This window comes from Vibrio methylphosphonaticus, assembly GCF_023634655.1.
Taxonomy (GTDB): Bacteria; Pseudomonadota; Gammaproteobacteria; order Enterobacterales; family Vibrionaceae; genus Vibrio; species Vibrio methylphosphonaticus.
Genome location: NZ_JAMKMS010000002.1, coordinates 346,028 through 403,698, shown reverse-complemented (window position 1 = coordinate 403,698; position 57,671 = coordinate 346,028). Strand labels below are relative to the sequence as shown.

At 44.3% G+C, this 57,671-nt stretch carries 54 protein-coding genes and 1 riboswitch (2 of these 55 running past the window's edge); of the genes, 22 read left to right on the top strand and 32 right to left on the bottom strand.

Going from position 1 to position 57,671, the window contains the following annotated elements; genetic code table 11:
* On the top strand, nt 1-463 hold the end of the coding sequence (gene add, locus M9196_RS04120) for an adenosine deaminase (RefSeq protein WP_250616255.1). Its footprint begins 530 nt before the window's first position; 463 of the gene's 993 nt are visible here — the last part of the coding sequence; its start codon lies off the left edge, out of view; its stop codon occupies nt 461-463.
* 138 nt (nt 464-601) lie between these two features.
* On the opposite strand, the gene M9196_RS04115 is transcribed toward add, so the two are convergent.
* From M9196_RS04115 to M9196_RS04095, 5 genes are all read right to left on the bottom strand, one after another.
* On the bottom strand, nt 602-2,842 hold the full coding sequence (locus M9196_RS04115) for a TonB-dependent receptor (protein ID WP_250616254.1): 2,241 nt from the start codon (nt 2,840-2,842) through the stop codon (nt 602-604).
* 169 nt (nt 2,843-3,011) lie between these two features.
* Nucleotides 3,012-3,776, bottom strand: coding sequence for a Fe(3+) dicitrate ABC transporter ATP-binding protein FecE (gene fecE, locus M9196_RS04110; RefSeq protein WP_250616253.1), 765 nt, complete (start codon nt 3,774-3,776; stop codon nt 3,012-3,014).
* On the bottom strand, nt 3,776-4,765 hold the full coding sequence (locus M9196_RS04105; RefSeq protein ID WP_250616252.1) for a FecCD family ABC transporter permease: 990 nt from the start codon (nt 4,763-4,765) through the stop codon (nt 3,776-3,778). The genes fecE and M9196_RS04105 overlap by 1 nt, the downstream gene beginning before the upstream one ends.
* A complete protein-coding gene (locus tag M9196_RS04100; RefSeq protein WP_250616251.1) occupies nt 4,762-5,769 on the bottom strand; it encodes a FecCD family ABC transporter permease in 1,008 nt (335 codons plus the stop codon). The genes M9196_RS04105 and M9196_RS04100 overlap by 4 nt, the downstream gene beginning before the upstream one ends.
* Nucleotides 5,769-6,662, bottom strand: coding sequence for a Fe(3+) dicitrate ABC transporter substrate-binding protein (locus M9196_RS04095; protein WP_250616250.1), 894 nt, complete (start codon nt 6,660-6,662; stop codon nt 5,769-5,771). Before M9196_RS04095 ends, M9196_RS04100 begins: the two co-directional genes overlap by 1 nt.
* A 419-nt stretch (nt 6,663-7,081) precedes the next feature.
* On the opposite strand from M9196_RS04095, the gene M9196_RS04090 reads away from it, so the two are divergent.
* Complete coding sequence (locus M9196_RS04090) at nt 7,082-7,657, top strand: YceI family protein (RefSeq protein WP_250616249.1); 576 nt, start codon at nt 7,082-7,084, stop codon at nt 7,655-7,657.
* Nucleotides 7,658-7,812: 155 nt separating this feature from the next.
* Nucleotides 7,813-8,685: a patatin-like phospholipase family protein gene (locus M9196_RS04085; protein WP_250616282.1), complete on the top strand. Its 873-nt coding sequence runs from the start codon at nt 7,813-7,815 to the stop codon at nt 8,683-8,685.
* Between the two features lie 92 nt (nt 8,686-8,777).
* Here the strand turns inward: M9196_RS04085 and M9196_RS04080 are convergent, their stop codons facing one another.
* The 6 genes from M9196_RS04080 to M9196_RS04055 all read right to left on the bottom strand — a co-directional run bounded on the left by M9196_RS04080 (nt 8,778) and on the right by M9196_RS04055 (nt 14,639).
* A complete protein-coding gene (locus tag M9196_RS04080) occupies nt 8,778-10,394 on the bottom strand; it encodes a methyl-accepting chemotaxis protein (protein WP_250616248.1) in 1,617 nt (538 codons plus the stop codon).
* 342 nt (nt 10,395-10,736) lie between these two features.
* Nucleotides 10,737-11,039, bottom strand: coding sequence for an ArsR/SmtB family transcription factor (locus M9196_RS04075; protein WP_250616247.1), 303 nt, complete (start codon nt 11,037-11,039; stop codon nt 10,737-10,739).
* 63 nt (nt 11,040-11,102) lie between these two features.
* Entirely contained in the window at nt 11,103-11,849 is a 747-nt protein-coding gene (locus M9196_RS04070; RefSeq protein WP_250616246.1) for a phosphatase PAP2 family protein, read from the bottom strand.
* Nucleotides 11,850-12,054: 205 nt separating this feature from the next.
* Complete coding sequence (locus M9196_RS04065; RefSeq protein ID WP_250616245.1) at nt 12,055-12,351, bottom strand: hypothetical protein; 297 nt, start codon at nt 12,349-12,351, stop codon at nt 12,055-12,057.
* Between the two features lie 324 nt (nt 12,352-12,675).
* Nucleotides 12,676-13,143, bottom strand: coding sequence for a DUF2850 domain-containing protein (locus tag M9196_RS04060; protein ID WP_250616244.1), 468 nt, complete (start codon nt 13,141-13,143; stop codon nt 12,676-12,678).
* Nucleotides 13,144-13,319: 176 nt separating this feature from the next.
* Nucleotides 13,320-14,639, bottom strand: coding sequence for an ABC1 kinase family protein (locus tag M9196_RS04055; RefSeq protein WP_250616243.1), 1,320 nt, complete (start codon nt 14,637-14,639; stop codon nt 13,320-13,322).
* A 158-nt stretch (nt 14,640-14,797) separates the two neighbouring features.
* Between M9196_RS04055 and ppnP the strand changes: the two genes are divergently transcribed.
* Complete coding sequence (gene ppnP, locus M9196_RS04050) at nt 14,798-15,079, top strand: pyrimidine/purine nucleoside phosphorylase (protein WP_250616242.1); 282 nt, start codon at nt 14,798-14,800, stop codon at nt 15,077-15,079.
* Nucleotides 15,080-15,260: 181 nt separating this feature from the next.
* On the opposite strand, the gene M9196_RS04045 is transcribed toward ppnP, so the two are convergent.
* Nucleotides 15,261-16,109, bottom strand: coding sequence for a pirin family protein (locus tag M9196_RS04045; protein ID WP_250616241.1), 849 nt, complete (start codon nt 16,107-16,109; stop codon nt 15,261-15,263).
* A gap of 215 nt (nt 16,110-16,324) precedes the next feature.
* Nucleotides 16,325-16,424, top strand: a riboswitch (purine riboswitch).
* Between the two features lie 196 nt (nt 16,425-16,620).
* Here M9196_RS04045 and M9196_RS04040 point away from each other — a divergent pair.
* Both M9196_RS04040 and mepA read left to right on the top strand, forming a co-directional pair.
* Entirely contained in the window at nt 16,621-17,628 is a 1,008-nt protein-coding gene (locus tag M9196_RS04040) for an adenosine deaminase (RefSeq protein ID WP_250616240.1), read from the top strand.
* A gap of 487 nt (nt 17,629-18,115) precedes the next feature.
* Entirely contained in the window at nt 18,116-18,961 is an 846-nt protein-coding gene (gene mepA, locus M9196_RS04035; RefSeq protein ID WP_250616239.1) for a penicillin-insensitive murein endopeptidase, read from the top strand.
* 108 nt (nt 18,962-19,069) lie between these two features.
* On the opposite strand, the gene M9196_RS04030 is transcribed toward mepA, so the two are convergent.
* A complete protein-coding gene (locus M9196_RS04030; RefSeq protein ID WP_250616238.1) occupies nt 19,070-19,414 on the bottom strand; it encodes a helix-turn-helix domain-containing protein in 345 nt (114 codons plus the stop codon).
* Between the two features lie 723 nt (nt 19,415-20,137).
* Between M9196_RS04030 and M9196_RS04025 the strand changes: the two genes are divergently transcribed.
* Nucleotides 20,138-21,109 (top strand): GGDEF domain-containing protein, encoded by a 972-nt coding sequence (locus M9196_RS04025; RefSeq protein WP_250616237.1) that lies wholly within the window; start codon nt 20,138-20,140, stop codon nt 21,107-21,109.
* A 128-nt stretch (nt 21,110-21,237) separates the two neighbouring features.
* Here the strand turns inward: M9196_RS04025 and M9196_RS04020 are convergent, their stop codons facing one another.
* The 4 genes from M9196_RS04020 to M9196_RS04005 form a co-directional block, all read right to left on the bottom strand.
* Entirely contained in the window at nt 21,238-24,177 is a 2,940-nt protein-coding gene (locus tag M9196_RS04020) for an FAD-binding and (Fe-S)-binding domain-containing protein (protein ID WP_250616236.1), read from the bottom strand.
* A 19-nt stretch (nt 24,178-24,196) separates the two neighbouring features.
* Nucleotides 24,197-24,862 (bottom strand): LutC/YkgG family protein, encoded by a 666-nt coding sequence (locus M9196_RS04015; protein WP_250616235.1) that lies wholly within the window; start codon nt 24,860-24,862, stop codon nt 24,197-24,199.
* Between the two features lie 83 nt (nt 24,863-24,945).
* A complete protein-coding gene (locus M9196_RS04010; RefSeq protein ID WP_250616234.1) occupies nt 24,946-26,361 on the bottom strand; it encodes a LutB/LldF family L-lactate oxidation iron-sulfur protein in 1,416 nt (471 codons plus the stop codon).
* A 4-nt stretch (nt 26,362-26,365) separates the two neighbouring features.
* Nucleotides 26,366-27,115, bottom strand: coding sequence for a (Fe-S)-binding protein (locus M9196_RS04005; RefSeq protein WP_250616233.1), 750 nt, complete (start codon nt 27,113-27,115; stop codon nt 26,366-26,368).
* Nucleotides 27,116-27,249: 134 nt separating this feature from the next.
* Between M9196_RS04005 and M9196_RS04000 the strand changes: the two genes are divergently transcribed.
* On the top strand, nt 27,250-28,152 hold the full coding sequence (locus tag M9196_RS04000) for a LysR family transcriptional regulator (protein ID WP_250616232.1): 903 nt from the start codon (nt 27,250-27,252) through the stop codon (nt 28,150-28,152).
* Nucleotides 28,153-28,201: 49 nt separating this feature from the next.
* On the opposite strand, the gene M9196_RS03995 is transcribed toward M9196_RS04000, so the two are convergent.
* A complete protein-coding gene (locus M9196_RS03995; protein WP_250616231.1) occupies nt 28,202-28,804 on the bottom strand; it encodes a hypothetical protein in 603 nt (200 codons plus the stop codon).
* A 43-nt stretch (nt 28,805-28,847) separates the two neighbouring features.
* Here M9196_RS03995 and M9196_RS03990 point away from each other — a divergent pair, with 43 nt between their 5' ends.
* On the top strand, nt 28,848-29,159 hold the full coding sequence (locus M9196_RS03990; protein ID WP_250616230.1) for a DUF1496 domain-containing protein: 312 nt from the start codon (nt 28,848-28,850) through the stop codon (nt 29,157-29,159).
* A 93-nt stretch (nt 29,160-29,252) separates the two neighbouring features.
* Here the strand turns inward: M9196_RS03990 and M9196_RS03985 are convergent, their stop codons facing one another.
* Nucleotides 29,253-29,552, bottom strand: coding sequence for a YfcZ/YiiS family protein (locus tag M9196_RS03985; protein WP_250616229.1), 300 nt, complete (start codon nt 29,550-29,552; stop codon nt 29,253-29,255).
* Nucleotides 29,553-30,071: 519 nt separating this feature from the next.
* Between M9196_RS03985 and M9196_RS03980 the strand changes: the two genes are divergently transcribed.
* Nucleotides 30,072-30,533 carry a TetR family transcriptional regulator gene (locus M9196_RS03980; RefSeq protein WP_250616228.1) on the top strand — a complete coding sequence of 154 codons (462 nt, stop codon included), beginning with the start codon at nt 30,072-30,074 and terminating at the stop codon, nt 30,531-30,533.
* 133 nt (nt 30,534-30,666) lie between these two features.
* On the opposite strand, the gene M9196_RS03975 is transcribed toward M9196_RS03980, so the two are convergent.
* The 6 genes from M9196_RS03975 to M9196_RS03950 form a co-directional block, all read right to left on the bottom strand.
* The gene (locus M9196_RS03975) at nt 30,667-31,488 is read right to left on the bottom strand and encodes a heme ABC transporter ATP-binding protein (RefSeq protein ID WP_250616227.1); all 822 of its coding nucleotides are present in this window, start codon (nt 31,486-31,488) and stop codon (nt 30,667-30,669) included.
* Nucleotides 31,488-32,522: a FecCD family ABC transporter permease gene (locus tag M9196_RS03970; RefSeq protein WP_284677075.1), complete on the bottom strand. Its 1,035-nt coding sequence runs from the start codon at nt 32,520-32,522 to the stop codon at nt 31,488-31,490. Before M9196_RS03970 ends, M9196_RS03975 begins: the two co-directional genes overlap by 1 nt.
* A gap of 133 nt (nt 32,523-32,655) precedes the next feature.
* Nucleotides 32,656-33,549 (bottom strand): heme/hemin ABC transporter substrate-binding protein, encoded by an 894-nt coding sequence (locus tag M9196_RS03965; RefSeq protein ID WP_250616225.1) that lies wholly within the window; start codon nt 33,547-33,549, stop codon nt 32,656-32,658.
* A gap of 17 nt (nt 33,550-33,566) precedes the next feature.
* Nucleotides 33,567-33,983: an ExbD/TolR family protein gene (locus M9196_RS03960; protein WP_250616224.1), complete on the bottom strand. Its 417-nt coding sequence runs from the start codon at nt 33,981-33,983 to the stop codon at nt 33,567-33,569.
* Nucleotides 33,980-34,675, bottom strand: coding sequence for a MotA/TolQ/ExbB proton channel family protein (locus M9196_RS03955; RefSeq protein WP_250616223.1), 696 nt, complete (start codon nt 34,673-34,675; stop codon nt 33,980-33,982). The genes M9196_RS03960 and M9196_RS03955 overlap by 4 nt, the downstream gene beginning before the upstream one ends.
* Before the next feature lie 2 nt (nt 34,676-34,677).
* Nucleotides 34,678-35,517 carry an energy transducer TonB gene (locus M9196_RS03950; RefSeq protein ID WP_250616222.1) on the bottom strand — a complete coding sequence of 280 codons (840 nt, stop codon included), beginning with the start codon at nt 35,515-35,517 and terminating at the stop codon, nt 34,678-34,680.
* A gap of 208 nt (nt 35,518-35,725) precedes the next feature.
* Here M9196_RS03950 and hutW point away from each other — a divergent pair, with 208 nt between their 5' ends.
* From hutW to hutZ, 3 genes are all read left to right on the top strand, one after another.
* Entirely contained in the window at nt 35,726-37,129 is a 1,404-nt protein-coding gene (gene hutW, locus M9196_RS03945) for a heme anaerobic degradation radical SAM methyltransferase ChuW/HutW (RefSeq protein WP_250616221.1), read from the top strand.
* Between the two features lie 44 nt (nt 37,130-37,173).
* On the top strand, nt 37,174-37,671 hold the full coding sequence (gene hutX / locus M9196_RS03940; RefSeq protein WP_250616220.1) for a heme utilization cystosolic carrier protein HutX: 498 nt from the start codon (nt 37,174-37,176) through the stop codon (nt 37,669-37,671).
* A 77-nt stretch (nt 37,672-37,748) separates the two neighbouring features.
* The gene (gene hutZ / locus M9196_RS03935) at nt 37,749-38,291 is read left to right on the top strand and encodes a heme utilization protein HutZ (RefSeq protein ID WP_250616219.1); all 543 of its coding nucleotides are present in this window, start codon (nt 37,749-37,751) and stop codon (nt 38,289-38,291) included.
* A gap of 37 nt (nt 38,292-38,328) precedes the next feature.
* Here the strand turns inward: hutZ and M9196_RS03930 are convergent, their stop codons facing one another.
* A complete protein-coding gene (locus M9196_RS03930; protein ID WP_250616218.1) occupies nt 38,329-39,246 on the bottom strand; it encodes a chemotaxis protein in 918 nt (305 codons plus the stop codon).
* 188 nt (nt 39,247-39,434) lie between these two features.
* Between M9196_RS03930 and M9196_RS03925 the strand changes: the two genes are divergently transcribed.
* The 3 genes from M9196_RS03925 (at nt 39,435) to M9196_RS03915 (ending at nt 41,802) form a co-directional block, all read left to right on the top strand.
* Nucleotides 39,435-39,713 (top strand): peptidylprolyl isomerase, encoded by a 279-nt coding sequence (locus tag M9196_RS03925; RefSeq protein ID WP_250616217.1) that lies wholly within the window; start codon nt 39,435-39,437, stop codon nt 39,711-39,713.
* A 77-nt stretch (nt 39,714-39,790) separates the two neighbouring features.
* Nucleotides 39,791-40,147 (top strand): YibL family ribosome-associated protein, encoded by a 357-nt coding sequence (locus tag M9196_RS03920; protein ID WP_250616216.1) that lies wholly within the window; start codon nt 39,791-39,793, stop codon nt 40,145-40,147.
* Between the two features lie 263 nt (nt 40,148-40,410).
* Nucleotides 40,411-41,802, top strand: a complete 1,392-nt coding sequence (locus M9196_RS03915; RefSeq protein WP_250616215.1) for an alpha-amylase family glycosyl hydrolase — start codon at nt 40,411-40,413, stop codon at nt 41,800-41,802.
* Nucleotides 41,803-41,927: 125 nt separating this feature from the next.
* On the opposite strand, the gene M9196_RS03910 is transcribed toward M9196_RS03915, so the two are convergent.
* From M9196_RS03910 to M9196_RS03895, 4 genes are all read right to left on the bottom strand, one after another.
* Complete coding sequence (locus M9196_RS03910) at nt 41,928-43,769, bottom strand: DUF3413 domain-containing protein (protein ID WP_250616214.1); 1,842 nt, start codon at nt 43,767-43,769, stop codon at nt 41,928-41,930.
* 596 nt (nt 43,770-44,365) lie between these two features.
* Nucleotides 44,366-44,584 carry a hypothetical protein gene (locus M9196_RS03905; protein ID WP_250616213.1) on the bottom strand — a complete coding sequence of 73 codons (219 nt, stop codon included), beginning with the start codon at nt 44,582-44,584 and terminating at the stop codon, nt 44,366-44,368.
* Nucleotides 44,585-44,830: 246 nt separating this feature from the next.
* On the bottom strand, nt 44,831-45,694 hold the full coding sequence (locus M9196_RS03900; RefSeq protein ID WP_250616212.1) for a MurR/RpiR family transcriptional regulator: 864 nt from the start codon (nt 45,692-45,694) through the stop codon (nt 44,831-44,833).
* A gap of 10 nt (nt 45,695-45,704) precedes the next feature.
* Nucleotides 45,705-46,958 carry an amino acid deaminase gene (locus M9196_RS03895; RefSeq protein ID WP_406707617.1) on the bottom strand — a complete coding sequence of 418 codons (1,254 nt, stop codon included), beginning with the start codon at nt 46,956-46,958 and terminating at the stop codon, nt 45,705-45,707.
* A 198-nt stretch (nt 46,959-47,156) separates the two neighbouring features.
* On the opposite strand from M9196_RS03895, the gene M9196_RS03890 reads away from it, so the two are divergent.
* The 6 genes from M9196_RS03890 to M9196_RS03865 all read left to right on the top strand — a co-directional run bounded on the left by M9196_RS03890 (nt 47,157) and on the right by M9196_RS03865 (nt 55,547).
* Nucleotides 47,157-48,596, top strand: a complete 1,440-nt coding sequence (locus M9196_RS03890; RefSeq protein WP_250616280.1) for an N-acyl-D-amino-acid deacylase family protein — start codon at nt 47,157-47,159, stop codon at nt 48,594-48,596.
* 58 nt (nt 48,597-48,654) lie between these two features.
* Complete coding sequence (locus tag M9196_RS03885) at nt 48,655-49,047, top strand: RidA family protein (RefSeq protein ID WP_250616211.1); 393 nt, start codon at nt 48,655-48,657, stop codon at nt 49,045-49,047.
* A 189-nt stretch (nt 49,048-49,236) separates the two neighbouring features.
* Nucleotides 49,237-50,730 (top strand): sodium:solute symporter family protein, encoded by a 1,494-nt coding sequence (locus M9196_RS03880; protein ID WP_250616210.1) that lies wholly within the window; start codon nt 49,237-49,239, stop codon nt 50,728-50,730.
* A 415-nt stretch (nt 50,731-51,145) separates the two neighbouring features.
* Entirely contained in the window at nt 51,146-51,865 is a 720-nt protein-coding gene (locus M9196_RS03875; RefSeq protein WP_250616209.1) for an oligogalacturonate-specific porin KdgM family protein, read from the top strand.
* A gap of 10 nt (nt 51,866-51,875) precedes the next feature.
* Entirely contained in the window at nt 51,876-54,329 is a 2,454-nt protein-coding gene (locus tag M9196_RS03870; RefSeq protein WP_250616208.1) for a family 20 glycosylhydrolase, read from the top strand.
* Nucleotides 54,330-54,593: 264 nt separating this feature from the next.
* A complete protein-coding gene (locus M9196_RS03865) occupies nt 54,594-55,547 on the top strand; it encodes a sensor domain-containing diguanylate cyclase (RefSeq protein WP_250616207.1) in 954 nt (317 codons plus the stop codon).
* Nucleotides 55,548-55,644: 97 nt separating this feature from the next.
* On the opposite strand, the gene M9196_RS03860 is transcribed toward M9196_RS03865, so the two are convergent.
* Together M9196_RS03860 and M9196_RS03855 are read right to left on the bottom strand one after the other, a co-directional pair.
* Complete coding sequence (locus M9196_RS03860; RefSeq protein WP_250616206.1) at nt 55,645-56,235, bottom strand: HAD family hydrolase; 591 nt, start codon at nt 56,233-56,235, stop codon at nt 55,645-55,647.
* A gap of 89 nt (nt 56,236-56,324) precedes the next feature.
* On the bottom strand, nt 56,325-57,671 hold the end of the coding sequence (locus M9196_RS03855; protein ID WP_250616205.1) for a PAS domain-containing hybrid sensor histidine kinase/response regulator. The gene runs 1,500 nt beyond the window's last position; 1,347 of the gene's 2,847 nt are visible here — the last part of the coding sequence; its start codon lies off the right edge, out of view — the gene reads right to left on this strand; its stop codon occupies nt 56,325-56,327.

The following is a 57,671-nucleotide window of genomic DNA, read 5'->3' as shown; positions in this document are numbered from 1 at the left end:
CGAGAAATTTATTCCATTTGCTCAATACGCAAAGGAGCAAGGTCTAAACATTACGATCCACGCTGGTGAGCAAGGTGAAGGACAAAATGTATTTGACGCCATTACAATGCTTGGCGCTGAACGAGTGGGGCACGGCATCCATATTGCAACCCATCAGCCGGCTTTTGATCTGGTACACGACAAACAAGTTGCTCTTGAAACCTGTCCAAGCAGTAACGTACAAACCAAAGCGGTAGAGAGCTTAGCGGTACATCCGGTTGAATCTTTCCGTAAGCAAGGTATTCCAGTGACGATTAACACTGATAATCGTACCGTTTCGAATACCACCATGACAAAAGAGATCCAAAAGGTCATTGAGCAGTTTAATTTATCGGCTGAGGATTATGCCCATATCTACCGTAATAGTGTAGAAGGTGCATTTACTAGCGCAGAAACGAAGCAATGGTTGCTGGCACACATTTAGTGCGTTGAGTGTGGTAATGCTTGAGTCGTTACCATTGAACGGCAAGACAAAAAAAGCCCTGATAGTGGGTTAACTGTCAGGGCTTCATTATATCTAGCTTAAAAGCTTAAAAGCTTAAAAGCTTAAAAGCTTAAAAGCTTAAAAGTCGAGCTCATACCCAAGACTGAAGGTTTGTCCGCGACCCGAGAAGTAGTAACTTGAGTGATTGCGAATTTGGCTAAAGTAATTGATGTACTGCTCGTTGAGTAGGTTTTCAACGGCAAAGCTCACACGGCCGTAGCCGTTCATGTCATAAAACATCGAGATATCCATTAGACCATAGCCTTCAAAGCGTTGAGCAGCGCCTGCGCCATTCGCCTCTTTAGAGCGAGAGAACATATGGTTGTACTGAACTCGTCCATTCAAGCGATCTGAAAAGCTATGGTTAACCGCAACAAGCAGTCGATCTGGAGATAAGTTTTTAAGATCCATATCGCTATCCACACTGCCATTCCCTGTGCTATCGACTTGCCCTTGTACGTGAGAGTACAAAGATTGAACCGATGTGGTCGGTAACACATTGTAGGTTGCGGTGAGTTCATAACCTTTGATATCGGTACGTTGACGAGTAACATCATAAGTACCGCCACTGTTTAATGACAAATTCGCGCCATCTTTAGCAATAGACATATAAGTACTGCCGCTGACATGCAATTTGTCGTCACTGTAGCTCAAGCCTATTTCATAGTTGTCGGTCACGACAGGCTTCACTGCCGGCATGGTGTTGAAGTCAATTGGTGCGCCACCAACCGGCGCATTTGATGGTCCACCGATCCAGTTACCACGTAATACACGGCCAATGTCAGGTAAGCCGAAACCTTGGCTAAAGCCAACAAAAGAGCTAACGGATGGAGTGAAGTCGTAAACTGCGCCAGCATTAAATACTGCTTGGCTAAAGTTTTGCTCACCACCGATGATATCGACTTGGCGGTGCCCCGCATTGCCGTATCCCCAAAGGGTTTGCCCGTTTGCTACTTTAACCTTGGTGTTTTCTAAACGAACACCACCGGATAAACGTAGCGCGTCAGAGACAAGAAAATCACCTTGAACGAATGGCGCAAGACTTTGATACATCATATCAGGTGTGACATCTTTGCCTGATTGCATCAATTTTTGTTTAGTGGCGTCTTCCATGCCATCTAGGCCAACCACCCAACTGTCGTCTAGGCCCAATATATCGGTTCTAACGTAACTGAGTTTGAAGCCTTTCTTTGACGACACGATCGCGCCTTGATCCATTTGCTTGTCAGCCGTTGGCCACCAAGAAGCTTGGCCATAAACCGCTTCGAACTCTTGGTAAAACGCTTGAAACTTAAGCTCACCGCCGGCGAAGTTGTAATGGTCGTAGCCGAAGTTGTATAACTCAGCATAGTTAGAGGTTGGAACGCCATCTGGTGTGCCAGGCACGACGGTGCCCGGCGTGCCATTAACGTGGTCGCCTTTTACTGGTACGTAGTTTTGATTGCTTTTAAGCTGAAAGCGGCTGGCACTAAAGCTGACTCGTTGATCGCCGCCATCAAAGTTATAACCACCTTTCGCTAAATAGTTGGTTGCATTTGAGTCTTGAGTTTCACCTTGAATGGCATTCATGCCGATAGGGTTGCCGTTACCATCATAGTAAAGCCCTTGTTGCTCCCAAGAACCGCCAATGAACAGGTCGTAGTCTTCGTCATACTGTTTCAGGTTGTAGTAAACCTTACCACCCGTGCCATCATCTTTTAAATTAGAAGTGACTCGTGTACCAATGGTCTGCTTCCAGTGATCACCCGGTTTCGCGCTTTTGGTCACGTAATTGATGATACCGCCCGTCGCGCCATTGCCTTGAACCGCGCTCGCCCCCTGTACGACTTCAACTCGTTCTACCATAGAAGGATCAACGGTATAACCGTAGCGGTTACCGTTTCGAAGTGGGTTATTTTGTGGTACGCCATCGACCATGATTAGGGCCGTTCTACCTCGTAAATTTTCACCTTGATTGGAAAGTTTTTGGCGACTAGGCGTCATGCCTGGAACCAGATTAGCAATGACACTGGTTAAGTCGTCACTTACCGCTGTCTGTTGCTTGAGTTCTTCATTCGAGATGACGTGAATCGAGCCTGGGATTTTGTCGGTATCCTGGCTATATCGAGTTGCGGTGACTACCATGGTTTCAGCCGCTTTAGATTCACTTTCGACTTGGCTTGGTGCTTCCTGTTCCGTGTCTTCCGCTGTTGGCTGAGAAGCGTTATTTTTAGTTTGATCTTGATTTAGCGGTGCATTCTCAGCGTATGCACTGTTTATTGATAACGCTAAAAGAGACAAGGTAAATAGACTTGCCTTAACGGAGTGAGACGATTTCAAAATAGTGTCCTTATACTGCTTGGATGAATTGTTGGTTTTTATCATTAGAGAAACTCGTATTACTCTATCGAATTAAAATAGCGTGCAGCCGAGCACCGTCCAGAGAACAGTAAATGATTCCTTAGAGATGGTTTGGCTTGTCTTTAAAAGGGTAACGTTCTTATTTGCGCTACCGGGCAATGCACATTGGTGACTGAGAAACAGGGTCTGGGATAACCATCGCATCAAGGTTAAATACTTGCTGCAATAATGACTCAGTGAAAACCTGCTCCGGTGCGCCTTGAGCGATGAGTTTACCGTGCTCAAGTACCACTAAGTGATCACAGTAACGGCAGGCCTGATTGAGATCGTGGAGTACCACGATGACGGTTTTCCCTCGACGATTCATGTCATGCATTAGGTTCATGAGATCAATTTGGTGGGAAAGGTCTAAGTAAGTCGTGGGTTCATCAAGCATCACAATATCAGTGTCTTGCGCCATGATCATCGCGATCCACGCGCGTTGCTGTTGACCACCCGATAGGCTGTCGACTGGAGTGTCGGCAAGTTCAGTGACACCCGTTGAAGCCATGGATTCTTCAACAATACGTTGATCATCTGCTGTCAATTTACCCCAATGAGAGGTGTAGGGCGCGCGACCATAAGCCACTAATTTTCGCACATTGATCCCTTCTGGGGTGGCGTGGATTTGCGGCAGCAACGAAAGCCGTTGCGCTAACTGCTTAGTGGGAATGTGCTCAAGTGCGACATTATCGAGAAGTACGCTTCCTGACTTCGCTTTATTAATGCGCGCTAAGGTTTTTAATAACGTGGATTTTCCGCATCCATTAGGACCGATTAGCGCGGTAATTTTGCCTTTAGGAATAGACAGGTTGAGATCGTCGATAATTACCTTGTTGCCATAGGCAACTTGCAAATGTTGAACAGACAGCATTACCAACCCTTATAGCGTTGTAGTAGAAAAATAAAGTACGGCGCACCGATAATGGACGTCAGCACACCCGCAGGCAGTTCAATCGGTGGTTGAATACCACGAGCAATCGTATCGGCGGCGAGAACAAGGAGTGCACCTATTAAGCTTGAGCCAACGAGCAGAGACTTATGATGGTGCCCAAAGATAAGTCTGGCTAAATGGGGCGCCAGTAAACCAACAAAGCTGATGGTGCCGGCTATCGCAACACTGATACTTGCTAAGGCGATGGCACAAAGCAGGGCAACACTTTGAACTCTATCTAAATCTACGCCTAATGAGATGGCCGTCTCGTCGCCTAATCCAACAACGTCGAGCCGCCATGCGAGCCACAACGTTAAGGGAAGCAGTATCGCTAATGTTATCCAAATTATCGGGACCTGCTCCCAATCTCTTCCCCATAAGCTACCGGTTAACCACACCATCGCGGTGTTGATTTCGATTGGGTGCACCACGAGTAAGTAATCAATGCCGCTCGCAAGAAAGGCGCTAATGGCAATGCCAACGAGTGCCATTCTCGCAGGAGTAAGATTGGTGGATTTGGTGATAATGAGCAGCGATATACCAGTTGCCATTCCACCAATCATCGCGGCAAGCGGAAGGACATATAAGGGAGCATCTGGGGAGATTGTTAGCACTAAAGTGGCGACAAAACCTGCACCAGCGCTGATACCAATAAGATCCGGAGAGGCGAGAGGGTTACGAATTACCCCCTGAACCAATGCGCCAGATAGCCCAAGACCTGCGCCAACACCAATAGCAAGAAATAAGCGAGGTAGCCGGTAGTGATTGACAACAAAATCGTAATCACCGCCATGCAGTACGGCCTGGACAACATCAGGTAAAGATAAATCGGCGACGCCAACCATCAAACTCATGATGCTAGTCAGTAATATAACCACTGTGATCGTTAGCCAAGGAGCATATTTTGTGCGGTGAAGTGCGACACTCATGAGTTCAAGCGACCTCGAATAGATAGCAAAATGAAAAATGGCGTGCCGATAAGTGCAGTGACAACGCCCACAGGCGTTTCAGTAGGAAAAGCCATCGCTCTAGAGAGCATGTCGGCGAGTGTCATCAGCAGTGCACCAATACACGCGCTCGCTGGGATGATCAGCCGATAACTTTGTCCAACGAGCTTTTTCGCAATGTGTGGAACCAGTAAACCGACAAAGCCGATAGGGCCTGCTGTCGCAACGCTGACGCTGGTCAAAATGACAATCGCGAAACAAGCAAGCAAACGTATGACACTCGTGTTAACGCCCAAGTTGGTTGCCACATCGTGCCCAAGTGAAAGTAGGTTGAGTTGGTGTGCTAGCAACCAAGAGAGAACAAGCGCGGCGAAACTCATCGGCATCATTTGAGTGAATATGGCCCAGTCGAGGTTACTGATCGAGCCGATCAACCAAGATTGGATGCTGTACGCCATGTCATCAGCCAAGATAATAGAGGCCCGTGTTAATCCCAGCAGTAATGCATTAACAGCAATACCCGCTAAAACCAGCTTTAAAGGGTGTAGGCGATGGTCAAAGAAGCCACCCAAAAAAATAACGATTAAGCCACTTAACATACTGCCAATCGCGCCCAATAGCATCGTTGGTATTGGCAGGGTAATAAGACCAATACTCCCAATGACAATACACAAAGATGCACCCGCATTGATGGCCAGAACCGATGGCGAGGCTAACGGATTACGTGTAAGCCCCTGCATGAGAGTCCCTGCAACCGCTAAGTTGGCTCCAATTACGGCACCGCATAATGCTCTGGGCATTCTTAGTGTCGCGATGATTTGATGCTCCATGCTAAGTTCATCGAAGTGGAACCAAAAGTTCCAAAGCGTTGTCATCGATAGGTCGAAGCTCGACCACGCGATAAGCGACAGATTGAATGCCATGATCAAAGCGGTAATGAGTGCAAACCAAAGCGAAAGGCCTTGGGGTTTTAATATCGTTAACATTACTTAGCCGTTAACAGCGTTTGCAAATTTTTGGCGATGCCTTCGGCCGCGAGCATACCTCGGTTAAGGGACCACAATTGCGGAGATACGCGTACAGCTTGCTGTTTTTGTGACACCTTAAGTAGTTTACTCAGAGGTTGTTTTTGCCAGTCATCATAGACAGTATGTGGTTTATAGGGACCGACTAGTAACCAATCTGGATTGACTTTTAATAGCTGTTCAAAGCTGACTTCAATATAGGCTTTGTCATGATCTGGCAACGTTGGCCCTTGCAGACCGAGCGCGGTAATGACACCTCCAGCATAGGAGTTCGGACCATGCAGCCACATCCCTTTGTCGGTGACAACCGCAAATTGGATGGTTTCGGCGCTTGCTAATCCTTGTTTGTACGATGCCATGCTGGTTTTGTGCTGCAAAATTCGCTGTGCCATTTGACTTTGCTTGTTGACCGCAGTGCCAATTTTTAACGCTGAAGCGAGGTTTTCTTGATACGTTTCACCGCGGCTTTTAAGCAATAGCGTTGGGGCGATGGTGCTAAGATCTTTGTAAACCGTGGCATGTCGTTCTGCGTCCGCGATAATCAGGTCGGGCTTAAGTTCTGAAATGGCTTCTAAGCTAGGTTGCGGTCGCATTCCCACAGACGTCCATGGTGAAATTAGGGCACGGACTTCAGGAAGAATACGCTCTATATTTTTATCATCAGCAACGCCAATAGGCGAAACACCGACAGAGGCCAGGGCGTCTATAAACGAATATTCAAGTACGACGATTCGCTGAGGCGTACCAGAAAGGGTGAGTTCGCCGTGTTCATCTTGAATGGTTCGCGTTTGCTCGCTTGCCGATAATAATGGTGTGGTGAATAAGAAAAGAACGATAAATAATCGACGGAGCATTGTTACGGGGTTAAAGACTGACGCAAGGTGAGCTTTATAAAGTATCGGTTCACAGACTATCGTTTCACAAGCTATCGGTTCACAAATTATAGATTCACAAACTATAGATTCACAGACCTTAGATTTTAACTGCTTTATGGCTAACAATGTAACACCGGCGAGGTTCAGAAAAATAGAAGCGGATAGTAAAGTAACTACGAATTATTATCAATACCATTAACAATTAGCTTGGTGAATGCACTTCGAGAACCCATTAACCCTATTTATATTGATGTTAATGGGTTCGCCGCGGACTCTATCAGTGTAGTCAGGTTAATAATAATGGAATCACGATAGGTGTTTCCGGAATTGAACTTGGTGTTCTGATAACGGTGAACTACACCTATTAGATATAAACAACATAATCAAAGGAAAGTGATATGAAAACAGGAATCAGCGCTTTGATGGCGTTAATGCTAACCCTACCCGCGTCGGCAAGTTGGATGTTAGATAATGAAGAATCCTCGTTAAAGTTTATTTCAACGAAAAAAAATGCCGCCAGTGAGGTTCATCATTTTGATGCAATGTCTGGCAACATATCAGATGACGGTAAAGCGGCGGTGATGCTGGACTTAAGTAGTGTTGAAACCAATATCGAAATCAGAAATGAGCGATTAAAAAGTATGCTGTTTGATGTGGCATCATTTAAATCGGCAACGATCACTACGGTCATCGATATGAGTAAGCTAGATGGTACAGATATCGGTGGTATATATTCATCGGTACTCGATGTGACTGTCGACCTACATGGTAAACAAAAGACCTACCCAGCTCATTTGACCGTGATGAAAATGTCTGATGACAAAATAGTTGTCGCGGCCGATGACCCGATTATTGTTAATGCTGCGGACTTTGGATTAGAGGAAGGCATTGAGAAACTAAGAGAAATCGCAGCATTGCCTTCGATCGCGACGTCTGTTCCCGTGACCTTTCTTTTAGTTTACGAGCAAAAATAGCGCATATTTGCTCCCTAATTTTTGCTAGGGAGCGATTTAACAAATGACGATTATTTTCGATAGTTTTTAACTATCGAAGTAATTTAAAAGTCCCATTATATTTCAATCTTCAGTTTCATTATTCTGTCACTAGTATTAATGATGAGAGACAAATGATGAATAAGAGTGCATTGATTGTAGAGGGTGGCGCAATGCGAGGTATTTTTGCAAGTGGTGTACTAGATGCCTTTATGAATCATGATTTTATGCCTTATGATTTTGCAATTGGGGTCTCGGCTGGGGCATCGAACTTGGTTGGGTATCTATCAAACTCTCCGCAACGCAGCTTTGAAGTCATCACTAAAATGGCAACCAACAAGCGGTTTTTTAATCCAGCTCGCTTTGCCAAAGGCGGGGATCTGGTTGATGTGAAGTGGTTATGGAATGAGTCTAATCAACGCTATCCGCTTAATTGCGAGGCACTTTTTTCTAGTATCCCCATGTTTGCGGCCGTGACTAATATTGATAGCGGGCTTGCTGATTATTACCGAGTGGAGCCTCATTCATTATCCAACATTATTGAAGCGACAACCGCACTTCCGATTGCCTATCGTCGTCCACCGTGTTTCTCTGGTGGTTGTTATACTGATGGTGGTGTCGCTGATTCTATTCCAGTAAAAGAAGCCTACCGCCGTGGTGCTCGTGATATTACAGTGATCTTATCGCACCCACTGAGTTATGAAATGAAAGCCAGTCGCTCGGCATGGCTGGTTCAGGCTTTATTAGCGAAGTATCCGAGTATTGCTCAGGCGATGAAGGTGCGAGCCGAGAACTACAATCAATCGCTAGAATTTATTCGACATCCACCGAAAGATGCAACGATCAGAGTGATTACCCCGCCAGAAAACTTTGCGGTGAAGAGATTAACGATGAACCAGAAGACCTTGCATCAAGGGTATGAAATGGGACTAGCGGCAGGAGAGGAGCACTTGTCTATTCGTCGCGGCGAATACGGTTTACACCAAGAAAACTGTCATTTTTGTGTGTAGGGCACACTAAACCGATAAGCGAAACGACGTGCGATAGATAAAGGCTACACAGTACATCATCATTTATGTGCTATGTAGCGCTTGATATTCAGTTAAAATTTAAAGTATGCCAGTTTTTGTGATAACTCGTCAGACGCTTGCGCCATCGTTTGAGATTGCTGGGCTAAACTGTGGCTAGTGTGTTTTATTTCGCGAATGGACGTGTGCACGACGGTCACGTTTTCATTCACATCATTAGCGACAATCCCTTGCTGTTCGGCCGCTGCCGCGATTTGAGTCACCATGTCATGCGTCTGGTTCAAGCTTGTCACCGCACCATCAAGCTGCGCTTGGGTTTTGGTGGCCAGCTGAACGCTGTGGGTGATTTTTTCTTGATTGGTCGCCATGACTGATAACACACGATTGGTTCGCTTGTTTAGATCGTCAATAGTGCTTTGTACTTGAGTGGTGGACTCTTGCGTTCGACTAGCAAGATTTCTCACCTCATCGGCAACCACGGCAAAGCCACGACCTTGCTCGCCAGCGCGAGCGGCTTCAATAGCAGCATTTAACGCCAGTAAGTTGGTTTGCTCGGACACTTCTGTAATGACGCCAACAACGTTACTAATATCGGCCACCCCTTGTTTTAACGATGTCATCAGTTCATAAGTATCGGTAATGTCGTCTGAAATGGTGGCAATGTTGTCTAATGTGTATCCCATGCTTCGGCTACCATCACCGGCTAGGATTTGACTTTGCTCTGTTGTTACAGAAGTGCGCTCTGCATTTTCGGCAATATCTTGAATGGTGGATGTCATTTCACTCATCGCCGTAGCTAATAGCTCCAGTTGCTCATTTTGCGAGTGAATACAGGTAGCCGTTTCTTCGCTGGTGGCAGCAATAGAGGCTGACAATTGGCTGGAATGGTTAGAGGATTCTTTGGCGACCGATATGGTGTCGCGCAGGGTATGCATCATTCGGTTGAGCTCGCGGCTTAATATACCAATTTCATCTTTGCGCGGCGTCGTTAAGTTTCGGCTAAGGTCGCCATCGGCAACGAGGTGGACATTTTTCACTAGCTCTTCAATTGGGGTAACGATGTTTCGCGCAATAACACCGCATAATAGAATGAGTAATAACGCCGCGATGCCATCAATAATGAGTTCTTTGAACATCGCAGATTTGAAATCGTCGTCAATATCAGATAAAGGCACGCCGGAGCCAATGATCCAATTCCATTCAGGGATATACGTCACATAAGTGATCTTCTCTGACTCGTCTCCTGAGGCTTGTTTCCAGTAATATTGTACAAAACCTTGCCCTTGATTTGTCGCTAAAGCGATGAGTCGCTGCATAAATGGTTGACCACGCGCATCGCTGATCGTTGAAGTGCTCATACCTTCATAGTGAGGTTGAGTTGGGTGCATGACAATTTTTTGATCTGAGCTTGCTATCCAAAAATACTTATCCTGGTCAAAGCTTAGTTCGCGAATTGCCGCTATAGCTCGAACTTTTGCTTCCTGTTTTCCAACCGCAGAGCTAAGCGAAATGTAATGCTCGGTGAGGGTTCTCGCAATATCAACATTGTTTTGAATACTGATCTTGCGTTGTTCATAGCTAGTGGATTTTTGTATGTTTAGGTTAAATACGCCAATAGAAATAAGGATCATCACAGCAATGACAACAATACATTGCAGTTTGGTTCGAATAGACAGGTTGTTGAGATTCACTTAGAGCTCCTGGGTCTGGGCTTTCGTTATTTAGTTGTTTTTATGTTGAGTGCCAAGACGTTGTCGGCAGAATAGTGAATATGTTGATGGTCGCGTGATACCTTCTATCTTTATTTTGAATAGAATGGGGCTTATCCTATCTAAAAAGAGAGCGTGCTAGTGTTATGTATTTGGATTTCATATTGGTTTGATGGGTTGGATTTGTACTGGTGATAGGTTGGATTTGCATTAGTGATGGGTTGGGCGTATTCAGTCGTTACCCGAGGCGGAGATAGGTTAACTCGATAACCTCGGGTGTGACGATATTGACATTGTGTCGTTTTGTGGCGGGATATGTCGGACTTAATCGTTGCTGCACGTTTCTTCGATACAACATTCATCCTGTAGAAAACTGATCACACCTTGCAAATGCTCATATTGCGCAACGCAATAAAGAGTACGACCTTCTCGGCGTTGAGTCAGCAAATTAGCAGATGTTAAACTTGAGATATGGTGAGATAACGTAGAGCCTGGAATCTCGAGTCGTTCTTGGATTTCACCTACGGGAATGCCTTGATGACCTGCTCGAACGACTTGGCGATAGATCGCTAAACGCGTGACGTGACCCAGTTCTTTTAGTGCTTTTGCGGCGGTAGTGATCTGCATAAAGGTTCTCCCGAATAGTGTATTTCGATAATAATGGAAATTACGAATTCGCTCTAGCGATTTTTACACTTTTACTCGTTCTTTTGCTTTTTTTAACCATTTTTCAAGGAAAGGGTAAGTCATGGGAACAACGGCATATAACAGTAAACCAAACAACATAGAGCCAAATAGGTCGATAGGACGGTGCATACCAAGCCAGAGTCGACTCATTGCTACGCTAGATGCCCAAATGATGGTCAAAGTGGCTAGAAAATAGCGACCATTGCTTAGCAGTAGACCACCAAAAAACAGCACACAGATACTTGCAAAAATAGTATGTCCAGAAGGAAACGAATAATCAGTTTCCCCCATCCAATGTATTGTTCGCCAATGACTGACTTGCTCGGAAACTTGATCTATTGCGTGATCTTTTTCGGTTAAATTAAGGGTGTAAAAGTCACTAGGAGTCTTTATAACATGCTGTTCAGCAAGTAGGTGAGTATAGGGGCGCGGGCTCTCCGTTACGTTTTTTAACAGTGACTTTGCACCAAAACTCAGCACGAGCAATAGACCTAATTGAATAAGTAGGTGTCGCTTGATAGGAGATTTCTTTATAACCCATGCGGTGGTGATGCTAAATACCAGTAAGGTGATTAAAAAGCCTTGGTGCCCTGCTGAATAGGTGAGCGTTTGCATCGCCTGACCGGTTATGGCCTCAACATTACCTAGCAAAGGTAACGGGTAAAAGAGCAGCGTTAGGGCAAACGTGACGGTAGCGAAGACGGCAAGGCAAAGCATGCCAGAAATTTTGGTGTCTTTGGTTAAAGTCATTGCCATGCTATCCGTCTACTGAATTAAAGAGCGAGCATCATAATGGATAGTTAGGCGATTTCTAACAGAGTAATGTCATAATGTGACATGGAGAGGGGCATGGTTGCGCTATGTTATCGCGAATGAGCAACATACCGTTTCCAAGGCATGCTGCTCATACACGGTGTGGGTCGAAAAACTCAACTTTTCGTTATTGGCCATCAGGCTACAAATCGCGCATCAATGTTTCTAGTTCATCATTAGCACGTAAAATTAATGCATTTAACTCGTGGGCATCCTGGCAATGTAAAGGGATATTCCAGAGTTGGTTGCTGTGTTCGTCAACACCTTGAACATGAGTCACGGAGCCAGCATGCTTGAACGTCACTTGCTCAAATTCTGAATCATGGTGTTCTTTTAATTCAACAATATCAATATCTAAATGTCCAATAGGATTGATATCGATATTGACGTGGTGACCGTTGGATTCAGGAAGTAAAAAATTCCGATGTGTTTTTATCATGTTCTTCTCCTTGGTTGCATGTATCTAAGGGAAGCCCATCATGACAAGTTATTGCCTCAACGTTTGTTGATTAGATATTGCCGTTACGCTTCCAGTGTGGTGCTTATTTGCTAACACGCTTAGTAAAAGTGTAGGAGAGAAACAGCGGAGAAATATGAAATTGCTATGAGCGTTGATTTATATCAACAGTATTATCCATTTCCATTTCACAAAGAGCAAGTGCGCGTCGACAGGTAATCGACGCTTTAATTTATTTTTAATCACTCAACAATTATTTTTCGTCACACAACAATAATTTTCGTCACACAACAATATAGCTTGAGTTTAGTTGGTGGTGAAATGCTCACTTAATGCGGAACGACGGTTTTGCCCTGGGCTATAGCCATCCATTGGCACGGTGTGTTCAAACCCTTGTAATATGAATCGTTGAGGAGGCAATGCAGGGGTAATGCGACGTAATTGTGGGGAGCGGGGGGTGCCTACTTTTTCGTAAACCCAGTTGCCACTGCCGGTCTTTAATTTCACAATGCGCCCATCAAATTCATATTGAGTGGCGATAAGGCGGTGGTTTCGCTGTACGCCGTGAGAGGCAAACGTGAGTATTTCAGTGCTTTGTTTTGGTGCGCCGATTTCGATCCAATTGCCATAGACTTGTGCTGGAGAGATGTGCTTTTGATGGCTGTTATAAAAGGCAAAACCCAACCCTGATGCTAGCGCGACCGAGACCAACAAAATGATGATGAGTGTTAAGCTATCATTTGTCTTTGTATGCCTTCCTCTACGTGATGCCATTCACTGCTCCTTATGTGGCCATTAATAAAATATCGACCCGCTTCTTATAAAATATCGACTCGCTTCGCCATTACTTGAGCTTACGTTGACCTATCCATCAATAGTAGATTTAGATTGTAACACTTAATCCTTTTGTGACAGAGGTTTATGCGCATTGTCATCTAAGTATTAAATGTTTACTTAGTATTCAGGCGATAGGATTCAAACAGTGAATGGACATCTACTTTTGCATTAAGTCGAGCCGCGAGCAGATAAAGCCCACCTATTTTGCGGTGTAAGAACAACGCATCTGCTGGGGGAGTATGCCAATAGCCTTTTTCCATACTTAAAATAGTGCCTGCTTGGCTAAGGCGCTGTGGCAAATTGCTGTTACCAAAGTGATAGGTACCTTGTTGCTTCAACGGTTCACAAGCGAGTCTAACAAGATCAAAAATAGCGGATTTTTGATCATCAAGAATATCTTGATTAAAAAAGCCAATTTGAGCCAAAGCGTAGTCAAGAGCATCATCGTCTTCGTCTAAAATGGCGGAGAAAGCGCGTCGATAGCCATTACTGATATTCTCGTCATAACGACGGGTCGCGCCAAAATCCAGCAATACGACTTTCTGCTGGTCGGAGTCGTATAGGAAATTAGCAAAATTAGGGTCAGTTTGAACCAGTTTAAAATCGAAAATTTCTTTAAACAGTAGATCCAGTAACAGGTGAACGACTCGGTCCCGCGTTGTTTGGGGGGCGTCGGTTAATGACTCAATCGGCTCACCATTGACGAATGTCATCGCCAATACGTTATCAGTAGTGAGCTCAGTGATGACTGAAGGCAAAATGAAGTTATTATTGCCATCGAGGTAGTGATGATATTGACTCAGTAACGAAGCTTCAAGAAGGTAGTCAGCTTCGGCATGTAACTGTACTTTTGCTTCTTCTAATAGACCTCGGTAATTCACTCCTTTAGGAATTAATCCTACGACGTTGAGTAAGGTACCGACGTTATCGACATCACTGTCGATGCTCTTTTTAATACCGGGATATTGCACTTTGATAGCCAGTTTTGTTCCATCTTCAATATGGGCTTGATGCACTTGTCCAATGGAGGCGCTAGCGATTGGCTTGAAGTTGAATTCGATAAAGTGCTGCTTCCAATCGACGCCGAGTTCTTGAGTTAACACCGTGGCGAGTTGCTTTGAAGGCATCGGCGCAGCATCGGAACGAAGTCTCGCGAGTATCTCCGCAAGTTCAGGGCTGATTAAATCCCCTGCATCCATGGACATCAATTGTCCGACTTTCATCGCGGCGCCTCGCAAATGAGCAAGCTGATCCGCGACACGCTTTACGTTACTGGGGGTGAGTAACAACTCTTTAGCAGTCGGTCTTTTGCCTTGAGAAAGTTGTTTCGCGCCTTCCGTCACCATCGCGCCCGTCACGCGAGTCGCTAAAGAAGCAAGCTTACCAAACCGTGATACGCGATTGGTGGGCACTTTACTTTCATACTTCGACATAAGAATTCTCCGTTGCTTGAATTATTATTTGAGCGAACGAACACCCAAGACTACCTTGTTATACCAATTGAACCGCGTTATTGATCAATAACTTGTTTTACGTCAAATAGTGCGGTAAAACCATGTTTTTATGTTAGATAATTAAACAGGGAAGTCCCATGATAAAAGAAAATACCTATTTTGATGGTGGTGTTAAATCGCTTGGTTTTACTCAAGCTGACGGTGATAGCAGTGTTGGCGTCATGGCTGTGGGTAGTTACACCTTCGGAACGGCAGCGCCGGAAAAAATGAGTGTGGTGAAAGGCGCGTTAACGATTAAACGCAGCACCGATGCTGACTGGGTGACGTTTAACGCTGGCGAGAGCTTTGATGTTGAAGGTGACTCAAGTTTTGATGTAAAAGTTGAAACATCAACCGCGTATTTGTGTGAATACTTGTAACCTAGCTCTGCACTAACCTTGCTTCTTTACTAATGTTAGTGCTTTATTGATTAAACGATCATGGTGAGTTGAATACGCATCAGAAGTGATCGTTTGATTAATAAATGACGCATCGGCAAGTTGTCGATGCGTGACACATTAGCAGTGAATATCGTGTCCAAGTGTTTTTCCCGATGCCTAGTTAGTACGTTTCAAACAGCCCGGCATTGTAATCATCGATCGCCTGCTGAATCTCTTCTTTGCTGTTCATGACAAATGGCCCGTAGTGAACGATTGGCTCGTCAATGGGCTCACCTGAGAAAATTAACATACCCGATTCGCCAGTCGCGCTAAGTTTCAACAAATCCCCCTTTGATAACAGTGCTAACTCGCCTTGCTGCAACATCTTTCCTTCAATACTTGCCTGTCCGAGATACACATAGACCATGGCATTGTGGTTGGCATCGAGTCGTAATTTAATACGCTGGTCGTGAGTGGTTTGCCAGTCTGCAACCATCAATGGCACCCCGGTTTTTTGCAACGGACCAGCAGCTATGGCGTCATTAAGCCCTAACTCACCAGCAATAATACGAATTGAGCCCATGTCTTCATTGGTTCGTTGTGTGATGGTTTCTGGCTGATAGTCATGGTACTGAGCCGGTATCATTTTGTTGTTTGCTGGCTGGTTTATCCATATTTGGAAACCGTGCAATGCGCCTTCTTCCATAATCGGCATTTCACTATGAATCACACCTTGACCCGCTGCCATCCATTGCGCGCCTCCAGATCGTAATTCACCCACGTTTCCCATATGATCTCGATGTTGAAAGTGCCCTTGACGCATGTAGGTGAGGGTTTCAATCCCTCGGTGCGGGTGTGGAGGAAAACCACCAATGTAGTCTTTTTTGTCGTCGGAACGGAGTTCATCAATCATCAAGAACGGCGAAAACGCTTGATTATCAAAGCCGTGTACACGACGAATTTTTACGCCATCACCATCAGAAGTGGCATGGGAAGGAATAATGTGTTGAACATTTCGATAAACAGTCATAATGAATCTCCTTGGTTTGGAATCACTATAGAACTCAAGTGGCGTAGGTTGCAGGGGAAGGAAGTGATAATGTCGTTCAAAAAAATTGAAGGATGTTTTTGTCGTGTCCCTGTAATGCGAGATAAGTTGCGCCTATCGACGTCCGCCGTGTGTACTGCAGTATGAGCGGCAATGGTCACGGTAGTATCAATAGTGGTAATCGAACGAGTGATCCGTATAATAGCAACCGTTTGCTTCGTATAACCCCAATAATATGGTTTGGGGGTCTCTACCAGTACCCTGAAAGTGCTGATTACGAAGAGTTAAGATCACAATAGTGTTCTTACTCTTTGTGTTGGTATCGATTCAGGATGTGCTCAATCCTTTCTAGCTTCTAGCTTCTAGCTTCTAGCTTCTAGCTTCTAGCTTCTCGCTTATAGTTGATAAAGCGGTCGCTGAATTTCGAAAAAGTGGCAGATCCATTCCATACTAAGAGTAAGTGCACCCACAACACTAATTATAAAGGTGGAATATGAACGCATTTATTCAAGGTCTTCCAAAGGTAGAGCTGCATTTACATATCGAAGGTTCACTCGAGCCTGAATTACTCTTTACACTGGCTCAACGTAATCACATCGATTTGCCATACTCGTCACCAGAAGCGCTACGTAAAGCCTATGAATTTGACGATCTTCAGTCATTTTTAGATCTCTATTATCAAGGGGCAAATGCGCTGATTACCGAGCAAGACTTTTACGACTTAACTTGGGCTTATTTACAGCGTTGTCATGCGGATAATGTTATTCATACTGAGATATTTTTTGATCCTCAGACACATACCGAGCGCGGGATAGCGTTTGATACCGTGATTAACGGCATTGCTCGTGCGTTGCAAGATGGTCAGCAGAAACTGGCAATTTCATCTCATATTATTATGTGCTTTCTTCGCCATTTGTCAGAAGAGTCAGCGATAAACACCTTAACACTCGCACTTGATCATAAAGATAAGATCATTGGTGTTGGATTAGATTCATCAGAGCAAGGGCATCCTCCGAAAAAATTTGAGAATGTTTTTGCTATGGCGAGAAAGGAGGGGTTCTTGACAGTGGCTCACGCCGGAGAAGAAGGACCGGCACAAAATATCGTTGATGCAATAGATATTCTTGGAGTGAGTCGTGTCGATCACGGGGTTCGCTGTGTTGACAGCCCAGAGTTATTAGATTCGCTTATTGAGAGCCAGATGCCACTCACCGTCTGCCCGCTATCGAATATTAAATTACGCGTGTTTAATGATATGTCTCAGCACAATATTGTGGAATTACTGCGTAAAGGGGTTGCTGTGACGATTAACTCTGATGATCCGGCTTATTTTGGCGGTTATATGACGGATAATTTTCAAGCGGTGAGTGATGCTCACCCTATGACGCGCAATGAATTGACTCAATTTACGCTTAATGCAATTGACGCCAGTTTTATTGACGCTTCATTGAAACATGAATATCGACGTCGTGTTGAAAGCTATCTTGGTGAGAGCGTTTAAAGGGTATCTCACTTCAAGGTATCTTGTTTCAAGGTATCTTAATGAAGTCGTCATCCCGAAGGTGGCAGCCTAAAAAAGGAATGACGACTTTTCGTTACTTACATCTATGCCTAGATATAAGAAAGATAGTATTAAATGGAAACTGGCTATGACTCAATAAGTTATCGTTGCTTTATGAGTCTTTTGTTAATGAATGTGATTGATTTCAAATTTGATATATTGAATTAATCTGTGTCTTCGAAGCCAGCAAGGTAATGACACGCTATGCTTATAATCGGTGTGGTTGATGAACTGCGCCTACATCTTAAGCACGTTGCCGATTCTTATGACATGCCGTCGTCTTTCTAAATAGAAGTTGGCTTGTGAAATAATAGTTGGCTGGTGAAATAACAGTTGGCTTGTGAAATAACAGTAGGCTTATGAAATAGAATTCGGCTTATGAGATAGAAATAAGCTTATGAGGCTGAGCGGGCACGGAGAAGCAGAAATGATAAAATATGGATTGGTGTTATGTTTGTGCCTGCCATTGTCGTCATTGGCAATGAATCGTTCATGGGAAGAAGTCACGGTGCCCAGCGACGGAGAATCAAACTCGATTGGGAGCTATGCCAACGGCTGTTTGGCTGGAGGTGCTGAGCTTGCACCAGCAGGTACGGGCTATCAAGTGATTCGAACACAACGAAATCGCTACTATGGTCACGCCGACATGATTGACTATCTGACGTCACTTGCGGCTCGTGTTGATGCCTTGGGAATTGGTCGTATCTTAGTCGGTGACATTGCCATGCCTCGTGGTGGGCGTTTTGTCTCTGGCCATGCAAGCCATCAGACTGGATTAGATGCCGATATTTGGTTGCGACTTCCAGCGGCGCCATTGAGTGTTGAACAGCTTTCAACGCCCAAGCCTTATTCGGTGGTTGATCTTAAGAGCTATCGTTTAGAAAAAGAGAAATGGACGGAGAGTCATGCGCTGTTAATTCAAACTGCCGCAGTGGATGAGCGAGTGGCTCGAATTTTTGTGCACCCTCTGATTAAGCAGCAATTATGTGACACGGCTTGGAAGGATCGCTCGTGGCTAAGGAAAGTTCGTCCGTGGTGGGGGCATTATTCCCATTTCCATGTGCGTTTGCATTGCCCTGAGGGCGATAGCCAATGTGTCGCGCAATCGCCACCACCAAAAGGCGATGGGTGTGGGGCAGAACTCGCGTCTTGGAAACCTAATCCATATGTTGCGCCGAAACCCAAAACACCCGTGCTAAAGCTCGCTGATAAACCGAAGAAAAAACCGGCAAAGCCTAAATACCAAGAATGCATCGCGCTACTTAATCAGTAACGACCATCCTATATGCCGTTGCTTGGACTAGGTCCTTAGGGCACATGACGTTAGTCTGTAAAGTAAGCTTCACAAAGCTGAGCCTTAACACGTTGATAGTACGTCTAGTTACTGGACTCGATATTCAACGACGACTTGGTTACCATCAATTCTTACGTTGGTGATTTCACCATCAATCGTCAACTTGGTATTAAACAGGCGCTCGTCGTTCGCGGCAACCCGAACTGAGCCTTTTAGTGAAGGCAGATGATGGTTAGGGTTGATGTGTAATAACTTACAGAACCGATCAATAAAGGGGGCATCTAATGGATGTTGACCGTTTAGGCGATTGGAAAGTTCAACCTGACTAATACTCAAACGTTTAGCGACTTCCATTTGAGTAATGTGCATTTTCGCTTTTTGTGACATCCAAACGCTGTAGAGCGCTTCTGTATCTTGTAGTGTGTAATTCATGATGTGTTTAACCCTGCAAAGTTTAAGAGGACTTGTGCCCCTTTAATTTATGCGCAGTATTTAACCGTAAATAGAGATTATTGATGTCAGTGCTGCGAAAGCTAGGTGAGCGCTAGGTCGGAGCAATGACAATTTATGGCAAAATTGATTCAAGTTGGGATACTCTCCTAATATAGTTAGTTTTGATTTGCCTTAGTTATATAAGTGCTTAGTTTTATATTGTCTAATGTTGTCCTGCGGTCTTCTAGCCTCATCACTGATTCCTATCCTTAAATATTAGTGACTTCACTCACATTTTTTAGTCGCAATAAAGAACCACCAAGTAATTATTCTAATATACATCTTATTAATAACTGAGCTGAATGATTTGTAATTATTCCGAATCACAGAAAAGGTTGGCACATGGATGTGTTTTCTTTAGATATGAGAACGCTAAATTTTATAATGATTCTCTTTAGCTGCATCTATTGCATAGGCTTGTTGCTTTACCAACGCCCGAACGATCTTCATCCTAACAATCTGCATCCTAATAATCAGCACCCCAAAAGTTTAGAACCTAACCGTTTGATTCGTGGTCATTTACGGGCTAACTCCCAGTGCTCAAATAACTCGGTGAAGGGACTTAAGGTGTTTGCTTTGGCTCTTTTAGCCATGGGGACTGGACCGCTATTAATCAGTTTCAGGGGGTTTGTTTCGGAATGGTTTAGTATCGTGGTAGCAAATATGCTGATTACGTTCGCGTTTCAGATGCTTCTGCATGGTTTATGTTCATTTCGGGAGTCTACTTTTCGATATTCCTATGCTTGTATGGCGTTGATCCCAATTGTTTTTGGGTTATTTGTGTATTTTACTTATGTCGAACCATCAATCAGCGCGCGTATCGTTGTGAGTGCAAGCTATCTGGCAATGGTATCATTTTCCTCTGTTAAAGCGCTACTAAGCGGGACTCGACATGATCTTCCGCTAGCGGTGAAAATGATGTCAGGAGCGTATTTCTTGTATGGTTTATTTATGCTGTATCGTGGTTATCACACGATAGTCAGTGCAAGTGTGACTGAATTTATGAGTGCGAGCTTAGTCCATCAGTTAACGTTTTTGTTTAGTATTTTTCTTATTGTTTCTATTAGCTTTTGCATGCTTTGGATGATTAATGCAAGGCAGTTAAACGCGATCAATGAACTCTCTTTTTACGACTCTCTCACTAAAATAAGAAATAGGCGCGCTCTCGATTTATTTGTTCAAGATTTAAATGATAGAAGAGAAAAGACGCCACGCACAATAAGTCTAATTATGCTCGATATCGATCACTTTAAATGTATCAATGATGAATACGGACACGTTGTGGGTGATAGAGTGATTCAAACTGTGTCTGCTGTTTTACGTAATACATTGCCATCCCTTGGTTTGATGTTTCGTTATGGTGGAGACGAAGTAATCATTGTGCTTGATGATCACGATATAAAGGTGACGGAAAATCTTGCAGAGCGGTTACGACAAAAAATTGAACATGCCCCCTACGTTGATAATCTGGAAGTTCAACCGACATGTAGCTTTGGGGTCGCGCAAATCCATACCAATGAAAGTTGGGATAGCGTAGTCCGTCGTGCTGACAAAGCCTTGTATCAAGCGAAAAAAAATGGGAGAAATACAGTTTGTGTTTCCACTATGGCGGAATTGAAGCGAGTCTATGCGTGAACTTTCTCAATTTAGCCGCAATCAAGCTAATGTAGGCATGGTGAGCCCAACACGCATAAACCATGTCTTTTCCCTAAGCGTCCTTCACTACCTCATTAATGGCATATCACTCATGAATGAGCGCATTACTAAAGTTGCGGCTCTGCAGCCTCATCAACCAGATACAATATAGATTGATACGGTATGCCGCTATGATGTGCGAGACCTATTTCGCAGGTAATACTATTGCTAAATCCACGTTGGCAATCGGCGGGGACTTGTTTTTTTAGTGGTGCGACGGCGGCCTCGTTAAGCTCTGGTGTCGTGAAACCCTTGTCTCCTGCCCAACCACAGCATTGAATATGTTCAGGAACAATGACACGGCTCGCACACTGTTGTGCGAGTTTGAGCATGTTTTGTTCTAATCCCATACGACGTGCACTGCACGTGACATGCAACATGACGGATTCGTTGACTGGAACCAATGATAAATGTGGTAATAAATAGCGGCTGACAAAACCGACAGGCTCGGTAATGTTAAGTGGTTTGGTAAACTGCTCGATACTCCGTTTGGCACAGGGGCTCGTATCCATTAATACTGGATATCTTCCTTCTTCGCTTGCTTGCCATAAGCTGGCTTCTAGCTGCGCGGATTTTTGCGTTGCGATGTCAACCATGCCTTTACTGTCGTAAGGCATGCCGCAGCATTGATCTGATAGCGCCTCAGGAAAAATGATATCAAACCCTGCTTTCTCCATGAGTGACAGTGTCACGTCGCTAAGTGAACGCTGATCTTTGGCTTTAGGTTGTGTCCCCATATTTCGACTCGCACAAGATGGAAGGTAGACGACTTTTTTGTCGGTGAGTATGGGGGACGAAGCGCCAGTCGCAGAGGACGCGATAATAGTAGAAGAAGCGTTTAGCGCGGTATTGGAATGTGAATGCTTATTCGCGGTGGGTGTTTCCGCCCACCACACTGGCGTACGATTTTTACTGAGCTTTCTAAGCCCCTGAGCAAGGTTTTCGGCCCTATTGTTGCCCAATAAGTTTGCAGCTAGCGCGCTGCTTTTTAGCCCGAAACGAGCAATGGTTGTGGTGGTGGTAAAGTGATCGGCCGTCCATTTGGCAATGGGTTGAAATTTTTGATAATGCGCCGTTCGCAACTGTTTGACCAATTCCCCAGTATTGATACCGACAGGACAGCGATCGGCGCAGAGACCAGTGGCGGCACAGGTATCTAAACCTTGATACTTAAAGGCTTGTTCAAGCTGCGCATCGCTTTCGTTAGTCGCTGTGGGTGAGGCCTCATGGCTATGATTGTTGGCAGAGGAATTCGCGACGCTACGTCTTCTTTGGATTTCCCGGTACAGCACGATACGCTGACGAGGAGAAAGCGTAAGAGTGCGTGAAGGGCAAACGGGCTCGCAAAATCCACATTCAATACAGCGATCGATAAGATCGTCTGCTGCTGGCATGGGTTTTAGGTTTTCAATATGCGAGTGAGGGTTGTCATTGATGATCACTCCGGGGTTAAGTAAACCGTGAGGATCAAATAAGGCTTTGATCTGCTGCATTAATTGGTAGCCATCTCGACCCCATTCAAGTTCAACGTACGGTGCCATATTACGGCCCGTCCCATGCTCAGCTTTTAGTGAACCTTGATATTTTACCGCCACGAGCTCGGCGACATCATCCATAAACTGGCCATAGCGTTGGATCTCTTTTTCGCTATCAAAACCTTGCGTGAAAACGAAGTGTAAGTTGCCTTCTAGCGCATGGCCAAAAATAATGGCTTCGTTGTATTGGTAGCGGTCAAAGAGCTGCTGAAGATCGCGAACGCCCGCGGCTAAGTTTTCGACAGGAAAGGCAACATCCTCAATGATCACCGTTGTTCCCACTTCTCGGACTGCGCCGACGGCGGGGAACATCCCCTTACGAATCCCCCATAGTGTGGCGACAGTGCTAGGGTCGGTGGTAAAGGGGACCGATTCAATAATAGTAAAGTCGCAGAGTGCGTCCATAACAGCAGCGTTAGAGTGTAGAAGATCAGCGCCATGCGATGCGTGGACTTCAATTAATAACGCGGCAGCTTCCAAATCGAGGTGTTGAATAAAAGCAGGCATGCCAGGTTGATCGGCAACGGATCTAAGTGAGCGGCCGTCCATCATTTCGACGGCGGCGACTGGGGTATCAGCGATAATAGTGACCGCTTGGCTGGCTTCTTCAATACTGGCAAAGGTCAGTAGGGTAGAAGCTTTAAATGGATGCTCGACCACCGTGTTGTACGTGATGTCTGCAATAAATCCTAACGTACCCTCAGAACCTATCATCAGGTGCTCTAAAATTTCGATAGGATCTTGAAAGTCAACCAAGGCATTAAGTGCATAGCCCGTGGTATTTTTTAGACGATATTTATGGGTGATCTTTTCTGATAGCGTGATGTTTTCTTGGGTTTGTTTAGCCAGGGCCTGTAGACCTGTGACAATATCGGAACGCGTTTCTTTGAACCGAGCAATACTATGGCTATCGCTTGTATCTAGAATGGATCCATCGGTAAACACGACTTTCATGCTATCGACGGTTTTGTAAGAATTCTGAGCGGTACCGCAACACATCCCACTGGCATTATTGGCCGCAATACCACCAATTTTACAGGTGTTGATCGACGCTGGATCAGGCCCTATTTTCCTTTGATAGGGCAGTAAATAGCGATTGGCATCTGCCCCAATAACGCCGGGTTGAAGACGAATTTTATTGCCTTCGCTTGTTATTTCATACCCACGCCAATCGTCGGTTAGGGTTATCAACACCGAATCAGAAACGGCCTGTCCCGACAGACTGGTTCCCGCCGCTCTAAAAGTGAAATGAATACTAAGTGTACTGCATTGTTGAATTGCGAAGATGACCTCATCGAGGCTTTTAAGACGTAGGACGATTTTTGGGATCAGGCGATAAAAACTGGCATCGGTGCCATAAGCCAGTCGCTCAGGCTCGCCGGTGATAATTCGTTGCGTAGGGATTTTTTCGGCAAGGATTGTCTGCAGCGTCTGGTAGCGATCTATCGTCGTGTCATGCTTGGGGGTGTTCATTACTATCATCCTTTAAATGTTATTCATCTTCCAAGAAAATGACGACCAGTTGACTGGGGCCATGCGCGCCGTACGCTAAGGTTTGTTGGATATCTGCTGTCTTTGATGGCCCAGAAATCAACAAGGCGTTGCTAGGCATATAATGATTCCACTGATTGTGCGCCATCGCCTGTTGAAAATGCCCAAACAACATTGATTTTTTTACCAGCGCAATGTGACAAGGAGGAACGAGTGAGAGCGTTCTCGGTTCATGCTCAGTTGGCCACAAAATGATGGCACCAGTATCGGCAATTCCGCCAGCAGAGTGTGTGATGCCAGCATCAACTTGGTCAAAAAGTTCTGTTTTCCAGTGCTCTATGCAGTGGATAAATTCTGTCACTTGAACATGGCTGGTGGCATTTTGGCACGCGTCGATATATTCACCCGCCGTCCCAATAGCGATGTGATTAAGTTGATAGTCTGATATCACGCCCCGAAGAGTGGATACGAGTGCTGCACGAGTCGTGACTTTTACGTCGGTATGGTTGGCCGTCATCATTGAGATGAAGCGTTGTGCTTTGTTATCCATAGTGAGCGCCGAATCACTCCCCCATGGACGATAAACGGGTTCATCCCCTTGATAGCTGGAGCGCGGCGCGCGCTTGAGGCGGCTAAGAATGTTTTCTTTACTGCTGCGTGTATCCATTGTCATCACCTGATTCATAATTATTTTTGAACGCTGACGATCGTTCATTCGCGTACGAGCTTAAATTGACTTGCGGTTTAGATTTACTTACGAGCTTTCATGCGCTGATGCAGTGTTTTATCAGCAGGCTTAGGGCGGGTGCGACATTGCGTCCATGCACCAAGGTTACTTGGAATAAGGTGTTGCAGTTTACTGGTGAGAAAGGTGGCCGAGTGATAAAGGTTTGGTGATGAAGCGGCGAGCGCATAACTGGACATAAGCGCAGATTCCATTGTGCTATGCGCGGCATTTTGTCCTTTTAAGGGGGCATTGTCTTTGCGTGCTGGATGCTTGGCTTCTTGTCTGAGCCGTAATAGCATTTCAGGAATAGGAATTTTGACCGGGCAGACTTCACCACAGGCACCACACAAGCTTGATGCCGTCACAAGGTCTTTGGTTTTGTCCAGTCCTAATAAATGCGGTGAAATGATTTTCCCTATTGGACCAGGATAAACGGTGCCATAAGCGTGGCCCCCTATTTTGGTGTAAACAGGGCAGTGGTTCATGCACGCACCACAACGTATACACTGTAAGGTTTTACGCAGTTCCTCGTCTTGGTAAGCTTGGCTACGACCGTTATCAAGTAAGATGAGGTGTACCTCTTCAGGCCCATCTTTTTCGGCATGTTTTCGAGGTGAGCTGATCATATTGAAGTAGGTGGTAATGGCTTGCCCTGTTGCGCTGCGAGTGAGTGCGCTGTACAGAGGTGGCACATCCGCTAGAAATTCGACAACTTTTTCTATGCCTGTAATGGCAATATGCACCTTGGGTACGGTTGTTGACATTCTGCCATTGCCTTCATTTTCAACTAGGCAGAGCGTACCGGTTTCTGCCACCGCAAAGTTCACCCCAGATAGACCAATATCCGCCTCAAAAAACTGACGTCTTAGCCGAGTACGGCCGGTCTGAATCAAGCTATCGACATCATTGGTCGGAGTAAAATTATCCAAATGGGTGCTAAAGGTGTCACTGACTTCTTGTTTGTTTTTGTGGATAGCAGGCATGATGATGTGTGAGGGTTTGTCACCGTCAAGTTGCACAATGTATTCGCCCATATCACTTTCTAGGCAGCGGATCCCTAGCTTTTCCAACGTATGATTCATTTCTATTTCTTCGCTAACCATCGACTTACCTTTGATGATCAGCTTGGCATCGTGCTGAGCTGAAATATCAGCAATCAGATCATTCGCTTGTTGTGGGGTTTCCGCCCAATGCACTTGGATCCCATTTCGATAGCAGTTGAATTCGAGTTGCTCTAAGAGCTCGGGAAGTTTACTTAAGCAGCGCTGGCGAATAGATTCTGCAATATTGCGGATAGTTTCCTCTTCTTCTGGGTCCTCAAAGGCCGTCTTTCTTTTGTCGCGTAAGTAATCCATCACCCCACGAAAATTATCGCGCAGTTGAGCATCGTCGAGCGCCTCTTTGGCTTGCTGATGAAAATTGCTAGGTTGTTGGCTCATGAATTTACCCCTGTGTACGCTCAAGTAAGAAAGAAGCAAGGTGGCGACCAATGATTGGCTTGTGTTGGTATTCGAACGCGCCGTTGATATTGAGCAAACAGCCCCAATCCGCACTGACGAGGGTATCGGAATGCGTATTGCTGATATGGCGAGTCTTATCTTCGACCATGGCTTGAGAGATGTCTGGATGACGGACTGAAAAGCTTCCTCCAAACCCGCAGCATTCACTTTCGTAATCCTGCACACGCAGTTCGACATTAGAGAGCTGAGATAACAGCTCTGTTGAGGTGGCATGGACATTCATCTCTCGTCGGGCTGCGCATGAGGTATGCATTACGACGGACACCGGCTGCCCGTTATCGGTTAGCTTAACTCGGCAGACTTTGACTAAGAATTCTGTCAATTCAAATACCCGGTCACAGAAGGCGTTCACCTTGGCTTCTTGATGGCTACCTTTGAACAGTGTTGGGTAGTGGTGGTGCATCATGCCACCGCAAGATCCTGATAACACAATGATGGGATAAGGCTCTGGAAATAAATCTATTTGGCTTTGAGCGACCTGTTTTGCTTCCTTGGGATAGCCGGAAGTATAAGCGGGTTGACCACAACAGGTTTGCTTTTCGACAAAAACGACATCAATGCCTTGTTGTTCGAGCAAAGTGATTGCGTCGAGTCCTGCATCAGGGTCAAACACGTCCACTAGACAGGTAGCGTAGAAATAGACCTTTGATGGTTTCGGTGGGTAGATACGCATGATGTGACTCCAACGTCTAACTCAGTTATGCCATATTGTGACTGGGCTGTTAATAAAGTGTGAAGTTAACGCTTCCAATTTCCTTGATACAGAGAAATAATGAAAATGATTATTTCCATAAATGACCTAATGTGATGCGTGCAGATGATTTGATCTTGTTCTATCAGGTAGTTGAATTGGGGGCTTTTAGTCGAGCCGCTGAGCAAAATAACCTGACAAATTCGGTAGTTAGTAAACGGATTGCTCGGCTGGAAGACGAACTAGGCGTGCAGTTATTATATCGAACAACGCGTAAATTAACGTTAACTGAAGCGGGTAAAGCGTTGCTCCACAGTGCTAAAAATGTGACCCAAGCGACGATGGAGGCCGCTGCATCGGTGTCGGGTTTTGGCGAGAATATTAGTGGGCATATTAAAATGTCTGTGCCGACCATATCCGGCGATCTGATTCTTGCCGACGCCGTGGCGGAGTTTTGTAATATGTATCCGGGTCTTAGCGTTGATATGTCGCTAGACAATCGTTTTGTCGACCTCGTGGATGGTGGGTATGACTTGGTTATTCGTACAGGTTACTTAGAAGATTCCAGTTTAATTGCGCGCCACATTCTCGATTCTCAATGGGTCGTGTGCGCGTCGCCTTCTTATATTGCCAAAAATGGTAAGCCGTTAAAGCCACATGATTTAACGCAGCATAATTGCCTTCAGTATGCCTATCAAACTACAGGGGCAACGGATTGGGAATTCAAAGCAGGTCAAAGTGGTAATCAAATCATTAAGGTATCCGGTTCGTTCTCAACCAATAATGCTGGCGCATTAAGAAAGGCGGCACTGGGGGGCCATGGCATTGCGTATGTACCGCGTTGTCTGGTGTACCATGATGTACGAAATGGGCAGCTAGTGGACATTTTTCCAGAGCAAGTTGGGAAAAAGCTGGGTATCTATGCCGTGTACCCGTTTACCCGGCAGCCGCCAAATAAAGTTCGTCTTCTCATTGAACATATACGCACAAGGTATTTGACCATATCCCACTACTTTTAAGCGTAGTGAAACGCAGAGTAACCAGGAGCTGCGAACTTGAAAAGGTTATTTAGCGAGCAACTGCGCCACCAAGTGTGAGGTTTGTTGGCCACTTTGTAATGCGATTGCCGCCAAGAAATATATTACCGTCAACAGTGAGTGTGGCAGGAAGAGTGGTAATGTTTGAGCCACCGATGTACAAACTACCTTTGACGATAAGGTTGTCTGGTAGCTCTGATAGTGGGGTTCGAATCAGGCCAAGATCACCATTAACGATCATGCCGTCAGGAAGTTTAACAACGGGCGTATCCGTTAAGTTGATATATCCTCCGGGAGTCACACCTTCAGGCCATGCCGCTAACTGACTGCCGAGCAGATTCGCATAACCTGTGATTTTCGTTCCTCTTGGGATATACGCCACTAAACTATTGGAGGCGTCTAGGCTACCTTGGATATCTAAATTATTGGGTAAGACTTCTATGGCTGTTTTTGCAATGTTGAGGTTACCTTTGATAATGAGCCCATCTGGCAATGCCGTGTAGGGTTTATTGCGGAGGTGGAGATTGCCGTAATTATCAAGATGGTTGAGAATTTTATGGTGATCAAGCGATGTCGCGTTAAGCTGACTAGCAGAAGCAAGCCAAGTAATAATAAGTAAACAGACGCGAATCATAGAAAACAGAGCCGAAAATTAATGACAATACGGGTAGTGTGCAATGGATAGTCAACGAAAACAATGGAAAACGTGGCGTGCGATTTCAAAATTAACGGCAATAGTTATCGTCGCCGTCGGGGCACCTCTGTCTTCCGTTAATGCAAAAGTAATCACGACACCGGGAGTAGACGTAGGGGCTGCGGTGCTGCTTTCTGATTCTAAGCTAGGTAAACGAGTGTGTTATTTCAATGATAAGGCATTTTCATTGGGGTCAGTGATCAACGTAGAGGGGGTCATCTTACAGTGCGTGGCGGAACAAGACTTTGAGATGAATGGTGAACTGAAGTGGAAGCGTTTAAAAAGCGAGCAATAGTGCTCGCTTTAGCATCTTGACGTGAATGATCCCATTCACGCTCTTATTTGCTAGTGTTCAGTCTATCGCTCAATATTAGCCGATTTTTAGAGGCTAGCGAGAGATAGAGCGTGTCTTAAGTTCAAAAATGAGCTTTTCTGCACTTACCTCAAATTTGAAACGAGCTTGCAGTTCGGTAGAGTCCTCTTCGAGAGCAGAAATGTCGTATTGAACTTCTTTAGAGACTGACTGAGCAAGATCGATATACTTTTGAATTTCTTGCTCTAACAGTGCTTTAGATTCAGCAAAGAGCTGAACCTCAGCCACATCGTCACCCTCTTTGATGATGAAGCCCATTTCTCCGGAGACGCCACAAGCGTCACATACTGCTTCTTCTTTATATGTGTTTGACATAACAATACCTCTTACTAATTATGAGACCATTCTATAACTGTGGTTATCAGGTAGCCAGAAAAAATTGACAGCATTAATGTAAGTACACAAAGTCGTGTTCTGCCGGAGAGATAGTTCTTCATCGAATAAAAGTCACCAGCATTGGCTAACACTTAAGTTGCATATGCATTCATTTGATTGATGTAGATGAAGATCTTGATAGCTTTTATTATGCAAGCTGTAAGTAGTAAGTGTGATGAGGTTCTCAAAAATGAGACAGGTGTCCTAGCGATAGAGTACACAGTTGTATTTACTAAACGGAGTAGTGATAGACTTTATAAGTTATAAATCTATTAATGGTTTTTTATAATATTTCAATTGTATGCATATCTCATATCCGTTTATGAGCATACTTATAATACCGTGATCAAAGGTTAATCATTATTCTTGTTATTTTATTAGATAATTTTACCGAGAATTGCTTTAATTATGGTATAGCATACAGCCAATGCATCACAGCAATATAGAGAAGAGCTTCAAATGCCAAAGCGTAGTAAAGAAGATACTGAAATCACTATTCAAAAGATTATGGAAGCAGTTGTCGACCAAATCATCCGTTTGGGTTACGACAAAATGTCTTACACGACTTTAAGTCAACAGACTGGCGTATCAAGAACAGGGATTAGTCATCACTTTCCAAAGAAAACGGACTTTACAGCGGCGCTTGACGGGCGAATCTTTAAGATGTTCGTGGAACATCTTGAGTTTGAAGGCGGGTTGGATAATTTCGTCGATAGTTGGTTAAAAGCACTAAAGAATGATGAGTTTTTGGCAATTTTAAAGTTACTCTTTCATCATATTGTGACTTCAGAAAACGCGCATGAGTTTGCCTCTAAAGGTATCGACCGCTTATACAATTTAGTTGAAACGCAATATGGCGCAGGAAGTGAAAAAGAATTGGAGTGGTTGTTAGGCCGTTCTTTGATTCAATTAAGTAAGTAAATAGCCCTTTTCACTTTTACTCGTTTATTGTTTATCTACTTAAATACCGCAACTATTAATGGTTGCGGTATTTTTATGGTCAATGAGTTATCTTATCTTAAATGATTTCTTGTCATTTGGAATATTCATTCAATTACTGAGACAACACTAAGGGGAACCCTTTCGTTGGATGTTTGGTAATTATGGAATCATAGCCATAAACGTCGGAAATCATCTGGCGGGTGATAGCCTCTTGTGGTGAGCCATCTGCGACAATTCTTTGTTTATTTAATACCACAATACGATCCGAATATTGTGCAGCCAAGTTTAAATCATGAAGAACGATCACTACGGCTGCATTGCGCTGAGTCGCTAACTCACGGGCCAGCGTGAGTGTTTGGTGTTGGTGAGCAAGATCGAGCGCTGAAGTGGGTTCGTCTAGCATGAGGATAGCTTGTCTTTTAGCATGGTGAAGCTGACTCAGTACTCTTGCAAAGTGGATTCGTTGTTTCTCCCCCCCGGATAAACTGGGATAGGCACGCGAGGCAAGTGGCAACATATCGACAGTGTTAAGGTAATGCTTTGCTAACGCTTTAATATCTCGATTAGGCAGTTTAAGCGGTATAGCACCAAGCTCTACCACCTCTGAAGCGAGAAATGGAAAACTTAACGTACTGTGTTGCGACACAAGACCTAAATGCATGGCGAGCTTAGAAGGCGTCCAGGTGTCGCGTGAGTGACCGAAATAGTGAATATTCGCCTGGGTTTTTATTTCTCCACTAAGCACTTTTAACAGCGTGCTTTTCCCTGCACCATTTGGACCGAGTAACGCGGTGACTTCCCCAGGTTTTAGGTTGATAGAAACGTTGTCCAAAACTGTGGTATGGGCAAACTTAACCGAAATGTTGCTGGCCGAAATGGCGTATTCAGATTCACTAATCACTGAATTTCCTGTCGTTGTCTTTTGGTATGTCATCAAAGAATCTTCCCTTTTTGCTGAAAAAGCAGATAGAGGAAAAATGGGGCGCCGACGATCGCAGTTACGATCCCAACTGGTAACTCTGCAGGTGCAACGACAACTCTGGCGATCATGTCAGCTGCCGTCATCAATAGAGCGCCAAGCAGTGCGGATACCGGCAATAGTGTTCGGTGATCAGGGCCTATGAGCATCCGTCCCAGATGAGGAATGATCAAGCCGATAAAACCGATAGGACCAGATACACTGACAGTGACGCCTACACCCACAGCGGTGAGTAGTATTAATTGACGTTTGAGGCGTTGTACCGCAATACCAAGATGCAACGCCTCAGATTCGCCAAGGAGCAAGGCATTAAGCGCCATTGCCTTCTTTGAAAAGAGGATGAGCAGAACCAGAAGAGTCAATGTTGCAAGCGATATCTTTCCCCATGTTGCACCAGCAAGAGAGCCCATTGACCATAAAGAGAGATCGCGAAGCATTTGATCATCGGCGACAAAATTGAGAAAGCCGATCCCTGCTCCCGCCAAAGCACTTATCGCTACCCCAGCTAAAAGCATAATTGTGACTGATGTTCCAAACTTCCCTGAACCCAGTTTATAGACTAAAACAGTGGTCAATGCCCCGCCAAGAAAAGCAAAGATGGGGACGACGGCGAGATTCATCAATTCCGGAAATTGTGTACCGAGTGTAGAAAAACAGACAATCGCAATCGCGCCGCCCAGTGACGCGCCAGCTGAGACACCTATGATGCCGGGTTCCGCAAGGGGATTACGAAATAACCCCTGCATGACCGTGCCGCAAATGGCCAAAATTGCACCTACTACTAAGCACAATAGTGTTCGGGGCAAACGGATATCATTGACGACTAAAGGGATGTGAGGGGCGAGTTCATTAGAGCGTGTTGTCAATGCGATCACGCTATCTGAGAATGAAATCGACATTGGTCCAACCGTCACGGAGTAGACAGTTGTGACGATAAGTAGCGTGATAAAGCCGGCGAATATAACGGGTAGAGAGTAATGTCTAAGCATAAGTTTGCAAGAGTCGCTAAAAGTTAGGTTAATCTAATTTGGAGCCATTTAGCCAAAAGAAAGGAATGAGAATAAGCGGGTGACAGCCAATGAGCAGGTAATATTTTGATGCATCTCATTGGCTGATTTGAGGTTATTCTGCGTAGAGCTGCTCGTTCAATCTTTGCGCTTCCGAGAGACTTTTTAAACCTAGCCCGCCAACTAGCGCATGACCATCGATGGTGACAAATTTCTGACTTTTGCCAGCAGGCGTCGCGGCTAGCATAGGAAGGGCTTTTAGCAAGGCATCGGCTCCACCTAGTTGACGGTAGCTGCGGTCGCTGACCAAAATGATATCAGGTTGCATTTCAATAATAGCTTCATTTGATAATGGCTTATAAGCATTCAGTTTTGTTGCCGCAGGATTAATCCCTCCTGCTAGTGAAATAATTGCATCAGGCGTGGTACCGCTTCCTGCTACATTTGCAGGCCTACCTTCATGGATGAGTAAGAACAGAATCTTTTTCTTTTCGTTTGATGTCGACGGTTGGTTAGAGGTAAGGGCATCGAGTTGAGCATCGATTTTGTCTTTCAATGCCGCAACATTATGTTGGGTATGAGTTAACACAGCAATCTGATCGATTCTTTTTTTAAGCCCAGTAATGTTTGCCGATGTATCAACAACTTCAACCTTAACACCAGCTTGCTTTAATTGTTCTAAAGCGGGTTTAGGCCCCATTTCGTCGGTTCCAATGATGAGGTCTGGGTGCATCGCGAGCAATCCTTCCGCCGATAGTGCGCGATGATAGCCAACTTTAGGTAACGCAAGAGTTGGGGGTAATACACTCGTTACGTCCACCGCGACCAATTGGCTTTGAGCCTTAAGAGCAAAAAGCAACTCGGTGACTGACGCCCCAGCACTGATGATGTTCTGCCCATCTTCAGAGGAGATGTCGAGCTTTGCTTGAGTGGGCTGCGCGAAGGCATTAAACGCCATCACGGATGTGATGGTACTGATGAATAGCATTTTACGTAGTGTATAAAGCATAGTATGAGAATTCCTAATTATTTGGCAGAGTCTTCCGTTAAGAGCTGCGTTGCGGGAATGCCGTTATCTTGCATAAAGGCAAGCAGCTTGACTAAATGTTGTACATCCGCTGTTTTGTCAGCTGCTATGATGATTGGTTGAGCTGTGGATTTTGACTCTTCTAACAGCGTGATTTTGAAGTTCTCCCAATCGATATATTGTTTGGTATTCAATGCCCAGTATGGAGCATCGGCAAGGATATTGACGGTAAGGGACTGGCTATCGACTTCAGATACGGCATTAGACTCCGTTGCCGGTAATTCAACGTTCAGTGACTCCAAACGAACGGAGGCGGTGAGCATTAAAAACACCATGACAATAAAGATAATGTCTAATAACGGAGTAAGATCAGGGTAAATAGATGCGCTTGATGCAGGCTCACTAACTTTAATCATGATGGTTCCGTTACTGATAATTTATCGATGTTGCGGGTCTGCACTGGATCTTTGTCGGAATGTGGCATTTCAATGCCTTCAAGCCAAAGGTTGACAAAGTTAAGCGTGTGCTCCAATTTCGCGACGATTCTTTCCGCCCATAAACTAATAAGTTGTGCGCCAGCGATGGCAGGTAGAGCGATCATAAGACCGGCTGCGGTGGTTCGCATCGCAAGGCCAAGACCTTGTGCTAAATCGTTTGGCGTTACATTTCCAGAAGCTGCAGCAATACCTTTAAACATCTCAATCAGCCCAAGCACTGTTCCTAAAAGTCCAATTAATGGACTGATAACACCAATTAGCGATAGCAACTTTAGCCCTGAGTAGAGTTGATGTCGCTTATCCTGTAGCCAAATACTGGCGGCATCTTCACGCAATGTTTTCGCAAAGGAGTGGTGTGCTAATAGCATGGCGACACCGCGGTATAACAATGGGCGCTTATCAGACAGTACTGTGGCAAGTTGTTCTATATCTGTAGCGTTAGTGGGTGATATGTGGTTCAACTTTTGGCGAATGGCTCTCATTCCAACGCCAGTGCTGATGACGATTTGAAAGAGTCGTTCGATGATGATCATCGCTGTTAGTGCCGAACAAATAAGCAATGGCCAGGTCATTAGCCCAAGTTGCTGTTGTAAGTAATGTAGTGTTTCCATGATTAATCCAATTTAAAACGAACAGGAATTTGAATACGATGGGCGACCGCAACCCCTTTAACGGTATAGGCTGAAAATTGCCATTGTTTGATTGCGTCAAGTGCGGTCTTATCTAAAATCGTGGCCCCAGATGAGGACACAAGAACTTGTTTTGTCTGGTTTCCGGATTCATCTAACCAAATTTCATAGGTTGCGGTACCTTCAATGCCGCGTTTTCTGGCAACTCTCGGATATCTTGGTTGCACAGGTGTTGTCGTGAAAGAAGGGGTCTTTCTCAGCACGGGTTCATTACTTACCCCTTGATTGACGATGGCTGGTTGCGCCGACGTGGGCGCGGAATCGTTCTCCGATGTTTTTGTTTCTTTATTTTCTTCTTTTAGTTCACTTTTTTTAGGGGCGGGCTTGGTTTGCTCCTTCGGTGATTTCTTTGGGGTCGCCGATGTTTTTTTCGGCGCCTTGTGAACAACGTCTTCCTGTTTTACAGGTTGCTTTTTATTCTTTGTCACCGATGAACTATCCGCTTTCGTTACCGATTTTTGAACAGGGCGACTTTCTACAGGCTTCCTGTGAGTAGAGTGAGTTTCAGCAGAATTAGTTTCAGCAGAATTAGGCGGTACAGGTGCTTTTTCGGGCGTGTCTGTTGGAACGTCGGTATCACTTGCAGGTGTAGGTGCAGGTGCCGGTGATGCCGCTGAAGATTGAGCGATAAAATTGAGTGATACCGATGTAGAGTGACTACCTGACGGCATAGCAAAGACTTGTTGTGTGTCGTCGACCAGCATAAAACCAATATGGAATGCCACAGATAAGCTTCCTGCAACGACATACCTTTTGACGTTCATAACTCAACCTCTATTCACCGTAATTCTCGATTGAACATCGAGCGCCTGCTCTCGTTAGACATTGTTGTCAGTTAGTGAGAGAAGGCGATTATGTATCACAATGAAAATAAGATCAATTATCAATTGCATTATCATTATCACCAATTTATGATCGTGAATATCTTCTAAGACCCCTAATTACGGGGGTGAGTGGTAACAGAGAATAGATATGAAAATCGACTTAACTCATCTTAACGCGACACACTTTGGTGTTTCTTCGCCCGATCCGCTGCGCTTCGCTTTTACGCAGAAGACGTCACCTCATGCTGGTGGCATGGGCGTGCCGATAGAGTCAGAGCGTTATGAGTCTCTATTTCAATCACTGACTTCTGTGTCTTCAAAGCGCTCGAACAAGCGCTGCCTTTACATTCATATCCCTTTTTGCCGGGTACGTTGTACGTTTTGTAATTTCTTTCAAAATGCGGCAAGTCGGCAGTTAGTTGATGATTATTTTGAAGCACTACTGAAAGAAATTGAGCTGAAATCTCGGCTTGCTTGGACTCAAACAGGTTTGTTTCATGCTGTTTATATTGGTGGTGGGACGCCAACGGATTTATCCCCTGATCAAATACAAAGACTGGGCAAAGCGATTCGTCACTCGTTTCCCTTAGCGACAGATTGTGAGATGACGTTAGAAGGAAGAACGAACCGCTTTAGCGATGAAATGTTCGATAAAGCACTAGAAGGTGGGTTTAATCGCTTCTCCTTTGGTGTTCAGAGCTTCGATACTAAAGTAAGACGCAGCGCGAAAAGGCTTGATGACCGCGAGGTTGTGCTTGAACGAGTTTCGCACTTAAGCGCGCTAGACGAAGCGCCCATTATTATCGATCTACTCTACGGACTTCCATATCAAACACTGGAAGTGTTTGCCCAAGATCTTGATGATTTCAAGGATTCAGGTGCGCATGGTGTTGACCTTTATCAGCTTGTTGTCGGCGGCAATGCGCCAATGCTTAATATGGTGGAAAAGGGGCGTATAGATCCGCCCGCCAATTCTGCGCAGAAAGCTGCTATGTATGAATATGGCGTAGCTTTCATGAAGGAACATTTTATTAAGCAGCTCAGTGTTAATCACTGGGCTAGAGATAACCGTGAACGTAGCCAATACAATAGTGTCGCTAAGACCTATGCAGAAGTGTTACCAATAGGGTGTGGGGCGGGTGGCAATATTGGTGGATATGGAATGATGAACCATCGATCATTAGATTCGTATATGTCTGCAATACGTTCAGGTGACACGACCATTGCGATGATGAGCAAACACCATTCATTGGAGCCAGTATTTGCGAGTTTGAAAGCTGGATTTGATAGCGGTGTGGTGCGCCGAAGTGCACTGGCAATGACGCTTGAACACGATACTTTTGAATTACTCACACCCTTGTTTCAAGTGTGGGAGCAAAATGGCTTAGTAGAGTTCAAGGGTGATTATTTGTTATTGACGCTAGCAGGCAGTTTTTGGGCGGTCACGTTGGCACAAGGCGCAATTTCTGCGTTGTCGACCTTGAGTCATGGACAATCTTCTGTGCCAGCGTCTTTGCCTCACAGTAACAAAAAATTGCATTTCGTTGCCTAATCAGCGAAGTGGCATGACTAGTCTCAGATTAAATAGGAACAAAAATGAATTTAAAACAAAAAGTGGCTGCGATTTTGGCGGACGAACCTAAATTATTGCCTGCTGCGATCGCAGATAAACTCGAGGTAAGCGAGTTTGAAGTGGTTTGTGCTCTACCGAGTGAAATGGTCGCGGTGACGGAAGGGAGTATCGCCCAAGACATTCTGGAATCCATTACTACGTGGGGACAAGTGACAACGATAGTCCATTCGTTCGGTTCTATCTTTGAGGTTAAAGCGCCGTTTCCAAAGGGAAAAATGGCAAGAGGCTATTATAATCTTATGGGTAAAGCGGGTGAGTTACATGGACACTTAAAGCTAGACCTGATTACGCATGTGGCATTAGTGAGTAAGCCTTTTATGGGTAATGAAAGCCATTATTTTGGCTTTTTTGATGCGCTTGGTCATAACGTATTCAAGATTTATCTTGGGCGTGACGACAAGCGTCAGCTATTGCCTGAGCAGGTGACTCGCTTTAAAACGATGCAGAGCGAATTGCGCTAATCGTTCGATACGGCAACGACAACCAGTTTACCCCCTTATAAAAATAATCAAAGAAAGTCAGAGAAAGGAACAGAAAAATGGATAAGCAAGTTAAGCAAGAGCGACTACAGGGACGATTAGGGCCTGAAATCAAAGAGTTTCGCCAAACGCGTAAAACGATTCAACTTGCTACCGTCGATGGAGAAGGTTGCCCGAATGTTAGCTATGCGCCATTTGTCCAAAACCAAGATGGTTACTTTGTGTTGATTTCACAAATCGCCCGTCATGCTCGTAATTTACAAGTTAACCCTAACGTGTCATTGATGATGATTGAGGATGAATCTGAAAGTAAGCAGTTGTTTGCTCGTAAGCGCCTGACGTTTGATGCGGTTGCAACTGTGGTGGAAAGGGACACACAGCAATGGCACGCCGTGGTCGCTCAGATGCAAGCTCGTTTCGGCGAGATTATTGACGGCTTAAGCCAGTTGCAAGATTTTGTATTATTTAACCTAAAAGCGGAACAAGGGTTATTTGTTAAAGGCTTTGGTCAGGCGTATCAGGTATCTGGTGAGGATTTAGTCGACTTTGTCCACTTGCAAGAAGGGCATCGCCGCGTAGAAAGCAGCGATACCGTGGAATAATGGTTTTTTTGTAAAACGTCATTCGGCACAGAACCTGTTATGAGGCCGCTTTAGATTCCACAAAGGTTTCAGCGCCTCGTAACATGGCCTCGATGAGCTCTCCGGCATTGAACTTCACTAAAGCTTCATGCGCGCCCACCTGTCTGGCGCGATCGGTACACATCTCGCTAGACAGCGAGGTGTGTAGAATCCGATAGGCACGATTCAATGACACATCATTTTGTACTTCAAATACGAGTTCATAACCGTCCAACCCTGGCATTTCAATATCACTTACAAGGATATCAATCGCTTGAGGGGTGTGCGCTTTTTCACGCATAAAAGCCAATGCGCTGTTGCCATCTTTACAGATTTCAAATGGGATATTGATTTGATTCAGCGCATCGCCGAGCTGCTTTCTCGCGATAGATGAATCATCCACAAGCAATACGTTCAAAGCTTTCATTCGCTCTCGTTGTACATCGGTGAGCATCGGAATTTTAGTATCCGCGTATTGAGGGTAAATTTTCGACAATAGCAACTCTACATCGAGGAGCTGAACGATGTCGCCATTGAACTTAGTGACCCCGGTAACGAAGATGTTCTTGCCGGAGCTTTCAGGAGCGGGTTCTATTTCCTTCCAATTACACTCAATGATTTTATCTATTTCTCGTACCATAAAGGCGACCACGGTACGCAGGCAGTCGGTAACAACCAGGTAAGTACTGGGATACTCTTCCGGAGTGATGGGTCTAAAGCCAATCGCCGCTGCCATATCGATCACGGGTACGGTTAAGCCGCGAATGCTAACAGTACCCACCACATGGCGATGTGAGTAAGGGATTTGTGTTGTCGGCAAAAATGGCACGATCTCTCGAACTTTAAGTGTGCCGATGGCAAAGCGCTGTTTCTGCATATTAAGCGTAAACAGCAACATACCTTGTGCTTGATTGGCTTTACTTATCTTCGTCGACATTGGAATTCTTACTCTAGGTTGATGACAGTCTAATTCTATAGAATAGTTTTATTTTTCCCTAACTTATCTGCGGCAGATTGGAATAAAGTTGACGCTGCTTAGATTGTAAACGTGATTTCGATCTCATTTTGATTTACACTCAGCACTATTATCAGCATCTCTTCATTAGGTATTAGGGTAGACACGTCATGGCAAGAACCGCACACGCACTTCACATCCTTGTTAAGCATAAAGACAAAGCAGACGACATTATGGGGCAGTTGAAAAAAGGTGCTAAATTTCAGGCTCTTGCTAAGAAATATTCTACGTGCCCTTCTGGTAAGAAAGGAGGAGATCTAGGTGAGTTTAGAAAAGGTCAAATGGTTCCACAATTTGATAAAATCTGCTTTACCGGCGAAGTGTTAACACCTCACCTAGTCAAAACCAAGTTTGGCTGGCATATCGTAAAGGTGTTATATCGCACTTAAACTTAACAGCATGGGTGGGGAGTCTGTGGTACACTCCGCGTCCGTTTTATTCATTCGTTTACTAGGTTCAGATTACAATGAGCATGAAAAAAGAAATCCAAACACTTAAAAACCGTCTTGATGCTTGTCGTCATAAGCTAAACAGTGCTCAGTCACGTAGTGACAGCGAGATGATCTCTAAATTTACGGATGAAATTGATAAGCTGACAAAGAAACTGGCTCAGCTTCAGCACAAAGCAAGTTATGACATGAACAAAGAGCGTAAGAGCTTGCTAGACATGCCTTTCTACCGTGAAATTACCAAAGCAGAGCAAGCGGATCTAGGTAAGTTGAAAAAGAGCGTGAAAGGCTTAGTGGTGGTTCATCCAATGACGAAAATTGGTAAAGAGCTACGCCTAGATGTAATGACTGGGTTTGCCCCTAAGAAGTTTTAACTCGATTAACGTCATTAAGACTGGTTGAGATATTAACGCGCCTTTAACGGCGCGTTTTTTTATGTCCATTTTTCCTGCAGTGGTGACAAATACAAGCAACGATTAGCGGCTGCGTAATACAGTATGAAGCGGTTATTCAATCCCTAACGATCGCTACGCCTAGCTTCTCATACAAGAGAAATTGACGAGAGGAGGATTTGGACAAGATTCGTTTCGATATAATGGCAAATAGAGTAACACACGCATTATTGACAGGAGTCAACATGTCACATTCGGCACTGAGTCAGAGTAATGTCATTCTGCATGCCTTTGATTGGCCATATGCATTGGTAGCAGAAAGAGCACAAGAAATAAAAGCTGCGGGCTATAAGACGATACTGGTTTCGCCTCCGATGAAATCATTTAGACAATCAACGTCTGTTCAATGGTGGCAGCTTTATCAACCGCAAGACTATCGAGTGATTGATAATAAACTGGGCAATACAGAAGACTTCAAATCAATGATGTTAGCCCTTAATGCACTCGATTTATGGGTATATATCGATGTGGTTTTTAATCACATGGCAAATGAGTCCAACGCGAGGTTAGACCTTCAGTATCCGAGTCCCGAAGACCTAGAGCGCTATCGTTCACACCACCAATATTTTGAACAACAAAAGTTATTCGGGGACCTCAATGAGCCACTTTTTGATGAAAATGACTTTGTTGAAGCATTTGGCATTAAAAATTGGAAAGATCGTTGGGAAGTTCAAAATGGCCGTTTGACGGGAGGACCAAAGGATCCCGGGCTGCCAACGTTAAGAACCGGTAAGCGGGTGATCGAACAGCAACAAGCGTATTTATGTGCAATGAAGGGGCTTGGAGTGCGAGGGTTTCGCATTGATGCGGCAAAGCATCTTAGCCTCGAGCATATTCAAGCCGTATTTACAGACGATATAACAGATGGAATGCACGTCTTTGGGGAAATCATTACTGATGGTGGCGCAACCAAGGAAGAGTATGAGTTATTTCTGCAGCCATATTTGGAAGAAACCCGGCTAGCAGCGTATGACTTTCCATTGTTTAATACGTTGTTTGAGGTCTTCGAAAGTGACGGCAGTATGGCTTCACTTATTGATCCATACTGCTTTGGACAAGCGCTGACCAATGCTCGTTCGATCACGTTTACGATCACCCACGATATTCCCAACAATGATGTATTCCAAAACCTGGTATTAGCTGAGCAAAATGAATGGCTCGCTTATGTGTATATCTTAGGCCGAGATGGTGGCGTTCCGCTCATTTATGCGGACTTGGATCCAAGTGGGATCATCAATCAGCAAGGGCAACCAAGGTGGGTGGACAGCTGGAAGGATCCTAAGTTGTCTCAGTTGATTGAGTTTTATCATCGAATGCATGGTGAGACTTTTGAAGTGCTAGAAGCCAACGAAGATATACTAGCTTTTACTCGTGGTAGTAAAGGGTTGGTTGTGATTAATAAATCTCAGCGCGATAAGACCATAATGTTTGACCCGACTATGCGTCTAGTGCCCGCTTTTGAGGCTCGTGGAAATGTGATTCAAGGTGAGGTACACGTTGCAAGGTGTAGCGCTGAGGTTTTTTATATTGAGGCGCGGGATGATAGCGCGGGACAGAGCGAGTCATATAGTGGTTAGCGCGTAATAGGTAGCGCTTAATTGTAGCGATAACAGCTTAGTCTTTAGATTAACAGTTGAATGAAAAAGGGAAGAAGCGCATGCTTCTTCCCTTTTTAATCGGTGCAATTAAACGAGTTATCCGGCTATTTTGTGTATCGAGTCAGCACTTCTAACGCATATTGCATACGTTCACGATCAATCTCTTGTTTTGGTAGGAGTCGGTTACTGCCGTCTCTGACTTCGTATAGTCCGTTGCCCTTCAAAGAGAAGATTTTATCTTGTGACACAACCGAATAGTCACCATAGTCAGCAACAATGGTAAATGGTCGATCAATCGCTTCGCCTAATAGATCTTCACCTATGGTGTAGTCTTTTAGGTCATTAGTCACGCCTAAGTAGTTCTTCATCAGCGTTGGGACAAAATCAAAGTGGGTGGTCATCATACCTGCTGGCCACTGATTGCTTGCTTTGTCTATACCAGCACCGAGCATGATAAACGGCACTTTGATTTGAGCTTCAGTAAAGTTACCGTTGTGACCCCAGAAATTTTGTCCGTTGTCGTTAAGCTCTTCGCCATGGTCACCGGTGACAATGATTAAAGTATCGTCGTACGTGCCATCCGCTTTGAGTTTTTCAACCACTTCTTTAATTTTACTATCAACAAAGTGTGTACTGGTGCGATAACGATTGAATATGGGCTCTGGATCCGAATCATTACTGCGAACAAACGGGTTATTGGGCCCAGACATTGGCTCAAATCTTGGCTCGTAGTCTTTCGGGAAAACAAAGCCGTGTGGTGCATCAAAGAACATAAATGAAAAGGCAGGTTTGTCGGTACGGTTGTCATACCACGTTTTCCAATCTTCAACTAGCTCAATGTCTCTCGCTGACGCATCACCTTTTGCTTTACCACGAAGTCGCAAGTTAGGGATGTTTGCAAAAATGGTACGGTTGAACTCTGGTGATTCAAGATGCGCAGAAGTAAACACACCAATTTGATAGTCAAGTTGTTGTAATCTATCCATCAAAACGGTTGGACGTTGGTTCGCGAGCATCGGGTGCCAGTATGGACCCGGCAATCCGTAGAACAAACCGAATGTTCCCATTCGAGTGGCATTACCTGATGAGTAGTGTCTATCAAAAGACACGCCTTCCTGAGACATCTCATAAACGGTTGGCATATATTGCGGTGTTACGGTGTCTGGTCGCCATGAGTCAATCAGGATGAGCATGATGTTTTTTGGTTGAGCTGGCGCTGCGCCCACCAATGGGTTTATTGGATAGTTGAGTCCACCTTGGACTTTCGGTGTTTGAGCTTGGCTTTTTTCAAGTTCTTCACGGTCTAGCCAACCATGTTTCATGAGGAGAGAGTTGGCAATGGTTGGATAAAACAAAGGAAGATATTGGTTTACAAATGTCACCGGTTGATAGGTTTTAGCCGACGCCCAAATGTGAATGCCATGACTGGCTAATGTCGTCACTAAAAACAGTGGGAAGAAGATCTTACGCAGTGATTTAGTGAAACCAAAAGAGTGGCTTTCCATACGACCTAGCGCCCACCATTGCAGCGCAAATACCGCGCCAAGCCCAGCAACAAGCATTGCCCATGCGGATAGCGGGAATTCTACAATTTGCCCTGACATCACCATGGATAGTACGGGGTAATTTAGGTGGAATCGGTAGAAACCAAATACCATGGTATCGACGAACAGAAATGTGAGACCTAAAGTAGCCGTTAGGGCAAGAATGGGTCGTTTAATTTTTAGGGGGAGGACGCAAAGCACCAACCCAAGTAACCAAAATACTAACGCGAGCAGACTCATATGGCTAAAAAGACTGGTTGCGGCAAATGTGGCTTGAATGCCATCAAATGGCAACTCTGGAAAATACAAGAAGTAGCGAACGCCAATCAGGGTTGCGAGCAACGCGTTGAGAATAAGGAACTCGTAATAAGCACTTAATCGCGTTTTAAAAAGTTTAAACATTTTGATTAACCAATTTACTAAATAACATTAATACAACAGGACAATAACCTGGGATTAGGATGGGGCACATTGTAGGGGAGTGGAGAAAAAATATGAAACGAAAAAGCGCGATTAGTGACAAATCGTTACTTTTCGCTCCCCCAATCGCTCATGTACTGTGAGTAACATAGCCGTTCTCCTAGAGTCCTAGAGGCTCGTCGCGAATTATCTACACTTTTGGGACCGTTGTTCTTGGGAAATCAAGGTAATGAGCAAAAAGCCATTCAATGAGTGTGGTAACGGCAGGGAATCGAATTGAATAATACGTGAGCAATGCTCGTCAACTAAAAATACCGTAGCGAATATCGCCAGAAGTATCTTGCAGCATATTCGAAGCAGGAATCGCCTCTAAATAGGGTAACAGGACGCAATGCCGTTACGCCAATTCATTTGACGGTGGGGTTGAAGGTACGATTGGACTCTGAGCGGTTGGATTATTGAAACTACGCAGAGTAAGGCTGTCACATCCCATAACACCAGCGCTTACAAACACTGCCAGATAAAAGACAAAGGCAACCACTTTTCGGTTATGCCTAGTCTTTAATCGCCGCAGTCGGCTATTTGGTTGAGACGTTTTCATATTCACCTTCAATAGTCGCTCCAGAGTCGGCGTCTTGGCGGAATTGTTGGCTATTTAATTGCTGCTCCATTTGCTTTTTAATACGGTTGCCAGTGATAAATGCGGCGATGGCCAGTGGGATTGCCATGAGCAAACTGAATATCATCGCAAAGAAACCAATGATCAACGCGCTAATGGTGATAAGTAAGTTTTTCATAGTAACCTCTGATAAAAAGCGAGTAGGGGGTTAGTATACCGTTTTGATTCTGAATCAAAGATGAACAAGTGAGTATTACTCGCATTTATACAGTGACAAGCGAAGTGTCGATCTATGTGGTCGCGTAAAAAACCGAAAGAACAATAAAAAAGCTGCACGAATGCAGCTTTAGAAACCATTAAACCATTGCGGGACGTAAACCTGATATTCATGGCGGGCGTCCTAGTCATGAGCCTATCAATTCAGCTAGTCACCTAGAGGTTGGCGATCACTGCCTGTTCGATGCGAATCAAGAGCCAGTTTAAGCCTTCGTAGGCGATCTCGAGAGCGGCGCTTATGATTCACCGCTAACTCCATAGAAAGTACGTCGACCAATGCCAACATGGCATAACGAGAAGCGGATGGCTTATAAATAAAATCCGTTTCTTGGTGGATGATGGGCAGTACGATATCGCAGGTGTTCGCCAATGGAGAATCAGCTGGCGTAATCGCGATCAATTTAACACCGTACTCTTTTGCGATGATAGCGGATTCAATGACCTGCGGCGTATGCCCTGTCGCTGAAATTAACACCATGACATCGTTGGGATCGGCGGTAGCTGCGACCATGCGAGTCAGTAGACCATCATTATAGGCAACAACTGGGTAGCCTAAGCGAAAGAGACGGTGCTGCAGCTCTTGCGAGGTAATGGTGGAACCACCACCCACACCGATCGCAATGACTTGCCTTGCTGAGTGAAGCATAGCAACAGCTTGTGCAATATCTTGTTCGTTGATGAGCGCTCTATTGATGTCGAGCGCTTGTTTTATGGATTCATAGATGCCTTGATGGCTGGTATTGTCAGGTGGCTCAATAATGAACCGTTGGCCAACGGCGAGAGATTGAGCAAGCTTAATCTTGAGATCCCGTACATTGATGCATCCCACCGCTTTCGCAAAGCGAGTAATGGTCGCCTCACTGACATTCGCCTGTTGAGCTAGCTCAGTGATACTGGCGTTAGCCGCGCTACTAACATCATCCATCACTAAATCGGCTACTTTTTTTTCTGCATCACGAAGCGCGCTGTAGCGCTCCGTAATTTGCGAAATAATATCGACGTCTACACTCACTTTTTATTCCTTAGAAAGCCGTTTCAACCCATTGTTCAACAACATGATCATCATCGCTGATGGCAATATAGCGCCACTTGTCAAACGTTAGGCATGGATGTGAAGTTGAAAACGCAATCATATCACCAACTTGGATGTCTGAGTCAGTTGGAATCGCTAAAAATGTATGCTGATCCATGACATTGGTGGTGGTGATATCATTTATCGGCACCGCTTTTCCGTCCCGATAGAGACGCTCCGCGGTAGGTAATCCTGCATCAAAGGCAACATCACGTTTGCCCAGTCCAACCACTGCTTTATTGGGTTCCGGTCTTGAAATAACGTAAGCCCAGACCTCCAGAGAAGAGGTGAGGTCGCCACCAAGATCACAGGCAAAGCCTTGATTTTTTTTCGCTCGAGCCATGACTTTTTCTTGTGCTTCCAGATAAATTCCCGTGTCGTGGATAACATAGCAACCAGGACGAATAATCGCTTCAAAGTCATCGAGGTTTGCAAGCGTTTCAGCAACGACGTCATACCATGCAGATCCTGCGCCGGTAAGAATTGGCTGGGGTGGTAGCAGTTTATCATTGAGCAGCTGTCGACCTAGCTGGATAGTCGAGGTTAATAGGTCTCGAACCCGTTGCTCTTCATCTCCGCCATGAATAACACCTTCATAGACTTCAATACCAACGAGTGTGACGTTGGATGTCGCTTCAATGTACTGCGCTAACGCTAGGACATCATCGTGGTGTCTTACGCCACATCGTCCGCCTTCCACACCTAGCTCAATGAGGACGTTAATGGTTTGGTCTTTTTTTGCAAAGAAAGTATTGAGATGTTCCACATTCTTTTGAGAGTCCACACAGCATATAAATTGGCTATCTGTCTCTTCAAGCATGCGGGAAATCATTGCCATATTGGTTTTACCGACCAATTGGTTCGCCATAATAATGTTGGTTATACCACTGTGAGCAGCGATTTCTGCTTGTGGCGGGGTCGCGACGGTAATTCCCCAAGCCCCTTTTGCCTTTTGCTGTTGAAAAAAGGCGGGTGTCATGGTGGTTTTACCATGCGGACACAGTTTTACGTTGTGATGAAGCGCAAATTGTTGCATCCAGTCCATGTTGTGTTCTAACGCTCGTTTATTGATGACGGCAACGGGCAAGCTAATATCTTCGTTAGTCACTTGGTAGCGATGCTCGTGGTGAGCCGCAACGGGCAGTCCTTTCATTCCTCTAATGGATAATAAATCCATTGCGCCATGATTGTTTCTATCACTCATAATAATATTCCCCCAGATTTAAAATGTTAGATAACTTAACTTAAGTTGTTGTTTTTAATGGTTTGAGTGGTGATATATTAAGTGTAATGTTAGAAACTATCAAACTTTCAATTAATAAATGTGTGTTTGGTCACTGAAATGTTCAAGGATAGTTTCTAACATAGGCGTCGTGAAATGAATGGAAAAAGAGAGATGACTATGTTGTTCGACATCATTATAAAAAACGTAGAAATTGTCGATGGAATGAGCTCGAAAGCGTATTTTTCGGACGTGGCAATTGTTGGTGATCGAATTGCTGAAATTGCCCCAATGGATGCAGGGCTAGCTAAGCATGTCATTGATGGCCAGGGAAAAGTACTCAGCCCCGGTTTTATCGACGTTCATACTCATGATGACACGAATGTGATTCGTTACCCTGAGTGTCTGCCTAAAATTAGTCAGGGTGTGACGACTGTGATTGTAGGAAATTGTGGCATTAGCGCATCACCTGCAACTCTCGCCAATGCTCCACCCGATCCGATGAATTTATTGGGTCAACAAAAGGATTTTAAGTATCCGACGTTTGCGCACTACGCCGATGCTGTGATGACAGCACAACCTGCTGTAAATGTTGCTGCGCTTGTGGGTCATACAACGCTACGAAATAATGTCATGGATGAATTGCTGCGTGAGGCAAGTGAAAGCGAGTTGTTATCAATGAAAGCAACACTTTCGCAAGCCCTAGAGCAAGGCGCACTAGGTTTAAGTTCTGGTTTAGCTTACGCCAGCGCCAAACAAGCCACGGCTGAGGAAGTCATGAGCTTAGCAGAGGTGCTAGCGGATCATGGTGGTATTTATACCACACATATGAGAACAGAGTTCGAAGCGATCTTAGAGGCGATGGAAGAAGCCTTTGAAACAGGAAAACATGCCAAAGTACCTGTTGTCATCTCTCATTTGAAGTGCGCAGGGGCTGGAAACTGGGGTCGAACCGTTGAGGTCTTAGAGTTGATGGAAGAAACCGTTAAAAATCAGGACGTTTCCTGCGACTGTTACCCATACTCAGCCAGCTCTTCCACACTTGATCTTAAACAAGTGACAGATGACATTGATATTTTCATCACGTGGTCTGAATCGTTACCTGAGTTTGCTGGGAAAATGTTGAAAGAAATCGCAAACCAAATGAACTTACCATTACTTGAAGCGGCAAAAGCGTTGCAACCGGCAGGGGCAGTTTATCATTGTATGGATGAAGCGGATGTTGAGCGTGTCCTTAAGTACCGCTTGACCATGGTGGGTTCTGATGGTTTGCCAAATGACCCTCATCCCCATCCAAGGTTATGGGGAACCTTTCCTAAAGTGCTGAGTCATTATTGCCGCGATAGGCAATTATTCTCACTTGAAGAAGCTGTTCATAAAATGACGGGCTTATCTGCACAACGATATAATTTGAAGCAGCGTGGAATAATTGAAAAAGGTGCGTTTGCTGATTTGGTAATCTTTGATAAGAATAAAATTAAAGATACAGCAACATTTGAAGACCCTATATCGCTCGCTGATGGAATTGATTATGTTTTCGTTAACGGAAACATTAGCTATAGAAATAAAGAAGTAACAAAAAATAGGTTTGGTCGATTTATTTTTCGACATAAAGAGTAATATTGATTTAATCAATATTTAGGTAAGTAAATAATTAAGTATAAACTTTGGAGTTAAAATGACTATTAAACGTTATGGTATTGAAGGTGGTGTGGGTACTGGTGGTCAGCACCTTCCGTTTGCGAGAGCAACAGAAGCGGGCGGCTTTCTTTATGTTTCGGGTCAAACACCAATGACTGATGGTGAAGTGGTAGAAGGGGGCATCATTGATCAGTCTCGTCTTGCTATCCAAAACTGTGTCGACATTATGGAAGAAGCGGGCTACGGACTTGAAGACGTGATGCATGTAAAAGTAGTACTGACGGATTCTCGTTACTTCCAATCGTTCAATAAAGTATTCCGCGAGTTTTTTGGTGCGAACCCTCCTGCTCGAATTTGCATGGTGTGCGACTTAGTCGTTGATGTGAAAGTAGAAGTCGATGTTACCTGCTATCGTTCAGATCGTGCTTAAATATTACACCCATTAATAATATTAATAGATGTATATTAAGTAGCATTGGAAGGGCATGATGATGCCCTTCACATAACAATAAAAATTTACTTTGAATTAAAATTATTCAATCAATAAATGTTACTTTAAGATAATAACGTAAAACTATAAGTGGTTAATGCACACCACAATTATATTTGGAGATGTTCAATGAACAGTACACTCTTTTTAACTGGTTTCGGAATATATGTGTGTTTTCTTATTTGGTTAGGGTGGTTTGTATCACGTAATCAAAAGTCTGGGGAAGACTTCCTTTTAGGTGGCCGCGGCTTACCTTTGTTTCTTGTTTTAGGTACCACGGTTGCCACCATGGTAGGAACGGGCTCAAGTATGGGCGCGGTCGGCTTTGGGTATGCTAACGGTTGGGCTGGTGCCTTGTATGGCATTGGTGGTGCGTTAGGCATTTTGTTGTTAGCTCTATGGTTTGCTCCTGTACGTAAACTCAATTTCATGACCATGAGTGAAGAACTGGCGTATTACGTTGGCGCTAATCGCGTGGTGAAAAATGTGGTTGGTGTGCTGATTTTTGTCGCCTCTATTGGTTGGTTAGGTGCCCATATTCTTGGTGGCGGGATGTATCTCGCATGGATCGCTGATATTGATCTAAACGTCGCCAAAGTGATTATTGCCGCAGCCTTTACGATTTATGTTGTGATTGGCGGTTACACGGCGGTGGTTTGGACCGATACTATTCAAGCGGTCATCTTGTTTGTTGGCTTTATCTTGATGGCTGTGATGTCAGTGCAATACATTGGTGGTCTTGATAACCTTTATGCTGCGATGGACCCTGCTGCGACGAGCTTTTTAGCGATTGAAAAACTAGGTGTAATCCCGGCTATTTCTTTGGCGGTGGTGATCGGAGTGGGTGTATTGGCTACACCATCGTTCCGCCAGCGTATATACTCTGGTAAAGATGTTTCTACTATTCGCCGTTCATTCGTGATGTCTGGTGTACTGTATCTCTTTTTCTCTATCATTCCAGCCATTATTGGTATGGCGGCTCATGCGATTGACCCATCGTTAGAAAACCCTAACTTCTCATTCCCTTATGTCGCGGCAACGGTATTGCCAGTAGGCGTGGGTATGATTGTATTAATTGCAGGTCTTTCGGCGACAATGTCGAGTGCAAGCTCTGATGCGATCGCAGGAGTATCGATTCTACTTCGCGACGTTTACGTGATGTTCACTGGTCGTATGCCTCATAAAGACTCCATGCTGAACTACTCACGTCTAGCGCTGATTGTTGTCATTGGTTTTGCACTACTATTTGCGTTAACTTCAAACGATATCATTGGCTACATTACCAAAATGATTTCAACCGTCATGTCTGGAATGTTCGTATGTGGCATGCTAGGACGTTTCTGGAAGCGTTATAATTGGCAGGGTGCAATTGCAACTTTGATAGGGGCATCATGTGCATCGTTTACCGTAATGCTTAGCCCAACACTAACGACATATTGGGGCAACCCGGTTATACCTTCTGTGTTAGTGGCGACATTCGCTGGTGTTGTTGTGAGTCTACTGACGCCAGCTAATACCGTTTCCCCTGAGCAAGCACAAGCAATACTCGATGCAGAGCGAGCGCAAATGGAGTTAAGTGATACTTCTGATGTAACCATTAAGTCATCACCAGTGACAGAATAATAAAACGTTAATGGAGTGCCGAAAGGCGCTCCATATTTTTCCATATTTTTCCATATTTTTCCATATTTTTCCATATTTGTCGTAGGTCATACTCCTAACGCATTTTCCCAAAAATAATATGGATACATAGATAGTGCTTTTTAGTAAGCGCTTGGTTGAAATTAACTGCTGCATGGATAGACGGATGTTGTCGGCAAAGTTAATTTTTCGTAAATGGAGGTGCTCTGGCTATATTGGTTTAAGAGGGAGTTTATAGTGTTAAATAGCTCGAAGAAAACATCAGAGTAATAGATATAATAATTCAGCTGTTATAATTTATGTTGCTGTGTTATTGACGTTTCCCTTTTTCTTGTGATGGTATTTGCTATGTAAGTTTAATATGGCACGTCACAACTATTAATTGATAAAAATTATTATGAATAAACTCGTTCCCTCTGCATTATTTATAGTTATATCTTCATCAGCATATTCAGCGACTACGTATCTTGATTTAAGACATGAGTATCGAGACCCTTCAGATCGTCATCGTAGTCGCGTTATTTTAGGTCATCATTTTGATAATGGTTATGGTATTGAAATGCTTACTAACGTTAACCATGGTACTTATGGCGATAGCTTTGGTAGTAACTTGCGCTTATCGAACACGGAGATAACCAATTACTACACCTACGCTGTTAACGATAACTTTGTCTTAAATCCGGGTTTGACCATGAACTTTATGAGTTCTAATACGTTTTATATGCCGTATTTAAAATTGAACTATAACTTTGATAACGGATTATTTATTCACGGACGTTATCGATATGATTTTTCAAGCGCAGAAGCACAAAATGCTGCGGGAGAAAATGAAACTATTCGTCGTAACCGATACGATATGTGGACAGGATATAACACGGATGATTTTACACTCTCATATGCATATACCTATTTCGATCAAATAACTAATCACCCTGGTGAACTTGCTAATGGCGAGCAAACCGCGAGAGAGCATACGTTTAAATTCTTATATAAATACTCAAGCTTTATGAGGCCGTATGCGGAAATTGTTGATGCTGATAAAAATATTTATATTCCAGCACCAAATACTGGCGAAACAGAATGGCGCTATAGAATTGGACTAAACTTTGTATTCTAAGGACATAATAATGAAAAAGAATGTATTATCACTACTCGTCGCCGGTTCACTGATGTCGGCAACGGCATGGGCCGCTGCACCCAATACCGATCTTAATTTAATGCCTTACCCACAATCCGTTGAGTTGGGAGTAGGTCAAGTTGAACTGACAAAAGACTTTAGCGTTTATATTAAAGGCTATCGGTCTGAGCGAGTAGATTTTACCGCTAAGCGATTCATCGAACGTTTAGAAAGGCAAACGGGTTTGCCAACTCTTAATTGGACTGCCGACTCTGAAAGTTCAGCGACGCTAGTTATTGATATAGCAGAAGCACCTCAATCTGATGTGCAAGATATGGATGCGGATGAGTCCTATCAGTTAGTCGCAAAGAACGGTCAAATTACACTTAAGGCCAATCGTCCTTACGGGGCAATCCGCGGTATTGAAACCTTGCTTCAGCTTGTTGTCACGGATGCAAAAGGCTACCACGTACCTGAAGTGAATATTGATGACGCGCCTCGCTTCCCTTGGCGAGGGGTTTCTTATGATACGTCTCGTCACTTTGTTGAAATGGACGTTATCTTACGACAGCTCGATGCCATGGCCTCGGCAAAAATGAACGTTTTCCATTGGCACCTATGGGATGACCAAGGGATTCGCATTCAACTCGATAATTACACAAAATTGTGGCAAGACACGACGGATGGTGATTACTACACCAAAGACGATATTCGCCATGTCGTTGAGTATGCGCGTCAGCGTGGTATTCGAGTCATTCCAGAAATCTCATTACCGGGTCACGCATCGGCGGTTGCTCACGCTTATCCTGATTTAATGTCTGGTATGGGTGAGCAAAGCTATGAGCAGCAAAGGGAGTGGGGGGTATTCGAACCGTTAATGGATCCAACTAACCCTGACTTGTACGTGATGTTAGAGAGCGTCTTTGATGAGGTAGTAGAACTATTCCCAGATGAGTACTTCCATATCGGTGGTGATGAGCCAAATTACAAACAATGGAAAGAAAATCCATCTATTCAAGCTTTTATAAAAGAAAATGATTTAGACGGTGAGCGTGGTTTACAATCTTACCTGAACGCTAAAGTTGAAAAAATGCTAGAGAAACGCGGCAAAAAAATGTCTGGTTGGGATGAAATTTGGCATAAAGACTTACCAAAATCGATCGTGATTCAAAGTTGGCGAGGTCACGATAGCATCGGGCGTGCAGCTCAAGAAGGTTACCAAGGGTTGCTGTCTACAGGCTACTACTTAGACCAACCACAACCAACGAATTATCACTACCGAAATGACCCGATGCCTCAAGGCATCACGGTAGACGATACGCTTCATCAGGGGGAACGCTTTGTCAGTTATGAATGGCAAAAGCCTCGTACCAAAGGCGGTCCAAGAAAAGGATTGTTGACCATTATTCAAGCTAAAGATGGGAAAGTCCGTGCATTTACCGATTACAACGGCAAGTCCCGTACAGAAGTTGAAATTATAGAATATACGCCGGGCGAGAGCTTCCGTGGTCACTTTGATAACTTTATGTCGTATACCGAGTTTAATCTTAAACTATCAGGTGAAGACTTGGCAGAAGGAAGCTATCAGTTAATTGGTAACGTTCGCTGGCCGACTACCGGTAAGGTTGTTGCATCTTCTTCCAAAGAAGGCTCGTCAATTCCGGCTCCAACCGGTGGATACCCAGCAGAGCTCACGGATGATGAAAAGTCATTAATTCTTGGTGGTGAAATTACCGTATGGGGTGAGAACTATAATTCACTCACAGTTGAGAATCGTATTTGGCCTCGCAGTTATGTCATTGCCGAGCGTTTATGGTCCGACGAATCGTTAACTGATGAAGCAAGCATGTATAAACGTATGCGAGCGGTAGACACTTGGTCGGAGATTTCAGTTGGTTTGCGTCATCATACTAATGCCCGCCTGCTGATTGAAAGACTGGCTAACGGAGCGAATCCTGAGCCATTACTAACCTTAGCGGACTACACTGAACCTGCTCAATATTATGCGCGAAATTGGGAGAAGTGGATTCAAACTGAAACGCCAGGCGATTTGTATAATCAACATGAGCGTTTAAACCGATTTGCCGATGCACTCGCGGTAGAAAGCTATGCCGTTTATGAGATGAACGACTTAGTCCAAGCATATCAAATGGGTGATCAAGCTGCGCTCGACGGATTAGAGCAGCATTATGTAACGGTGGCTGCGGCAGCTGAAGCTTCTGCCAAAATCTTTGCCAATAACATCGCGTCTGTCGATACGGTTGATGTAGCGAAGTCGACGGTCAACATCGCGCAGCTTGGTCAAACCTTAATTTCTCGCGCTCGTGCTGGAGAAACATTATCGCCAGCCGATGTAAAAGAGTATCAGAAAATGATTGATGCGGTTGCTGTGATCAAAGATGAAACGATCGTTGCGGTTACTATGCCAACGGAAAGGTTACTTCATACTATCGCAAGAAAATAATAACGATTTTTATCTGTAGATGGTTCCTCTTGGCTACAGATAAGTGTCAAACGTTATGAATTAAACGCCTCCAATTTGGGGGCGTTTTACTTTGGTTAACGAACAGTATTTCTCAGAGGCTTTGGGCGTTGAGTGATGAAAAGTATACTTAACGAGGAGATGGTAGGGCGGTGCATCGGAATATAATTATAACGATAAATCGAAGTGGTAATAGAACATAACTATACTAGTTTTAAAGGACGAGTATTAAGAGTTAAAGACGCTATGCAAACACCACCTATCCCTGCTAATGAAGAGTATCGTGTACATCTTTTACGTCAGCTAAAGATTTTAGATACTCCGCGAGAAGAACGTTTTGACCGTGTTACTCGCTTGGCTAAGCGCATGTTTAATGTCGATATCGCGCTGGTGAGTCTTATTGATGAACATAGGCAGTGGTTTAAGTCTGGTTTTGGGATAGACGCGACGGAAACCCATCGCGACATTTCTTTTTGTGGGCACGCAATTTTAGGTGATGAGCCCTTTATTGTTCCTGATGCGCTGGCTGATCGTCGCTTTTGGGATAACCCTCTGGTACAAGGGGATCCTCAAATACGATTTTACGCGGGTGTGCCTCTAAAGCTTGATGGAGGGGAAAAGATAGGGACATTATGCATTATTGATCGCCAGCCTAGGCACTTTACGGATCAAGAAGTACATGACCTGATTGATTTAGCGAAATTAGCAGAGGGTGAGCTAGTTGCTAATTTAAATTCTACTATTGATGAGTTGACGCAGATATCGAATCGACGTGGGTTCAATGAGTTAGCAGAGAAAGTGATCAGCAAATGTCGCTTTTCGATGGAGCCATACAGTCTAGCTTATTTTGATCTCAATGATTTTAAAAAGATTAATGATACATTAGGGCACTCTATTGGTGATGATGCGTTAACGTCTTTTTCGCGGCTATTAATTGATAACTTTAGAGATTCAGATGTTATTGCTCGCATAGGTGGAGATGAATTCGTCGTGCTAATGTCAGGTACAACCGGTGGGGATGCTCGTTATCCTATGACTCGTTTTGATGAAGAAGTCGTGAAGTTTAACAACGCAAGTCCCCGTGTATACCAACTAGGTTATAGCGTTGGAGTGGTTTCTTGCTCTCCATTGGAAGACATCAACCATAATCAGTTATTAGATAGAGCTGACAAAGCAATGTATCAGTACAAGCGAGAGTAGTGCTATAAGCGTGAGTAGTAGTACAAGCGAGAGTAGTGGGATAAGTGAGTGTAGCTCGTTGCCCCCTCCTCACGCAATGGAGCCGTTCTAGCCCCATTCAACATACCTTCAATGAATTAAGCAGTCCTAGCAGGGTAGGGTAGCTGAAATTGGCTTGGCTTGGTGCATTGCTTTCACTGAGTCCGTTTGAAATGAAGCAGCTCTGACAATTTGCGTTTATGGCCGTTTCTATATCGTAGTAATGATCACCAACATACAGAATCTCCTGCGGATTTAATTGCCACTTATTCATCAAGTGGTATAACGAATCGGGTGCGGGTTTAGGGGCAAACTCTTCTCTTGTTAATAATGACTCGATAGGAAGCTGATGAGCGAGTATCTTTGTTGTCGCAGCCGAGCGGCAATTCCTAGTAATAACGCCTATAAAGTACCCTTGCTGTGTGAGCCAATGAATCAGTTCTTTGGCGCCAGGCATAAGACTACTCGCGGCAGCGTCTTGAATCTCATGATCTCGAATAATATTTGATAATCGTTGCTGCTCTTGGTCACCGAATTGTTCTAAGTGCATCAAGAGATCGCAATCTTGTGGGCAATTAAGTTGTTGGCGCAGCAGAGTAAAGTTTATATTGGAAGAGACGAGTGTATTGTCTAAATCAAATACGATTGCTTTAAGAGTGTGAAGGCTCAAGGGTAGCGTACCAAAGCAGTAGTAGGTAACCCCAGAATAAGATAGCTTACTCTGCTTGGATAGAGAAAGATAAGGTAACTGTGAGGCGGTTATCCATCAAAGTGCTTTTTCTCAAGGGGAGCAGGCTGAGTGCTGTGTGATTCCTCTGCTGATCGACATTGTTCAATAATACGTATCGCTTGATGGATATTTACCTCGACTAAATTAATAAGAGACTGCATATCGTGGATGTTAGGTTGCTGTCCACTGTTAAGTTGTGTCAAGAGACTATCGAGTTTGCTTTCGACAAGGTGTAGTTTGAGGTCACTAATATTTGCCTGCAGTGACGTGAGCGTTATTAACACTTCAGGTATCCCTTTTTCCGTATAAACTTGCACAAGTTCATCTAGAGAGGTTTCTGTTAGGTGCTTAAACTTTATTATTCTGTTGATATCAATAGCATTATCCAAATTCGACTCGCTATTGAGCGTTATCTCCGCTTCGGTGGTGCTGATACTCTCTAGCTTGGTCGTATCATGTCGGATAAGTTGTAAAATATTAGCGTGACTGTGATTTTGTGATGGGGTCATGAGTTGATGGCGGAAGCGTTGAAGCGCATCGATAAAGCTCTCTTTTTGAAGCGGTTTAGTTAAGATATGGTTTGCTCCAGCTGTCATGAAATTATCATGAGCTTCTTTAAATACGTCGGCAGTACAGCCAAATATTACCGTATTACATTTGAGCTGTTGTCGAATAATGCTAGTGGCTTCTATGCCGTCCATAACCGGCATATGGTTGTCCATAATAATCAGGTCATAGGTGTTATTTTTGACACAGTCAACCGCGATCTCTCCATTTTGCGCAACTTCAACTTGATGACCTTGTTTTGTACAAAATGTCTTAGTTACTAAAGCGTTAACCTTATTATCTTCGACAAGAAGAATGTTGAGGGAGCAGGCTATTGCCTGGTCATCAAGTGAGACGGCTTTGTCGTGCGTGGTTTGAATATTTTTAATTGGTATTAGTTCTAACGTTACTGAAAAAGTACTGCCTTTACCGATGGTACTTTTGACAGTGACATCTCCGCTCATCAAGTTGGTTAATTGTTTAACAATGGCAAGCCCAAGACCGGTTCCTCCAAATTGTCGAGTGGTGGATGATTCTGCTTGGACGAAAGGGCTGAATATTGAATCTAATTTATCGCTTGGAATGCCTATACCCGTGTCTTCGATACGAATAACGAGCGTTTCATGCTGAGGCTTCGTAGAGTCGAGATGAGTCAAGGTTATCTTAACGTCACCTGCTGAAGTGAATTTCACCGAGTTACTTAATAAATTGAAAATAATTTGACGAATTCTGGATTTGTCCCCTTTGTAGGACTTACCTTTCGGTAGTTGGTTAACTAATTCAAATTCAATCCCTTTTTCTTTACATAGTGAAGAGTAGGTACTAACTAT

Coding starts and splice junctions, on each gene's coding strand:
- M9196_RS03920 (WP_250616216.1), top strand. CDS start 39,791: ATGAGCATGAAAAAAGAAATCCAAACACTTAAAAACCGTCTTGATGCT.
- M9196_RS04105 (WP_250616252.1), bottom strand. CDS start 4,765: ATGAGTGTCGCACTTCACCGCACAAAATATGCTCCTTGGCTAACGATC.
- M9196_RS03925 (WP_250616217.1), top strand. CDS start 39,435: ATGGCAAGAACCGCACACGCACTTCACATCCTTGTTAAGCATAAAGAC.
- mepA (WP_250616239.1), top strand. CDS start 18,116: ATGATAAAATATGGATTGGTGTTATGTTTGTGCCTGCCATTGTCGTCA.
- M9196_RS03865 (WP_250616207.1), top strand. CDS start 54,594: ATGCAAACACCACCTATCCCTGCTAATGAAGAGTATCGTGTACATCTT.
- M9196_RS04005 (WP_250616233.1), bottom strand. CDS start 27,115: ATGCGTATCTACCCACCGAAACCATCAAAGGTCTATTTCTACGCTACC.
- M9196_RS03905 (WP_250616213.1), bottom strand. CDS start 44,584: ATGAAAAACTTACTTATCACCATTAGCGCGTTGATCATTGGTTTCTTT.
- M9196_RS03915 (WP_250616215.1), top strand. CDS start 40,411: ATGTCACATTCGGCACTGAGTCAGAGTAATGTCATTCTGCATGCCTTT.
- M9196_RS03875 (WP_250616209.1), top strand. CDS start 51,146: ATGAATAAACTCGTTCCCTCTGCATTATTTATAGTTATATCTTCATCA.
- hutW (WP_250616221.1), top strand. CDS start 35,726: ATGAAAATCGACTTAACTCATCTTAACGCGACACACTTTGGTGTTTCT.
- M9196_RS03960 (WP_250616224.1), bottom strand. CDS start 33,983: ATGATTAAAGTTAGTGAGCCTGCATCAAGCGCATCTATTTACCCTGAT.
- M9196_RS03975 (WP_250616227.1), bottom strand. CDS start 31,488: ATGACATACCAAAAGACAACGACAGGAAATTCAGTGATTAGTGAATCT.
- M9196_RS04045 (WP_250616241.1), bottom strand. CDS start 16,109: ATGACTGTTTATCGAAATGTTCAACACATTATTCCTTCCCATGCCACT.
- M9196_RS04075 (WP_250616247.1), bottom strand. CDS start 11,039: ATGCAGATCACTACCGCCGCAAAAGCACTAAAAGAACTGGGTCACGTC.
- M9196_RS03955 (WP_250616223.1), bottom strand. CDS start 34,675: ATGGAAACACTACATTACTTACAACAGCAACTTGGGCTAATGACCTGG.
- M9196_RS03910 (WP_250616214.1), bottom strand. CDS start 43,769: ATGTTTAAACTTTTTAAAACGCGATTAAGTGCTTATTACGAGTTCCTT.
- M9196_RS03870 (WP_250616208.1), top strand. CDS start 51,876: ATGAAAAAGAATGTATTATCACTACTCGTCGCCGGTTCACTGATGTCG.
- M9196_RS04100 (WP_250616251.1), bottom strand. CDS start 5,769: ATGTTAACGATATTAAAACCCCAAGGCCTTTCGCTTTGGTTTGCACTC.
- M9196_RS03950 (WP_250616222.1), bottom strand. CDS start 35,517: ATGAACGTCAAAAGGTATGTCGTTGCAGGAAGCTTATCTGTGGCATTC.
- M9196_RS03980 (WP_250616228.1), top strand. CDS start 30,072: ATGCCAAAGCGTAGTAAAGAAGATACTGAAATCACTATTCAAAAGATT.
- M9196_RS03885 (WP_250616211.1), top strand. CDS start 48,655: ATGACTATTAAACGTTATGGTATTGAAGGTGGTGTGGGTACTGGTGGT.
- M9196_RS03965 (WP_250616225.1), bottom strand. CDS start 33,549: ATGCTTTATACACTACGTAAAATGCTATTCATCAGTACCATCACATCC.
- M9196_RS03995 (WP_250616231.1), bottom strand. CDS start 28,804: ATGATTCGCGTCTGTTTACTTATTATTACTTGGCTTGCTTCTGCTAGT.
- M9196_RS04025 (WP_250616237.1), top strand. CDS start 20,138: ATGCTGATTACGTTCGCGTTTCAGATGCTTCTGCATGGTTTATGTTCA.
- M9196_RS03970 (WP_284677075.1), bottom strand. CDS start 32,522: ATGCTTAGACATTACTCTCTACCCGTTATATTCGCCGGCTTTATCACG.
- M9196_RS03930 (WP_250616218.1), bottom strand. CDS start 39,246: ATGTCGACGAAGATAAGTAAAGCCAATCAAGCACAAGGTATGTTGCTG.
- fecE (WP_250616253.1), bottom strand. CDS start 3,776: ATGCTGTCTGTTCAACATTTGCAAGTTGCCTATGGCAACAAGGTAATT.
- M9196_RS03990 (WP_250616230.1), top strand. CDS start 28,848: ATGGATAGTCAACGAAAACAATGGAAAACGTGGCGTGCGATTTCAAAA.
- M9196_RS03985 (WP_250616229.1), bottom strand. CDS start 29,552: ATGTCAAACACATATAAAGAAGAAGCAGTATGTGACGCTTGTGGCGTC.
- hutZ (WP_250616219.1), top strand. CDS start 37,749: ATGGATAAGCAAGTTAAGCAAGAGCGACTACAGGGACGATTAGGGCCT.
- M9196_RS03880 (WP_250616210.1), top strand. CDS start 49,237: ATGAACAGTACACTCTTTTTAACTGGTTTCGGAATATATGTGTGTTTT.
- M9196_RS04070 (WP_250616246.1), bottom strand. CDS start 11,849: ATGACTTTAACCAAAGACACCAAAATTTCTGGCATGCTTTGCCTTGCC.
- hutX (WP_250616220.1), top strand. CDS start 37,174: ATGAATTTAAAACAAAAAGTGGCTGCGATTTTGGCGGACGAACCTAAA.
- M9196_RS04000 (WP_250616232.1), top strand. CDS start 27,250: ATGCGTGCAGATGATTTGATCTTGTTCTATCAGGTAGTTGAATTGGGG.
- M9196_RS04020 (WP_250616236.1), bottom strand. CDS start 24,177: ATGAACACCCCCAAGCATGACACGACGATAGATCGCTACCAGACGCTG.
- M9196_RS04085 (WP_250616282.1), top strand. CDS start 7,813: ATGAATAAGAGTGCATTGATTGTAGAGGGTGGCGCAATGCGAGGTATT.
- M9196_RS04060 (WP_250616244.1), bottom strand. CDS start 13,143: ATGGCATCACGTAGAGGAAGGCATACAAAGACAAATGATAGCTTAACA.
- M9196_RS03890 (WP_250616280.1), top strand. CDS start 47,157: ATGTTGTTCGACATCATTATAAAAAACGTAGAAATTGTCGATGGAATG.
- M9196_RS04030 (WP_250616238.1), bottom strand. CDS start 19,414: ATGAATTACACACTACAAGATACAGAAGCGCTCTACAGCGTTTGGATG.
- M9196_RS04095 (WP_250616250.1), bottom strand. CDS start 6,662: ATGCTCCGTCGATTATTTATCGTTCTTTTCTTATTCACCACACCATTA.
- M9196_RS04055 (WP_250616243.1), bottom strand. CDS start 14,639: ATGTCGAAGTATGAAAGTAAAGTGCCCACCAATCGCGTATCACGGTTT.
- M9196_RS04040 (WP_250616240.1), top strand. CDS start 16,621: ATGAACGCATTTATTCAAGGTCTTCCAAAGGTAGAGCTGCATTTACAT.
- ppnP (WP_250616242.1), top strand. CDS start 14,798: ATGATAAAAGAAAATACCTATTTTGATGGTGGTGTTAAATCGCTTGGT.
- M9196_RS04010 (WP_250616234.1), bottom strand. CDS start 26,361: ATGAGCCAACAACCTAGCAATTTTCATCAGCAAGCCAAAGAGGCGCTC.
- M9196_RS04065 (WP_250616245.1), bottom strand. CDS start 12,351: ATGATAAAAACACATCGGAATTTTTTACTTCCTGAATCCAACGGTCAC.
- M9196_RS04090 (WP_250616249.1), top strand. CDS start 7,082: ATGAAAACAGGAATCAGCGCTTTGATGGCGTTAATGCTAACCCTACCC.
- M9196_RS03895 (WP_406707617.1), bottom strand. CDS start 46,958: ATGAGTGATAGAAACAATCATGGCGCAATGGATTTATTATCCATTAGA.
- M9196_RS04015 (WP_250616235.1), bottom strand. CDS start 24,862: ATGGATACACGCAGCAGTAAAGAAAACATTCTTAGCCGCCTCAAGCGC.